Here is a 56,364-nt window from a genome sequence, read left to right as displayed (position 1 = left end):
GCCAGGGCGACCGAGGCATCGACATCACCGGCACTGGCCATGCGCTGGCGCGCGGCCTTGATGCCTTCGCGCAGCGCCTTGGCGGCATCGGGGTTCTCGAAGCCGGCAATCGCCTTGCGCCAGTAATCGATGGCCTCGGGATAGCGGGCATGATCGAAGGCCTCGATCCCGAGCAGGCCGAGTACCGTCGGCTGACGCGGATCGGCCGCCAGCACTTCATCGACCAGAGCCTGGACCTCATCGGTCAGGGTGCGCTGGGCGGCGAAGAACTTGAGCTGCGCCAGCTGCGCGATCAGCGCAGGCACGCGGCCTTCGAGCGCGATCAACGCCTCGAGCGACTGCATGGCCTCATCGAGACGGCCGGCATCGCGGTAGAGCGGGAACAGCGCCATCCACACCTTGGCGTTGTCGGGCTGGGCCTCAGCCTCGGCGCGCAGCCGGGCGATGCGCGCCTCGAAGCTGACAGCATCATGGATCGGCGTGGCGGCAATCGCCTGCGCCAGCGCCAGGTCCCCGCTCGCGCCTTCGCGCTGATACCAGTAGAGCGAGCCTGCCACCATCGCCACCAGCAACACGGGCACCAGCACGCGCCCGCTGCTGGCCGCCTTGAGCGGAGAGCGCTTGAGGGATTCGGCGTCTTCCAGCAGGCTGCGTTCCAGCTCGACCCGCCCTTCCGCCAGCGCCGTGTCATCCAGCTCGCCGCGCGCATGGCCGCGCTCCAGCGAGGCCAGTCGACGCCGATAGACACGCACGTTCTCGGCGCCGAGGCTGTCGTTGTCCTCGAACGCCTGCTGATCGGCATGCACGCGACGCGCCCGCCGCAACGGCAGCAACAACAGCCAGCCGGCAGGAATCAACAGCACGGCAATCGCCAGCCATAACAGGATCATGAGCGCTCCTTGGCAGTGTGTTGCCCAGCGCCGGGCTGCTCATCAACGGCCTGGCGGTGCGTGGCGAGCAATGCCGACAGGCGCGCCTGCTCATCATCATCCAGCGCACGCACTCGCGCACGCCGCCGGGCGCGCACGATCAGGGTCACGACCAGCAAGCCAAGCAGGATCAAAACAGCCGGACCGCCCCACAGCAGCCAGGTGCGCCCATCGAGGCGCGGGTTGTAGAGCACGTACTCGCCAAAGCGCGCGACCATGAAATTCTGGATCTCGCTGTCGCTGCGGCCGTCCTTGAGCAGGTCCGCCACGTTCTGACGCATGTCACCGGCGATGGGGGAGTCCGAGTCACCGATCGCCTGGTTCTGGCACTTGGGGCAGCGCAGCGCGGCGGTCAGGCTGTCGTAGCGCTTCTGCAGCACCGGGTTGTCGAACTGATGCATCTCGATGGCGGCCTGCGCCTTGCCGGCTGACAGCCAGGCAAGAAACATCAGCACCACCAGCGCCTGCACCAGCGGGATGGCGAAACTCCTGAGCACGGATTTCATGAGCTGGCCTCCTCATCGGGCGTGCTGGCTGCGTCAGTCGCTGGCTCTGCAATGCGCTCCAGCGTCGGCAGGATGACGTCGCGGACATCTTCGGGGCGGATGTAGCCGGTGTGGTGATAGCGGATCACGCCCTCGGCATCGACCAGGAAGGTTTCCGGTGCCCCATAGACGCCGAGATCAAAGCCCAGGGTGCCGTCGGGGTCGAACAGATTGACGCTGAACGGGTTGCCGAATTCCTCCAGGAACTGGCGGCCCTTGGCGCGGGTGTCCTTGTAGTCGACGCCGACCATGTGCACGCCCCGCTCGGCGAGATCCAGCAGCTGCGGCATCTCGTGCTTGCAGGTCGGGCACCACTCGCCCCAGACATTGACGAGGCTGACCTGCCCCTTGAGCAGCGAAGCATCGAGGCGCGCCTGCGGATCACTCAAGGTGCTGAGCGAGAATTCGGGAAAGGGCCGCGACAGCAGCGCGGAGTCCCGTGCGTAGGGGTCATCATCGAGGCGCTGGTAGAGGAAGGCACCCAGCCCCACCACGACCACCAGCGGCACGAACAGCACCAGACGACGAACATTCATGGGCGAGCCTCCTGTGTGACGAGGGTGCGGGTGTCAGACGCCGTGCTGGCCTCGACACGGCGGCGATAACGGCGATCCAGCACGGCGATCACGCCGCCCGCCCCCATCAGCAGGGCGCCCAGCCACAGCCAGCGCACGAAGGGTTTGACCTGGATGCGTACCGCCCAGCTGTCGTCATCCAGCTTCTCGCCCATGGCGACGTAGAGGTCACGCGTGAAGCCGGCATCGAGCGCGGTCTCGGTCATCGGCATGCCGCTGGCCAGGAACAGACGCTTCTCGGGATGCAGTGTCGTCACCGCCTTGCCATCACGGCTGACCTCCACCGTGGCGCGGTCCGACAGGTAGTTGGGGCCACGATATTCGCCAAGTTCTGTCATGCGGAACTGATAGCCGCCCACGCTGACTTCCTTGCCCTGCACCATGCGCACGTTATCGGCGACCTCGGTATTGGAGACCAGCGTCACGCCGACGATGGTCACCGCCAGCCCCAGATGCGCCAGCTGCATGCCCCAGTAGCTGGGCGTGAGGCGCTTGAGCCCCGCCCAGCGACCCGCCTTCGAGGCACTCTTGTCCCACAGGTCGCGCAGCAGCGGCAGCACCACCCACAGCGCGATGACCAGCCCGAGCGCCACCGAGAAGCTCCACTCGATATCCAGCGTCAGCGGCAGCAGGCCGCCGATGACGAGTGCCGCGCAGCCGGCCAGCGCCAGGCGACGCGTAAGCTCGCGGCCCGGCATCTGCTTCCAGCGCGAGGCCGGCCCGAGGCCCATGAAGGCACACAGCAGGGTGGTCAGCGGCACGAACAGCGCATTGAAGTACGGCGGGCCCACCGAGATCTTGCCCAGCCCCAGCGAATCCAGCACCAGCGGATAGAGGGTACCCAGCAGCACGGTGACCATCATCACCAGCAGCACGAGATTGTTGACCAGCAGGAAGGCATCCCGCGACAGCCAGTGAAAGCCCAGCGTCGAACGCACGCGCGGCGCGCGCAGCGCGAACAGCAGCAGCGAGCCACCGACGGTGATGCCGAGCAGCACCAGAATGAACAGCCCGCGATCGGGGTCGCTGGCGAAGGCGTGCACCGAGGTCAGTACGCCGGAGCGCACCAGGAAGGTACCCAGCAGTGACAGCGAGAAGGCGAAGATCGACAGCAGTACCGTCCAGCTCTTGAAGGCGCCGCGCTTCTCGGTGACCGCCAGCGAGTGGATCAGGGCGGTACCGGCCAACCACGGCATCAAGGAGGCGTTCTCCACCGGGTCCCAGAACCACCAGCCGCCCCAGCCGAGCTCGTAGTAGGCCCACCAGCTGCCCAGCGCGATGCCGACGGTGAGGAAGGCCCAGGCGATGTTGGTCCAGGGGCGCGCCCAGCGTGCCCAGGCGGCATCGAGACGCCCGCCCATCAGTGCCGCCATCGCGAACGCGAACGCCACCGAGAAGCCCACGTAGCCCATGTAGAGCATGGGCGGATGGATGATCAGCCCGATGTCCTGCAGCAGCGGATTGAGGTCCGCGCCGTCAGCCGGCATGTCCGGCAGCAGGCGCGCGAAAGGATTGGAGGTCAGCAGCACGAAGGCCATGAAGCCGGTGGAGATCAGCCCCATGATGCCCAGCACCCGTGCCAGCATGTCGCGCGGCAGATGGCGCGCGCCCAGCGAGACGGCAAAGCCCCAGCCGGCCAGTATCATGCTCCACAGCAGCACCGAGCCCTCATGGCTGCCCCATACGGCGCTGAACTTGAAGTACCACGGCAGCTGGCTGTTGGAGTTGTTGGCGATGTAGGCGACGCTGAAATCATCCAGCAGGAAGCTCGCGGTCAGGCAGGCATAGGCGATCAGCACGAACAGGAACTGCCCCCAGGCCATCGGCTGGGCGAAGCTCATCCACAGCGGACGGCGCGTACTGGCCCCCGCCAGCGGTACGACCGCCTGCACACAGGCCAGACAGGCGCCCAGAATCAGCGCGAAGTGGCCGATTTCCGGCAACAGTTGCGTCACCATCACGGGGTCTCCTGCGGATCGAGCGCGGCCTTGGCTGCGCTGCTGTCGCTGGTCAGGTTGCCCGTCCTGTTACCAGACACATCACGCCCGGAGGCCTTGAGTGCATCGGTCACCTCCGGCGGCATGTACTTCTCGTCATGCTTGGCCAGCACCTCGCTGGCCTCGAGATGCTCACCATCGAAGGTTCCCATCACCACCACGCCCTGCCCTTCACGGAACAGGTCCGGCAGGATGCCCTGATAATGCACCGTCACGTCATGATCGAAATCCGTGACGGTGAAGATGGCATCCAGCGTCTCGTTGTCGCGCCTGACACTGCCATCACGCACCATGCCGCCCGCACGGATCTGCCGCCCCTGGGGCGCTTCGCCACTGGCGATCTGCGTCGGGGTATAGAAGGCGTTGATGTTGGCGCGCAGGGCATAGAGGGTCAGGCCCACCGCGAGGGCGGCCAGCAGCACGATGGCCGTGACGATATACAGGCGCTGCTTGCGTTTGGGAGTCATGGTCAGGGCTCGATCAGGGCAAGGGACGGTCAAGCCTCTCGCGGTCAGCGGGACAACCGCCGCGGGAGGCAGAAAACAGATTCAATCACGAGAGCTGTGGCGCGAAGCCTGATGTGACGAACGATGCGAAGCGCGGTGTGAAGCAGGGTGCGAAGAATGACGGGAAGCATCACGACGCAGGCGGCGACGGATATCCGACTCCAGCGCGCGACGCGACAGCCGCGTGGCGATCACCAGCCCCACCAGACACGCCGCCGTCAGCCCCCAGGCCGACCACACATACAGCGCATGGCCGCCCATGGCGAAGAACTCGCTGACACTCGAGAAGGCGATGCCCGGCAGGTTCATGATTTATCCCCTTCTGCCGCGACCACCGCAGCATCGGGGCGCGCACGCGAAGACGGACTCAGCAGATCACGCACCCACTGCTTGCGACTCTCGCGCCTCAGCACCTCGACCCGCGTGCGCATCAGCACCAGCGCGCCGAACAGGGCGTAGAAGCCGATCACCATCATCAGCAAGGGGATCCACATGCTGGCCGGCATCGGCGGCGCTTCGCTGAGCGTGAAGGTGGCCGGTTGATGCAGTGTGCTCCACCAGTCCACCGAATACTTGATGATCGGGATGTTGACCATGCCGACCAGCGCCAAGATCGAGGCCGCGCGCGAACCGCTGTCACGGCTGGCGAAGGAGCCACGCAGCACGATCACGCCCAGATACAGGAACAGCTGGATCAGCATCGAGGTCAGCCGGGCATCCCAGATCCACCAGGTGCCCCAGGTGGGAATGCCCCACACCGAGCCGGAAAACAGCGCCAGCGCCGTCATCAGGGCACCGACGGGCGCGGCGGCCGTGGCGACCATGTCCGCCAGCTTGATCTTCCACACCAGGAAGATGAGCGCGCACACCGCCAGCAGCATGAAGCATGACTGGGCGAGAATCGCCGCCGGCACATGCACATAGATGATGCGGAAGCTGTTGCCCTGCTGGTAGTCGGCGGGCGCGAAGGCCAGCCCCCAGACACTGCCGGCCACCAGCGAGATGATGGCCAGGGCCCAGAACCATGGCAGCCAGCGCTGGCTGGCCGCGAAGAAGGTCGCCGGTGCGCCCATGCGATGCAGCCACGGCCATAGCCCGCCCTTGCGGGGGCGAACCTTGCGGGCAGGCGCTTGCGGAGAGTCGGAGTCGGCGGTCACACGGGCCTCTTGTCAGGGGCAATGAAGAGCCTTGCGAATGCCCGAGAATGCTCGGGCAGCGTCATGCAGTTCTTGATCGGGCTAGCCATTGATGCTCAGCCTGAGTCCGGCGGCGATGGCGAGCGGTGCCAGCAGCAGGGCCAGCGCCAGCATCGCGCCCAGAATGGCCAGATGGGCCAGACTGGGCATGCCGTTGACGGCGCTCTGTACGGCGCCGGCACCGAAGATCAGCACCGGAATGTACAACGGCAGGATGATCAGCGAGAGCAGCACCCCGCCGCGCCGCAGCCCCACCGTGAGTGCCGCACCGATCGCGCCGATCAATGACAGACTCATGCTGCCCAGCGCCAGCGAGGCGATCAACACGCCAAAGGCGCCGCTCGGCAGCCCCAGCATCACGCCCAGCAAGGGTGCCATCAGCGCCAGCGGCAGGCCGGTCAGCAGCCAGTGGCCCGCCACCTTGGCCAGCACCAGCAACGGCAATGGCTGCGGCGTCAGCAGCAGTTGCTCGAGGCTGCCGTCCTCCAGATCCTGCCGGAACAGACCGTCCAGTGACAGCAGCGTCGCCAGCAATGCCGCCACCCACAGCAGGCCCGGTGCCAGCGTCGCCAGCAGCGCCTTGTCCGGTGAGATGCCCAGCGGAAACAGCGTGATCACCAGGGCGAAGAACACCAGCGGATTGATCAGCTCACTGCGTCGGCGCAGCGCCTGACGCAGATCGCGCGCGAGGGTCGCCTTGAAGGCACCGGCCAGCGAGCTGGTGGGCGGGGCCTCGGGCAGTGCCGTCAGCAGATCATGGTTCATGCCGAGGCGCCTTGTATCGAGGCTGTGTCTTTCCCGCCCATGCCCTGCTCTGAACCCTGTTCGGCCTTCTCCCCTTCCTTCGCGCCCAGGCATAGGCGGCGCAAGCGCGAGGCCTGCGAGAAGCGATGATGGGTCGTCATCACCACACTGCCCCCACGCTGGGCGTGAGCCAGCAGCAATGCCTCCAGTGCCTGAACACCATCACGATCAATGGCGGTGAAGGGCTCATCGAGCACCCACAGCTGGCGTGGCGTCAGATGCAGCCGCGCCAGCGCGATACGTCGCTGCTGGCCGGCGGACAGCTGCTGGGCAGGCACATCCTCGAAACCGGCCAGCCCCACGGCGTCCAGCGCCGCCCAGGCGAGCTCGCGGCGGGCCTCTGCCTTCGCCTGCGGTTGACCGCCCAGCGCCTGATACCAGGCAAGGTTTTCCAAGGCGGTCAGGGTGCCCTTGATGCCGGGCTGGTGACCCAGATAGAGCAGTGAGCCCAGAAAGTCGTCACGCACCCGCGAGGTGGCCTGGCCGCGCCACAGCACCTCGCCCTCGTAGTCATGGAACTGACCGGACAGAATCTTGAGCAGGGTCGTCTTGCCACTGCCATTGGGGCCCTCGACCTGCAGGATCTCTCCCGCATGCAGCGAAAGATCCAGCCCCTCGAACAGCCAGCGCTCGTCACGCTCACAGCCGAGCGCCACGACCGCCAACAGAGGCGGCGCGCTACAGACTTCATCGCTGGCAGGCAAGCTGGGCATCCCGGATTCTCGCGGCTGAGCCGTCGCGGAGTGCGACATCAAGGGCTGACCTCAAGGGTCACTGCGAGCCATTCTACGAGCTGAGGTCGACACTGACCACCGAGCAGCCGATCGCCTGGCCTCGCAGCCCCGCCATGACGGGCAGTCAAGCACTCGAGAAATATATCAGCGACATGTGGTGCACATTCATACGACACACTTTCGCTGGATTGGCGCCAGTCGATCCGCTCACCTCTTGCCACTTCGCGAGAGCTTGCTATGATGCAGACACTGTATACAAAAACAGTATCCATACAGTACCTTCATCACACGCCTGCCGAGTGCAGGCACAGACTGATCGGGTCGGCTCAACGCGTTGTCAGCATGTTCGCGGAGCCTAGCAGGCGACAGATGAACTCAGCCTGACGACCCTCCACGCTGCACCGCAGGCCGACGCACCATCCGCGCCGACCGCACGGCATCAGGGGATAGCTCATGTCACGTCTTCACGCTCCGCACTACCTTCAGCGTCTTCACAACCTGCCGCTCAATGACCAGGCCTGGCAGGAAATCACCGCCAGCGACATGATGGATATCCCGCTGCTCGGCAACATCACGGCCGGCATGCCCATCGAAGCCATCGCCGACTGCGGTACGGTTGCCGTGCCGACGCGCATGGTGCGCCGCAACACCTACGCCCTGCGCGTGCGCGGCCATTCGATGATCAACTGCAATATCCATGATGGCGACATCATCATCATCGAACGCAGCGAAAGCGCCGAGAACGGCGAGACCGCCGTGGTGATGATCAACCAGCAGGAAGTGACGCTGAAGAAGCTGTATATCGAGAAGACCGGCGTGCGCCTGCAACCGGCCAACGACAGCATGGCCCCCATCTATCTCAAGAATGCCGATATCGAAGTGCTGGGCATGGTGATGGGCGTGGTGCGCGGCAATGCCGTCACTCACTGAGGGCGACGCTTTGGTAAGATGGTGCCATGACCTATCTGATACCGGCACTGGCGCCCGAGGCGCATCATGAACACAGCATCGAGATCGAGAAGAGCCGCTTCATCGCCTGGCTGGCCCATGCCCCGACGCCAGAAGGCATGACGCGGCTGCTGGCTCAGGCGCATCTCGCCCACCCCAACGCACGCCATCACTGCACGGCGTTCATCGCCGGGGCACCCAATGAGCAGAATGCCATCGGCTTCTCCGATGATGGCGAGCCGGGCGGCACTGCTGGCAGGCCGATGTATCAGGTGCTCGAAGGCAGTGGCGTCGGCCAGGTGGCCTGTGTGGTGATCCGCTACTTCGGCGGTATCAAGCTGGGTACCGGTGGCCTGGCGCGGGCATACAGCCGCGCGGTGCTCGAGGCCCTCGAGCACCTGCCCACCACGACCTTCACACCGCGCACACCCAGGCGCCTGAAGGTCGGCTTCGCCCATGAAGCCGATGTTCGCCACTGGTTGAGCGGCTACGATGTGCCGGTGGATGCCAGCGACTATGGTGCCGATGGCGTGGTGTTGACGGCGGGCTGGCCGCAAGGTGGCGCCCAGCCGCCGCTGGAAGAACTGCATGCGCGCCTCAAGGGAGCGCTGGAAGTGCTCGATTCCCGCGACTGATCTGCACCAGCGACTGACTGGCGCCAGCGCCTCCCTTTGGCTCTCCACAAACACGAACGCCATCGCCACCCCTTGTCCGGGCGGCGATGGCGTTCGTGTTTTCACTTCTCTCAGCGGAACTGCAGGGCTTCCACCTGATTGGCGATGGCTGCCTTGGCCTCGGCCAGCGAGGCGGCCCGGGGCTCATCGCCCATGCTGAGGCCTTCGGCATACACGAAGTGCTGATCCGTGATACCCATCAGCCCGAGCATGGATTTCAGGTGCGGTGTCTGGGAATCCATTTCAGTGCCCGCGTACATGCCGCCACGCGCCGCCAGTACCAGCGCCTGCTTGCCTTCCAGCAGGCCCACCGGCCCTTTCTCGGTATAGCGGAAGGTCTCGCCGGCACGCAGCACCCGGTCGAACCACGCCTTCATCTGCGTCGGCAGGCCCAGATTGTAGAGCGGTGCCGCAACGACCAGCAGGTCTGCCGCTCTCAGCTCGGCCAGAAAACCATCGGACAGTGCGGCGAGCTTGCGTTGCTCGGCGCTACGCTCATCCGCCGGCGTCATCCAGGCCTGCATTTCCGCGCCATCGAGATGCGGCAGGTCACGCTCGACCAGATCATGATGCGTCAGCTGAAATGGCTGCCCGGAGGCCTCGAGCGCACTGACGAAGGATGAGGCCAGCGCACGTGAATTGCCCTTGTCGGCGAACAGGGAAGCAGACACCAGCAGGACATTGAGCGAAGCTTTTGACATGTGGAAGGTCTCCATGAAAGTGAGGCGCGATCCTGTCGACGGTGTTCGACCCGATCCGCATGCACAGCATGATAAATGAACCATTCCACACGAAAAGCGACTTAAATCGCCCATATCATTCGAAAAAATCGAATAATTAGTCAGTCATCACCCTTATTCGACTGCCGACTGATAACGGAACGCCTCGCCACAGCCCTTCAATTCCTGCCCTGCAATCGTCAAGGTCGCCGTCAGTGGATAGGGCGCGCCCTGCATGGAATCGAAGCAGGCGCCCGGCGCGACCACCAGCTGCAATGGCTCGCCCTGCTTGCCGCCAGCCGGGAGTTGCGCCTTGAGCACACGGCTATCGTTTGCCTCGCGGGCGACCCGATAAGGCAGCTTCACCACCTGGACACCTGACGAGCGAGCGTCAGCCTCCGCTTCTGCAGTGCGCTCGGATGCCTGCGCCTCGTGCGGCGACTCGAGCAAGCCCTGCATGGCCGTCAGCGTCAGCAGGTTGTGCTCGCTGTCGAGACTGACCTGCCAGCCGGGCTCATTGCCCTGCGCCACCAACAGCGGCTTCTGCGTCGTCGGATGAATCACGCGCCGATCATCCTGCACACATTCCAGATTGCCGCGGGCATTCTGCAGCATCGCCTCGGCCCCCTTGAACCACACCTCCAGTCCCTCTTCACCGGGCAACGCCTGCACATCACCAGACGCCTTCTCGGCCGGCGATGCACCGGCATTGGCCTGATAGCGCTCCCCGGAGGCACTGACGACCCGCTCCAGGGTATAGGCATGCCGCCGCGACCACAGCCGCAACCAGTCATGCGACGCCTCGGCGTCGCCTTCGCTGAAGGCCATCAGCAGATCCTGCGCCGGAGTACAGCGCCACACCTGATACTCACTCGCCCGGGGCGGTGGCAGAAAACTGGAGGGCAAGGTCACCGCAGCGGCCTTGCCCAACGATTCCGCACTGGGCGGCGCAGGTTTCTTCGCCACCTCATGCACCACGGGGCCCGGGTCCTGTGCGGGGGCCGGCACCTTCAGCGGCGGCTGGCCAGCATCCGCCCCTGACGCGGCATCCTGACTCCACGGCAGGGAGGTACATCCCGCCAGCAGCATGGGCACCGCCAGAGGCGACAGGCGCAAGCCCGCTCGACCGGCAGCGATCATCCCTGGCGTGAGACTCGCGGCCCACCTATGGGGCAACGCACGGGAAATGGCAAAAAGACGACAGCAATGACGTGACATGATGAACCCTCCCTGGGCATGTCGGACGACAAGATGCAGCGCAGGACTCTGATGATGAGACACTGCGGCATGGCTGGACTTCAAGGCGGAGACGGCGGCCTTCCTGGCGCACCCTGCCAAAGTCTATCAAGCGCAGTGAGGCTTGTGGGGATGGGAATGCACTGAGGGTACAAGGCGCGTGCCCTGCCGGCCTTGCATGACACCCTCCTGGCGCCTGACTCCGTCACCCTTCGTGTTCCGCCGCCCCGAGTGATACGCGAATCGCCATGAATATGAGACAGTGTCATGAGCGCTCTCGGGCAGCCGCGCGACACGATGGTGGCCTGGCAGGGGGAGATCCCGCTACCACTCCCCCACTGATCCAGTCTCGCGGGAGTGATTGACCCGCTCGCGGCTTGCCCCAGGGCATTCAACTTAACGTTCTCGGCTTGCCTGTCTCAACTGGCCTGTCTCCAACTTGCCGTTCACAACGCACCTTTTTCACTCAACCTCTCAACATGAGCACCATTCATCATGCTTGAATTGCGCCATCTGCGTACCCTGCTGGCCCTGCGTGATGCTGGCTCGCTGGTCGAAGCCGCGGAGCGTGTCCACCTCACCCAGTCCGCCCTGTCCCATCAGCTGAAGGACCTCGAGGAGCGCCTGGGCGCGCCGCTGTTCATCCGCAAGACGCGCCCCGTGGAGTTCACCCGCGCCGGGCAGCGCCTGTTGTCGCTGGCAGAGCAGGTACTGCCTCAGTTCCGCATGGCTGAGCGCGACATTGCTCGCATGGCGGGTAGCGAACAAGGCCGGCTGCACATGGCCATCGAGTGCCATAGTTGTTTTCAGTGGCTGATGCCGACGGTGGATCGCTTCCGCGATCACTGGCCGGAGATCGAAGTCGATATCCCCTCGGGCCACAGCTTCGCTCCCCTGCAGGCATTGGGCCGCGAGCAGCTGGACCTGGTCATCACCGCCAACCCGGTGGAGATGACCGGCATCCAGTACATTCCGCTGTTCCGCTATGAGGTCATGCTGGCCGTGGCACGCCAGCATGCACTGGCCATCAAGGGCCATGTAGAGCCGCAGGACCTGTGTGACGAGACCTTGATCATCTATCCGGTCGAGCATGATCGCCTGGACGTCTTCACCCAGTTCCTCGAACCCGCCAACGTGAGCCCTCGTGAGATCCGCAGCGCCGAGATGACGGTGATGATGATGCAGCTGGTCGCCAGCGGCCGCGGCGTCACAGCGCTCCCCAACTGGGCGCTGGCCGAGTATCTGACACGCGATTACGTGCGTGGCCTGTCGCTGGGCGACGGTGTCTGGGCGACGCTTTACGCCGCCGTCAGAGAAGATCTGCTCGGCACGCCGTGGATGGACGACTTCCTGCGTACCGCCCGTGAGACATCATTCGAGGTGCTGAGTGGCGTGAAGCCTGCCTGATACCCGGGCCTCAGCGCTTACGAGGGATAGATACACGAAAGCCCCACCACTCGACAGGCCGCAAGGCATCGATTGGTGGGGCTTTCGTGTATCTGCTGATCACTGCTTGTTCGCGCCATATCACTACGGCTTGCGCGCAAGACTTTTTCTTCAGCACAAACAGAACCGCCCCAGCATGAGCTGGGGCGGTTCTTGACATCTATCATCTCAAGCGGAAAGCATTCCGCAATGAGTGATGATCAGTCGATAGCCTTGACGTTGGCTGCCTGCAGGCCTTTCTGGCCCTGGGTCACGTCGAAGGAGACCTGCTGGCCGTCCTGCAGGGTCTTGAAGCCATCAGCCTGGACTTCGGAGAAGTGAACGAACAGATCGTCACCACCGTCAGCCGGAGCGATGAAACCAAAACCTTTAGCGTCGTTGAACCACTTAACTGTACCTGTAGCCATGAGAAATTCCTCTCTGATTAGCATGTTTGAAATAACGGGCATTACCCGAAGAGCGTGGGCAAAGCAAAACCATGCATCAAATCAGCGAGGCTTCTCGGGGCGCTCAAGGCGATTTACCGAGCAGCACAGGCGACTGAGTGGTGCGTCTTGCTATCCAACAGGGGCTACATTGCACGCTAACCCATGATCACGTCAAGCCTTTTCGACAATCACTTCACACAGTCGCCAAGCGATGCCACTCCAGCCAGGTCAGAAATCCCCCTTCCGGCAGCTGCAGATTCGGCGCATCGGTGCCCAGTAGCAGGTGGTCTCCCTCGAGCGTGACGCGCCGCACAAGCGTCACCTCATCCCAATCGGCGATCGTGGCCAGCGACAGATGATGGCAGACCTCCTCCCGCTCACTGTCCCACTGCCAGCGCCCACAGTAGGCAAAGCCCTCACGAAAGGCGGCGACCAGCTGATCATCCGTCGGCGCCATTCCCAGAGGCTGACGCTCACAGGACACCAGCTGCACGCTCATATAGCCATTGGCCATGTAATGCAGCTGGCCCTTGCACTCGCCCAGCGGCTCCAGCTCGCGTCCATCCGGCCAGGCATACCAGAAACGCTCGAGCCGCCACGCGCCGATCAAGTCAGGATGCAGTGACAAGGGAGATTGCCGCATGGCCGATTCCTCAAACGGTCGTGATCAGGTGGCGTGCTCGTCCTGGAGTGACGGCGGCTTGACCGGCGGCAAGGGCACAGGCGCCTTGCGTTCCAGCTGGCTGGAGGTCAGTGGCAGCAACAGGCTGAAGCGCGCGCCCTTGAGCGACCTGCCCTTGTCCACCACCACGCTGCCGCCGTGGGAATGCAGGATCTTCTGCACGATGGAGAGCCCCAGCCCGTAGCCGCCGGAGGCACGCGTACGCGAATCGTCCAGGCGCGCGAAGGGCTTGAAGACCTTCTTGCGATCTTCCTCGTTGATGCCGGGGCCATCGTCCTCGACATCGAGCCTGACCACCTGCGGGTCACTGGTGATGCGCACCAGCACACGGGAATCCGCGTGCCGGCAGGCATTGGAGACCAGATTCTGCAGCGCCCGCTGCAGATAGCGTGCCTCGGCCTCGACCTCCAGCGCCTCGCCTTCGATGCTCAGCAGCAACTCAGGATGCAGCGGCGCCAGCGTCTCGCAGACCTGCTCCGCGATCTCGCGGCAATCCACCATGCCGAGGTCCAGCTGGATACCGGCGGCATTGTTGAGGCGTGCGTAGGTCAGGATCTCGTCGATCAGCTTGTCGAGTTCCTCGATGTCGCCGTCTGCGCCCTTTATCTGACGCTGGACGAAATCATCATCGACCATGTCCTCGATCATCTGCAGCGCGAAGCGGATACGCGCCACCGGCGTGCGCAATTCATGTGAGACCGCCCGAATCATGTCCTGCTGCGCGCCCAGCAACCCCTGCACCCGCTCGGCCATGCCATTAAAGGCCATGCCGAGACGCCCGAGAAAGTCATTGGACTCGATGCGCACCCGCGTATCGAGATAGCCGCCCGCGATGCGGGTCGCGGCCTTTTCCAGACGCGTCAGGCGCGCCTCCAGTGAACGCACCACCAGATAGATGACGCCGCCCAGCAGACTGATGACCGCCAGTATCATGGCGATGATCAAGGCCGGCGGTGTCGTCTCGAAGCCACGGATGGGCCCGACCTTGAGCATGGCGCGGTCCCCCAGACGAGTATAGAGCGCCATCGCCTGACCGTGACTGGCCACGTTGAGCACCACTCGACCGGCCTCCAGGCGACTGGCCTGCTGCGCATCGAGATTCTGCGGAATGTCCGGCAGCAGCGCGAAGGACAGACCCGAGGCCTGCTGCAGCTGGGCCAGCAAGTCGCTGCGCTGCTCGGCATTCATGGGCTGCAGGGTGTCATGCAGCGACACCATCAACCCGCGCAACTGCCGCTCCGCGAGATGCAGCAGCCGGAATTCCAGCACTCTCTCTTCGCCCGGCACCGCCATCAGCAGCTGCCAGCCGGCGTCATCATGTGGCCGCACCAGCGGCCGCCCGGCCTCAAGGCGGCGCTGCTCCCACCAGCTGAGGTCAAAGACCGCCGCCGGTGCCAGCAACAACCGCCCATCCAGCAGCCGGGCGGTCCGTTTGAGGAAGGCCCCGCGCTCAGCCTCCGGCGTGGCCGCGATCTGGCTCACCAGCAGGCGCATCGGCGCTGCGCCCAGACGCGTCTGGTAGGCCTCCAGCCGGACCATGTTGGTCAGCTGAAAGCCACCCAGCGCGATGCCCAGCGTGAGCACCAATGCCACCAGCAAGGCGACATAGACACGCAGGAAGATGCTGTCGGAGAGAGCCCGGCGCATCGTCTAGAGGTCCTTGACGAACAGGTATCCCTTGCTGCGCACCGTCTTGATCCGCTCAGGATGATTGGGGTCATCGCCAATCTTGGGGCGGATGCGCGAGACACGCACGTCGATGGAGCGGTCCTGGCCGTCGTACTTGATGCCGCGCAGCGCAGAGAAGATTTCCTCGCGCGTCAGCACGCGACCCGCGTTCGAGGACAGCAGCCACAGCAGGTCGAACTCGGCACTGGTCAGCTCGATGCGCTCGCGCGCCAACCATGCCTCACGGGTGGCGTTGTCGATCTCGAGATCATTGAACACCAGGCGCGTCTCACCGGCGGCCACTTCGGGGCCATCGGCGCGACGCAGCAAGGCCCGCATGCGTGCCAGCAATACACGCGGCTGCACCGGCTTGGGCACGTAATCGTCGGCGCCCATCTCCAGACCCAGCACCTGGTCCATGTCATCGGTACGCGCCGTCAGCATCAGGATCGGCCCGGCGAACTGAGGCCGCACGCGACGACAGATGGACAGGCCATCCTCGCCCGGCAGCATCAGGTCCAGAATCACGATGTCGGGGCGCAGACTGATGATCAGGTCCACCGCCCGCGCGCCGTCATTCTCGACGCTCACGCGGAAGTTGTTGGCTTCGAGGTATTCGCGCGTCAGTGTCGCCAGACGCTCGTCATCCTCAACAATCAATACATGTTCTTGCGCATTGGTATCCAAGGGCATTCCATCCGCATCGTTGGGTCAACGTGGCCAGCAGCTCACAAGCAGTTACTTTCCTGTGCCACGTCGTAACCTTTTCAGGGTGATTTGTCACGAATGATACGCCAATTTGGGCGTTTACGCGCCAGCAGCGCAGGCACCATCTGCATTGACGGAGCGCAGAAAATTTAACACCTGAACTCTTGACATCCCCCAGCGGCAAGGCCGGATTTTCAACCACACCTTACCCACAAGTTATCCACTTGCACGCCCCACCAAACAACACTATCTTGTGTCCAAAACCAGCTCACACCCCATATGTAGGGTTTTGGCGACGTCGACACCCATAGATCATGGCGACGATTGTCAAGCCCCGAAAGCATGAATCAGCGTATGGGACGGCAGTCACGCAAGGCTGCTGGAACCGTGTCTCATGAACGCTATCAGGCTCAGCCCGGGCGCCGATTGCCCCGCCTGAGCCTGATCGAGTTTCTCGACGACAAGGCTGACGACGACAGAATATCCCCGGGCGCCGGCAGGAATTTCCAGCCTGCGCCCCGATACGAATTGCCCTCGAGCCCTAACGGGCAACGATTCACCTTCAGACGATTCAGGAAGGCGTCATGGATTCCACTTTCAGCACCGATCAGGCGACAGTCGACGTGACTGCCCCCCAGCGCCTGCGCGTCATCAAGCGCAATGGCGATGTTGCGGCCTTCGACGCCAGCAAGATCTCCGTCGCTCTCTCCAAGGCGTTCATCGCCGTGGAAGGCGATCAGGTCGAGTCCAGCTCGCGCATCCGCGACCTGGTTCAGCAGCTGACCAGCCAGATCACCGACGCCTTCCAGCGTCGCATGCCTGACGGTGGCACCCTGCACATCGAAGACATCCAGGATCAGGTCGAGCTGGCGCTGATGCGTTCCGGCGAGCACAAGGTCGCCCGTGCCTATGTGCTGTACCGCGATGAGCACGCTCGTGCCCGCAGCGCCCAGAGCGACGGCATCGCCAAGCCGCACCCGACCATCAACGTCACGCACCTCGACGGCAGCGTGCGCCCGCTGGATCTGGGCCGTATCGAGACCCTCGTCTTCGATGCCTGCGCAGAGCTTTCCAACGTCGATGCCCAGAAGATCGTCGATGACTCCCTGAAGAATCTGTACGACGGCGTGCCGGTCGATGGCGTGTCCACCGCGCTGATGATGACCGCGCGTACGCTGGTCGAGAAGGACCCGAACTACACCTACGTCACCGCCCGCCTGCTGCAGGACAACCTGCGCCGCGAAGCCCTGAGCTTCCTCAAGGTCGCTGACGAGGCCACCTTCGGCGAGATGAAGGACCACTACCCGGTCGCCTTCAAGGCCTACATCGAGAGCGGCATCGCCTTCGAGCAGCTGGACGAGCAACTGGCCACCTTCGATCTGGAGCGTCTCGGCGCGGCCATCGATCACACGCGTGACAACCAGTTCACCTATCTCGGCCTGCAGACCCTGTACGACCGCTACTTCCTGCACCAGAACGACGTGCGCTATGAGCTGCCGCAGGTCATGTTCATGCGTGTCGCCATGGGCCTGTCCCTGAACGAGGAAGACCGCGAAGGTCGTGCCATCGAGTTCTACGAGCTGCTGTCCAGCTTCGACTACATGGCTTCCACGCCGACACTGTTCAACGCCGGTACCCGTCGCAGCCAGCTGTCCAGCTGCTACCTGACTACCGTGCCGGATGCCCTCGACGGCATCTACGGCGCCATCCGCGACAACGCCATGCTCTCCAAGTGGGCGGGTGGTCTCGGCAATGACTGGACGCCGGTGCGCGCGCTGGGCTCCTACATCAAGGGCACCAACGGCAAGTCCCAGGGCGTCGTGCCCTTCCTGAAGGTCGTCAACGACACCGCCGTTGCCGTCAATCAGGGTGGCAAGCGCAAGGGCGCCGTCTGTGCCTATCTGGAAACCTGGCACATGGACGTCGAGGAATTCCTCGACCTGCGCAAGAACACCGGTGATGACCGTCGTCGTACCCACGACATGAACACCGCCAACTGGGTGCCGGATCTCTTCATGAAGCGTGTCTTCGATGACACCGAATGGACCCTGTTCTCGCCGTCCGACTGCCCGGACCTCCACGACCTGTACGGCGCGGCCTTCCAGGCGCGTTACGAGCAGTACGAGGAGATGACCCGTCAGGGCCAGCTGAAGCTGTTCAAGCGCGTCAAGGCGCGTGATCTGTGGCGCAAGATGCTGTCCATGCTGTTCGAGACCGGCCACCCGTGGATCACCTTCAAGGACCCGTGCAACCTGCGCAGCCCGCAGCAGCACGCCGGTGTCGTGCACTCGTCCAACCTGTGCACCGAGATCACCCTCAACACCTCCGAGGACGAGATCGCGGTCTGCAACCTGGGCTCGATCAACCTGGCGCAGCACGTCATCGACGGCAAGCTGGATGGCGACAAGCTCAAGAAGTCGGTGCGTACCGCCGTGCGCATGCTCGATAACGTCATCGACATCAACTACTACGCCGTACCGCAGGCGCGTCGCTCCAACATGCGTCACCGCCCGGTCGGCCTCGGTATCATGGGCTTCCAGGATGCGCTCTACGCGCAGTCCATCGCCTATGCCTCCGAAGAAGCCGTGACCTTCGCCGACGAATCCATGGAACTCGTCAGCTATCACGCCATCGAAGCTTCCAGTGATCTGGCCGCCGAGCGTGGTCGTTACGAAAGCTTTGACGGTTCGCTGTGGAGTCAGGGCATCCTGCCGATCGATTCCATCGAGAAGCTCAAGACCGAGCGTGGCGCCGACTACATCGAAATGGACGAAAGCCAGACTCAGGACTGGGACTACATCCGCGAGAAGGTCCGCACCCAGGGCATGCGCAACTCCAACGTGATGGCGATCGCGCCGACCGCGACGATCTCCAACATCTGTGGCGTCTCGCAGTCCATCGAACCGACCTACCAGAACCTGTTCGTCAAATCGAACCTGTCTGGCGAGTTCACCGTGGTCAACGCCTACATGGTCAACGACCTCAAGGCGCGCGGCCTGTGGGACGAGGTCATGATCAACGATCTCAAGTACTACGACGGCAGCGTGCAGCCGATCGAGCGCATCCCGGAAGACCTCAAGGCGCTGTACGCCAACGCCTTTGAAGTCGAGCCGAAGTGGATCGTCGAAGCCGCCTCGCGTCGTCAGAAGTGGATCGATCAGGCCCAGTCCCTGAACCTGTACATCCAGGGCGTGTCCGGCAAGAAGCTGGACGTGACCTACCGCATGGCATGGTTCCGTGGCCTCAAGACCACCTATTACCTCCGTGCTCTGGGTGCGACCGCCGTGGAGAAATCCACCGTCGATCGCAGCAAGCACAACGCCGTCGGCAATGCACCGACTCCGGCACCTGCTCCCGCGCCGACCCCGGCACCGGAAGCCAAGCCGGAACCGCGCGGCATCGAAGACTTCCTGCAGGGCAAGAGCGGCCAGCGCGCCCCCTCCGCCAGCAACATCGATGAGTTGGGCTGTGAGGCCTGTCAGTAAGCGATTGCGCCAGACCCGAGTCCGCTGACGCTGACTCACCGCCTGCCAGGACACACCTTGCAGGCGGACTGCGGCAAATCCACAAGACCGAGCCCCGCTCGGTCTTGTGCCGCCACCAACAATCACTGCCTCCTGACATTCCCTCGAAACAAGCCCGGGCCTGACTCCCTGTGGGAGCCACGCCACTCGATGGCGCTCGCGTCGTAGAACGCACCGCCCCTGCCTTTTTGTCACGCTGACTGCCCGCGTGACCATCACCGAACACGAGGAACGCAACATGTTGAACTGGGACGATTTCCACGAAGACGAAGCCCCCGCTGCCGAGAAGCCGGCGACGGCCAAACCGGCGACGCAGGCCGAAGCTCCCGCCGCTGCCCCGGCGGCTGACGCTGTCGTCGCGAGCGAGAACAGCGAAGGCTACGCGATCAGCGATGCCGAGCGCATCGCCCGCGCCCAGCAGGCGCTGGACGATCTCGACGTGGCCAAGGGTCTGGAAGAACTGGAAATGGGTGCCCAGCGCATTCAGGTCGACGAGAAGCGCATGATCAATGCGCGCGCCGACGTCAACCAGCTGGTGCCCTTCAAGTACGACTGGGCATGGCAGAAGTACCTCGACGGCTCCGCGAACCACTGGATGCCGCAGGAAGTGAACATGAACGCGGACATCGCGTTGTGGAAGAGCCAGGACGGCCTGACCGAGGACGAGCGCCTGATCGTGATGCGCTCGCTGGGTTACTTCTCCACTGCCGACTCGCTGGTCGCCAACAACCTGGTGCTGGCCGTCTACAAGAACATCACCAACCCGGAGTGCCGCCAGTACCTGCTGCGTCAGGCCTTCGAAGAGGCGATCCACACCCACGCCTACCAGTACTGCATCGAGTCACTGGGCATGGACGAAGGCGAAGTCTTCAACATGTACCGTGAAGTGGACTCCGTGGCGCGCAAGTCCGCCTGGAGCCTCAAGCACACCCAGGCGCTGGCGCGTGCCGACTTCCACACCGGTACACCGGAAGCGGACCAGGAATTCCTGCGCAACCTGATCGGCTTCTACGCCGTCACCGAAGGCATCTTCTTCTACTGCGGCTTCTCCCAGATCCTGTCCATGGGTCGTCGCAACAAGATGACCGGCGTCGCCGAGCAGTTCCAGTACATCCTGCGTGACGAGTCCATGCACCTGAACTTCGGCATCGACGTGATCAACCAGATCAAGGTCGAGAATCCGCACCTGTGGACCGCCGAATTCCAGGACGAAGTCACCCAGATGATTCTGGAAGGCACCCAGCTCGAGATCGAATACGCGCGTGACACCATGCCGCGCGGCGTGCTGGGCATGAACGCGGCCATCATGGAGGAATACCTCCACTTCATCTGCAACCGTCGCCTCGCGCAGCTGGGCCTCAAGGAGCAGTTCCCGGGCGCCAAGAACCCGTTCCCGTGGATGTCCGAGATCATCGACCTGCGCAAGGAGAAGAACTTCTTCGAGACGCGCGTCACCGAATATCAGGTCGGCGGTGCCCTGAGCTGGGATTGATCGCTGATCACTCCCCCTCCCAGAGACAGGCACGCGACTGACGCCTGCCTCTGCTGAGCACCCCAACGGGCCATGTCATTGATATGGCCCGTTTTTGCGTCCAGCGCCCGCACAGGGTAGGCTTCGCGCCGTCCCGACTCTCCCCGGCTTCACGTGAAAGGAACGAACATGCAACTCGGTATCATCGGACTCGGCCGCATGGGCGGCAATATCGCTCGTCGCTTGATGCGCAATGGCCACGAAGTGGTCGCCCATGATCGTGACGCGGCAATCGCCCAGTCACTGGTCGCCGACGGTGCGACGCACGTCGATAGCCTCGTGGAACTGGTTCAACAGCTCGAGGCGCCGCGCGCCGTCTGGGTCATGCTGCCGGCGGGCGAGATCACCGAGCAGACCATCGCCACGCTGGCCGAGCTGATGGAAGCCGGCGACACCATCATCGATGGCGGCAACACCTTCTACAAGGACGACATCCGCCGTGCCACGGCCCTCAAGCTGAAGGGCCTGAACTACGTCGATGTGGGCACTTCCGGCGGCGTGTGGGGCCTGGAGCGCGGCTACTGCATGATGATCGGTGCCGAGAAGGCCGTGTTCGAGCATCTCGAGCCGCTGTTCGATACCCTCGCCCCGGGCTATGGCGATCTCGAGCGCACCAAGGGCCGCAACGCCCCGGATGAGCGCGCCGAGCGCGGCTACATCCACGCCGGTCCGGTCGGTGCCGGTCACTACGTGAAGATGGTCCACAACGGCATCGAGTACGGCCTGATGCAGGCCTACGCCGAGGGCTTCGAGCTGATGCAGAGCAAGGGCTCCGACGCCCTGCCGGAAGATCAGCGCTTCGACCTCAATCTGGCCGATATCGCCGAGGTGTGGCGTCGTGGCAGCGTGGTGTCTTCCTGGCTGCTCGACCTGACCGCCCAGGCACTGGCCGGTGACGAGCGTCTGGACCACTACAGCGGTGCCGTCTCCGACAGTGGCGAAGGCCGCTGGACCGTCGATGCCGCCGTCGAGCAGGGTGTCGCCGTGCCGGTGCTGGCCAATGCGCTGTTCTCGCGCTTCAGCTCGCGCAAGGAAAACACCTACGCCAACCGCCTGCTGTCGGCGATGCGCTTCGGCTTCGGTGGCCATGTCGAGCCGCCCAGGAAAGACTGAGCGCCTGCTCTGACACGCCAGACGTGAAACGCCCCGCTCATGGAGACCATGAGCGGGGCGTTGTCGTTTGCGGACCTGCTGGCAGAGCGGTGGAGTGTCAGCCGCCCTTCTTGCCAGCCCTGTCAGCCCTTAGTGCCAGCCACTGGCGTTATCGGCCACCGCCAGCGCCATCCACCGGCGTCAGCGTCATCTGCTGACCGCGCATGTTGATATCGAACTCTCCCAGGAAACTCATTCCCAGCAGCACCACCTCATCGTGCATGCCCGGCACGATGGCCCCGCGCACCTCGCGCTGGCTGAGTCCCGCCAGACTGACGGTATCCAGTGTGGTCAGGGCACCGTGACTGACGCCATTGGCGGTAGTGAAGCGCGCATCCCGCCCGCGTGGCAGCTGCAGACGCTCGGCCAGCGCTTCCGACACCGAGACATAGGTGGCGCCGGTATCGAGCAGGAAGGTGACCGGTTGATCATTGATGGTGCCAGGGGCCACGAAGTGCCCTGAGCGATTGCGCGACAGGGTCAGTGGCTCGCCAGATGACAGCGACTGGCCAGCCAGCGAGGCATTGGGCCGGGTGCGCTCATCAAGCTGGCCCTGAAACCACCACACCAGCATGGCGAGAATCAGCGCCCAGCACAGCACCAGCATGCCGACACCATAACGGCGGGTCGCGCCGCCCCCTGAATCACTCATCCACCACCACCCCGCAACAGCAGACGCAGGCCGACGGCGCACAGTGCGAAGCCGAGAATCAACGGCACCCCGATCAGCCAGCCGCGCGTCCCCGGCAGACTGGCCTCATGCGGGGCGTCGAGGCGATAGACCAGCGCCACGCTCTCCCCCACGGCGGGTGTCGGCGAGGGCACCGCCAGCGGCGAGATGATCTCGTGCCAGCCATCACGCTGATCCTGATAGCGCACCACGGGCGCATACTGGATCGACTCGATATTGAAGCGCCCACCCGGCGGCAGACCCGCCATCGCCAGGGCCTCATCCTCGCTGAGCCTGCCGCCCTTGGGCAGATGGATAGGGCCACGCCCTTCGACGTGCAGCGTGCGGTCGTGGTTGATGACCTCGCCCATCACCTGTGCGCTGTTACGGGCGAAGGACTGCGCCTGCTGCCAGCGATAACCGCCGAGCAGCAGCAAGGCGATGCCGATGATGATCAGTCCCCAGGTCAACGCCATGCGATGCCTCCTTGTGGTCGGTGCCATCATGCACGACGCGGTGTCGAGGTATGGGCCTGGACGTCATCGCTCACGTCATGGGCCACGCCCTGCTCGTGTCCGCCGGCCGCTTCCAGCCTCTCGCTCAGCGCATCGAACTGGCGCCAGCGCGCATGCGCCAGCGGCGTGACACCTTCGGCGTCCGCCAGATTGACGTCGGCACCGTGGGCCAGCAGCTGCTCGACGACCCGTTGATAGTCAACGCCGCCATCCCCCAGCAACACGGCCTCGATCAGCGCCGTCCAGCCGAGCGTATTCTGGTGATTGACGTCGACATCGGTCTCCTCGAGCAGCTGACGGCAGATATCGGCATGGCCACGTTCACTGGCCGACATCAGCGCAGTGGAAGAGAAGCGATTGAGCACCGTCGCCGAGGCGCCATGCGCCAGCAGCCGGCTCAGGCAGTGGCCATAGCCGAGTGCGGCCGCAGCCAGCAGGGGCGTGTCGTGCAGGGCATCGGTCTGCTCGCAGTCGGCGCCGGCGGCCAGCAGGGCCTCCACCGCCTCCGGCTGATTGGCCTGCACCGCGACCAGCAATGGCGAGCGCCCACGATAATCCACGTCATTGACTCGCTCGTGCGCATCGGGAGCGGCCAAGGCCTGTGCCAGGCCCTCCAGATCGCCATGCTGAGCACACATTGTCATGTCCTTCATCACCACCTCCTGACGCCCGGCAACGGATGCTTACTCTCTGACAGCCTATGCGATCCTGAGCGTGACCGTTAGCCCCGCCAGCGTTCAATCGGCGCCTTGAGCATCGTCGATCAGGCATGGCGCGACGAATAACAGGCAAAAAAAAGCGCTCCCGAAGGAGCGCCAGTTCGTCATCACCGCAGGGCGCGGCAGACGAGACTCAGAAACGAAGCCCGTCCGGCTGCCAGCCGGACACCGTCAGAATACGGTGTCGCCCTGGCCGCGCCCAATCATCTCTCGGGATGGCTGTGATAGCGCTGAGCTATCAAGACAAGAGCGCCGATAAACGAGGCGGCGCCCTGTCACTCCGTCGGCTGCGCCCCGACCAGCGGGGAGCTCGGCAGCCAGACGCGTGCCGCCAGGCCGCCCAGGCTGGAGCGCTCAAGTGCCAGCTCGCCCCCGTAGAGCGCCATCAGATCATCGACGATCGCCAGTCCCAGACCGGAACCGGAGCGCCCCTCATCAAGACGCGCCCCACGCCCCAGCGCGGCGGCGCCCTCTTCTTCATTCATGCCGGGGCCATCGTCCTCGATGATCAACAGCACGCCGCCATCGCGGGTCTCGCTGCTGACGCGCACCTGCTGGCGAGCCCACTGCAAGGCGTTCTCGAGCAGGTTGCCGACCATTTCCTGCAGGTCCTGCGGGTCGACCCGCACGCTGGCATCGTCCTCCAGCGCCAGACTGAGCGTGATGCCACGCCGACTCGCCAAGCGCCCGAGCCCCTCGAAGACCGGCCCCGCCGCCTCACGCAGGCTGATGCGCCCGCTGAGATGCGCGCCACCCGCGGCACTGGCACGCGCCAAGTGGTGGCGCACGGCTTCATCGATGCGTTTGAGCTCGGCGTCGATCCGCGCACGGTCCTCGCCGTTGAAGCGCTCGGACTGCGCCTTGAGCACGCTGACCGGCGTCTTGAGGGCATGCGCCAGATTGCCGGCCGCCGCACGACCGCGCTCGATCAAGCGCTGATCACGCTCGAGCACGGCATTGATGGCGCGGGTCAGCTCGGTCAGCTCCGGCGGCAGACGGGTCTCTTCCAGCCGCTCCGCCTCGCCGTCGGCAACCTTCTTGAGGCGAGCCCGCAGGCGCCGCAGAGGCGCCAGCCCCCAGCTGATCTGCGCGGCAGAGCCGCACACCAACAGCGATGCCAAGGCCACCAGCGCGCCCGCCAGCAGCCACTCGAAGCGCGCGACCTCGGCGTCGACCTCGCTACGGCTGGCCGCCACCATCACGTGCAGTGGCTGGTTGCGGCCGGGCAGGCGGATATCGCGCTCGAGGGAGCGCAACACCTGATGGCGCGGGCCCTTGAGGTCACGGCTGATTATGACGCCCTTGTCCATGTCTTCCAGCGGCGGCAGACGTTGGTCCCACAGCGAGCGCGACGTCAGCACATTGCCGTTGCGATCGGAAATCTGCCAGTACCAGCCCGAATAGGCCTGATCGAAGCGTGGGTCGCCCAGCGAGCGTGTCAGGCCGGGGCGGCCCTTCTCGCGGTCGAACTGGATGGCGGCGATCAGCACCTTCGACAGCGACAGCAGGCGCTGGTCGAAGGCGGTAGTCACGGCGTCACGGAAGCTCCAGGCCAGACCGAGTCCGGTCAACGGCATGACGATCAAGGCAATGACCAGCGAGCCGCCCAGCAAGCGGCGGCCGACGGACAGTGGCTTCATGCGTCGCTGCCATCCGCCGGCGTCGGTGTCTCGGCGTCCGGATCACGCAGGCGATAGCCACGCCCGCGCAGCGTCTCGATGCGCTCGGCACCCAGCTTGCGGCGCAGACGGCTGATCTGCACGTCGATGACATTGGAATCGGGTTCGTGGTCGCGGTCATAGACATGCTCGACCAGTTCAGAACGGCTGACCACGCCGGGCACGGCGTGCATCAAGTGCATCAGCAGGCGCGTTTCCTGGGCGGTCAGCGACACGGGGCGTCCCGCCAGACTGACGGTACCGCCGTGGGTGTCACAGGCCAGATCACCCAGCTTGAGCACGGGGTGGGCATGGCCGCGTGAGCGACGTACCAGCGCCCGCAGACGGAAGATGACCTCGGCGGTCTCGAAGGGTTTGGTGACGTAATCATCGGCGCCGGCGGAGAAGCCGGCGGCCTTGTCAGACCAGCGCTCGCGCGCGGTCAGCACCAGCACCGGCACCTCGATGCCGGCTTCCCGCCACTGGGCCAGCCAGCGCGTGCCATCACCGTCCGGCAGGCCGAGATCCAGCACTACGGCATCGTAGCTCTCGGTCTGGATCAAAAAGTCGGCGTCTCCCCCGGTGGTGGCATGCTCGACCAGTACATCGGCTTCCCCCAGGCGCGCCATCAGCGCTTCGGCCAACGGCATGTCATCTTCAACCAGCAATATCTTCATCGATTCTCGGGCTCCTGACGCAAGCGGCGTTCTACCGGTGGCGCAATGGACAATGGCACTAGCATACCGTTCCTCAGGGCCGCCAGGCACCCTCGGCGCCCTTGTCACAGCCTGCGCTGACACTGCCTGGCCTGGCCACTGCCTGCCTCGTCCTACTGACTCTCGACCTCGGCATTGGCGCCGTCAGTCACGAGCGGCGCGTCGGTCGTCTCGGGCAGGGGGTTGGTCAGGGGCTTGGTCAGGGGCTCGGACAAGGAACCGCTGCCAGCGCGACGCATGGCATCCAGATTGACGCCGCGCACCTCACGCAGACTGCCATCCGAGGCACGCACGGTGAATCTGGCCATCTGGCCCTGTGGCCCGAGCATCTCGACCTCATAGATCAGCTCGCCATGCGTCTCTTCGAGCTCCACCTCGACCACCTGACCCAGCCAGTCGCGCTCGAGGCTATCGAGCAGCTCGGACAACGAGATGACGCGTCCGGCGGCGACTTCGTCGTGCAGGCTGCGCCAGCGCTCGCTGTCACACAGCGCATGCGGCGGCAGTGCCAGTGCTCCGACCAGCAGGCTCCCGAGCCCGAGGCACAGCCAGACATAGCGTTGCCGCCATTGACTGCCACGCGCTGCACGGGCGTCTGGCTGAGCCTTGTGGGGAGTCTGCATGAAGAGGAACCTCGTGAATGACGGCGGGGCTGGTGTGCGCCCAAGGCGGGCGCTTGCGCGTGGCGCTCAATCTAGCAACGGAATGTGCAATCAAACCTGCGTTGGAACAACGCGGACCAACGCGAGAGCAACCACTGACCCTGTGATGCAGAGACTGACAGGAGGCAATGAACCTCAGATGAATTCACGTCTCAGCGTCGCGCAAGGTCGCCTGGCCCACAGTGAGCGCCATGCCCAGCCATCCTTGAGGAGGGTGTCATGTCCCCATCAGCCGCGTCCCGTATTGCTCCCGCTCGTGAATCGGACTCCGCATCCCGGCAGCCGCCATCCTCGGCCGCAGGCACCGCCCCGTCGCGCTTCTGGCTCGCCAGCCGCGCAGTCCAGCACTGGCGACACGGCCTGGGCGTCAGCGCACTCGGCCTGATGCTGGGTTCGGCTCCCGCCTATGCCAATGGCATCGAGGACCTGCCGGTGCGCCATCAGCTGTCGGCGGTAGAACTCTCGACCGCAGGGCTCTCTGCAAAAGGGCCCTCGACCAGCGAGCACTCAGATGACGGCAAGGCGACCGCCACGCTCGGCGATGATGCCGGGGATAGCACGCTGGACACGGCCGCCACCCGCACAGCCGGAAAGCCTGCGACGGATATCTCTGACGCCGCGACTACTCAAGGGCTCGCGCCAGAGCTGCTCACGCAGATGATGATCCACGCCAGTCGCAAGGGCATGATGGAATTCAGCACGATGGATATCCGCGACGATCATGTTCAGTTCACGGGCTGGGGGCATAATGGGTGGCAGATGGAACTGGCCATCAATCTCGCCGATGGAGAATTCATCAGCGAAGCGCTGCGCCAGAGTGATTCCGAGCCCGGCGACAAGGCCATCGATGGCGACAGCATGCGCCAGACCTTGAATTTTGCCGCTGTCGACGGCATCAAGAGTGTACAAAGCGTCGAAGTCGCTGCGCACGCCATCCAGATTCACGGGCGCGATGCGCAAGGCAAGCCGCAACGGATGACATTGAACATGCCGCTGCCGGGCAACGCTTTCAACCTCGCCGCCAGCGTGTCCATGAATCCGGATTATCGGCCGTGAACTGATCGACCCGCTTGTCCAGCCGCCGTGCCTTGAAGTGGTTCAGGAACTAAACCCGACATCCAGCGCTGGATCAACGCCGAAGCCGCTTGACGGCAACGATGCCAACTTCGATGCTGAACGAGTCAACCGGCCGCCCGATGCCATCAAGCGCCTCATGCAAAAGTGCGTCGCATCGAGCCCCACTTACCCATCCCCCGGCCCAGAGCACGAATGCCAGTTGAGCCGGGAGGGCAATACCCCTGTTTCCTGACCCGATATCCCCGACCACCCACTTTCACCTATCGGGTCATCCTCGCCCGGCCTGACGGCCCGGCTCTATCGTGGAGAAGACACATGCAAGGCCAACAGCACAACACTCTGTGGAACCAGGCTCGCCAATGGCAGGCCAATGCAGGCAACCAACGCCCCTCCAATGGCCTGTCCGGCCTCAAGCTGGTCGCCGCCTGGCTGATCGGTGGCGTGGTCATGATCTTCAGCCTGTTCGCGGCGCTGGTGATGATGGTACTCGGCATCATCATGCTGCCCTTCATTCGCCGTCGCATGAAAAAGCGCATGAGCGAGATGCAGCAGCGCATGCAGGAGGCCCAGGACAAGGCCAGTGGCCGCCAGAACTACTCGCGTGATGCCACGCGTGAAGACGGCAGCAGCACCGAGACGCTGGACGGTGAATACCAGGTCAAGGAATAAGTCCTGACGCCAGAGACCGCTGAGCGTCTCACACTGGCCGACTCGCACTGGCCGTCTCGCTATGATCGTCTCGTATTGATCATCACGACGTTCGCCAAAAACACAAAGGCCGCCCCATGGGGCGGCCTTTTGCGTTGCAGCGTCCTGATGCTGCCAAGGCAGGCTCAGGCGTCTGACCATCACACCCGGTAGACGCTGGCCGTCATCACCTTGGACATCAGGCGCATGGCGCTCTTCAGCGGCCCCGGGAAGCGATGACCACCGGCTTCCAGCGCCCACTGCTCATGATGGGCTTCGTCGATTTCCATCTGGCGCAAGACGGCACGTGAGCGCTGATCGCCCTCGGGCAGCGTCTGCTGGTGCTTCGACAGGTGCTCGCCGACCAGCTCTTCGGTCGCGGCCACGAACCCGAGGCTGACCTTGTCATTGATGGCACCGGCCGCTGCCCCGAGGGCGAAGCTCGTCATGTAGAACAGCGGATTGAGCAGGCTGGTATTGGCATCCAGCTCGACGAGTCGTGCATCGCACCAGGCCAGGTGATCGATCTCTTCCTGGGCGGCCAGCTCCATCTGCGTGCGTGTTTCGGGCAGACGCGCTGTGAACCCCTGCCCCTGATAGAGCGCCTGCGCACACACCTCGCCGGTGTGATTGATGCGCATCAGGCCAGCGGCGTGCTGACGCTCTTCGTCGCTGATCGCTTCGTCATGGATGTCGCCCGCCGGAGAGGGACGCGACGGCTGGGCGGCATGTGGCACCAGGGTACGCAGTACGGTGTCGAACTGATGGATCAACTGATCGGCGCGGCTGTGATGACGTTGCGCCGAAATGGCATCGGAATGCGGCATGGGAAGACTCCTGCACGGCGTGAGCAATGAGGCCATCTTACGCAAGCCAGCCCGCGACGGTAAGGGGCAGAGTGTCGCCGGGCGAGGCCTGACCGGCTCCCTTGCGCCGTGGATTCCCCAATGAAAAACCGGCAATGCCGTTTTCACGACATTGCCGGTATGCGCCTGTGTGCCGCGCGCTTGTTATCGCTAGCCGCTACCTGCCCGCGAACCGCCGGTACAGGCGCCTGCTCTATGCCGGCTCAGCCAGCCGGCCATGTGAAGCGGCGACCACCCATCAGGTGCATATGAATATGATAGACCGTCTGGCCGCCATCTTCATTGCAGTTCATCACCACGCGATAACCGCCCTCGGCAAAACCGTAGTCCTTCGCCAGTCTGGCTGCGGTGTACTGCAGGCGCCCTACCGTGGCCAGCTGATGCTCCTCGATATCGTTGAGCGTGGCGATGTGCTGCTTGGGGATGATCAACACATGGGTCGGCGCCTGCGGATTGATGTCATTGAAGGCCAGCACCTCATCATCCTCATAGACGATATCGGCGGGAATCTCGCGGTTGATGATCTTGCAGAACAGACAGTCCATGACACCTTCTCCCTTGAAGTGGGGCTGCCCACGGCAGCGTGGCCTGCCAGCGTAGCGCCAGCCGGGCAACAGGCCAAGGGCAGACGCAGGAAAACGCGGGCCAGCTTGTGAACAGAGCAATGTCGCCTTTAGGGAAACAGACTGATTCACCGCTGCCAGTGGGCGAATGAGGAAAACAGTAGGATAATCATTGTTATCCCGCTAACGAGAAGCCGACCGTCATGCCCGTGTTCACTCGCCAAGATTCCTCCCTGCGCAAGGCCAACCACGAACTGGAGGCCGGCCTTGGTGCTCACGGCGAGACACGACCGGCCACTGTCGGCGCCCCCGCCGTCGATCGCGCTGAGCCCACGCGCGCCGAGAAGGCGCGGGCGGCACTGCGTGCCGCGCCCAGGGTCGCGCGTGTTGACGGTGAGCAGGCCCCGGGCGAGTTCCTGCAGCGTGCCAAGGGCTTTCTCAAGGCCGAGGTCTACATCACGCACCTCAATGGCCAGCCGGTGGTCTGCAAGGATTACCGCCGCTATGCCGGCACGCCGGCGGCATTGGTGGCACGCTGGCTGGTACGCCATGAGCTGAAGATGCTCGAGCGCCTGGGCGACTGGACACACGCCCCCCGCGCCGTGGCGCGCCTGTCACCGCTGTCGCTGGCGATGGAGTACATTCCCGGACCGTTGCTGAGTGACGCCGCCATGGATGACGTGACGGATGCCCGCCTCAGTCAGCAGCTGATTCTCGTCGTGCAGCAACTCCATCAGCGCCAGATGGCCCACAACGACATCCGTGGCTCCAACGTCGTGCTGCGCGATGGCGTGCCGGTCCTGATCGACTTCACCTCTGCCGTCCGCCTGCCGCGCCTGCCAGGCACAGCCTCCCTCGCGCGCATGATGCGCCGCTTCGATCTGCGTCACTCGCTGAAGCTCAAGCAACGCACTCTCGGCCTGCCGCTGAGCACCCGCGAGGCACGCCTGCTGATCCGCAGCGGCCGCCTGAATCGCACCCTGCGCGTCTGGAAGAAGGGCATCCTGCCACGCCTCAAGGGCCGCAAGTACTGAGCCAGCCCGAGCCCAGCCCCCTTCATGTCTCCCGCTCAGCGAAACCGCCGCTGTGCCAGCAGGCTCTTGACCAGCGGCGTGATGATCAGCTCGATGGCCAGTGCCATCAGCGCGCCGGGCACCACCAGCGTATGCGGGCGCGACATGAACGAGCCCTGGATCATCGCGAGCAGAAACGGGAAGTCGACACTGCCGGGATCGCGGAAGTGGATCACGACCATCGACTCGGCATCCGTCGGGATATCCTGCGGCTCGAAGGGGTTGGAGGTATCCACCGTCGGCACGCGCTGGAAGTTGATGTGCGTGCGTGAGAACTGCGGCTGGATATAGCGCACGTAGTCATCCATGCGGCTCAGGATGGTGTCCACCACCGCTTCCTGGGAGTGCCCGCGCAGCTTGGTGTCGCGATCGATCTTCTGGATCCACTCCAGATTCATGGTCGGTGCCACCCCGATCAGCAGATCGACATGACGCGCGATGTCATGCTCCGGCGTCACCAGCCCGCCATGCAGCCCCTCGTAGAACAGCAGGTCCGTACAGTCCGGCAGAGACTGCCATTCGGTGAAGGTGCCGACCTTGTAGCCGGCCTCGATCATGCGCTTGTCTTCGGCATGGATGTAATGGCGATGCGTGCCGGAGCCCTGCTCGCCATATTCGACGAACAGCGCTTCCAGACGATCCAGTTGGTTGGCCTCGACCGCGAAGTGAGACAGCTCGCGCTTGCGCTCCGGCGCCTCCTGAAACATGCGCACCAGCTCGTCACGGGTATAACGGTGAAAGGCATCCCCATCCACGTAGGCGGCATGAATCGCCTCACGCGAGAACATGCGCTCGAAGGTGCGCATGACGGTGGTGGTGCCCGCGCCGGAAGACCCCGTCACGGCGATGATCGGATATTCCCGCGACATCAGTTGGCTACCCGGGACGACATGGCTGAGACGGCCTGCTCGATGGCGGCACTGGCGCGCGCGCTCGGCTCCGCCAGCCCCTGCTCGCCAGCGAACACCAGCCCGACGCGCAGCGTCGCCAGTACCGCGTCATCGCTGACACGCAGCAGGCGGTGATGGACGCCAAGTCCCTTGCCGGACACGCTGTCGATGGCCGTTTCCACCACGAGGGCGTCACCCAGCCGGCCCTCGCCCTGATACTGCACGGCGAGATCCGCGACGATGCTCATCAGCCCATCGATGTTCCATTCGGGGAAGCCCAGCGCCTGCCAGGCCTGGCCCCGCGCCTCGTGCGCCAGGCTGACTACGCTGTCGTGGCCCAGGTGCTGGCCATAGTTGATGTCGCTGACCCGAATCGTCATCGGGTGGCGATGTACCAGGCGGGAAACCGGAAATTCAAGCCGGATACGGTCCATGCAGACTCCTTGTCGGCGAGACAGGAAAAGGGTTCAGGGCGGACGGCGACGCCATCTTTCGACGCCGGTCAGCCTCAAGAAGGAATATAGGATGACTAGCGTTATCGCATGCCCGACACCGACATGACCAGACCCCGACACGATGGTCGTAGGCGCTCAGGGCATCGAGAGACGCCCCAACGACAAGACCCGGCCTGAGGCCGGGTCTTGTCGTGAAGCAGGCATGTCGCGGGGCGATGGCCCGTGCGACTCAGCGCTTTCAGCTATCGCCGCGCTCGCGAGCGATGGCACGCCAGGCGATGTCGCGACGCACCAGCATGTCCTGCCAGCTGATGGCATCGACGCCTTCATAGGCACGCTCGGTGGCCGCCGCGACGCTGTCGCCCAGTGCGGTGACGCACAGCACGCGACCCCCGCTGGTGACGACCTGGCCGTCCTGCTCGGCGGTGCCGGCATGGAAGACCTTGCAGCCGGTCGCTTCGGCAGCGTCGAAGCCGCTGATGACATCGCCCTTGCGGTAGCTGGCCGGGTAGCCGCCAGCTGCCAGCACCACGCCGACCGCCGCGCGGGAATCCCACTCGCAGGCCTGGGTGTCGAGACGCCCGTCTTCGGCGGCCAGACACAGCGCGACCAGATCGGACTTCAGACGCACCATGATCGGCTGGGTTTCCGGGTCACCGAAGCGGCAGTTGTATTCGATGATCTTCGGCGCGCCCTGGGCATCGATCATCAGGCCGGCATACAGGAAGCCGGTATAGGGATGGCCTTCAGCCGCCATGCCACGCACGGTGGGCAGGATGATCTCGTCCATCACGCGCTGGTGAACGTCAGCCGTCACCACCGGCGCCGGAGAGTAGGCCCCCATGCCGCCGGTGTTGGGGCCGGTATCGCCTTCGCCGACGCGCTTGTGATCCTGACTGGTGGCCATCGGCAGTACGTTCTCGCCGTCGACCATCACGATGAAGCTGGCTTCCTCGCCGTCGAGGAATTCCTCGATCACCACACGTGCGCCGGCATCGCCGAAGGCGTTGTCCTCGAGCATGTCACGCACCGCGGCGCGGGCTTCCTCGTCGCTCATCGCGACCACGACACCCTTGCCCGCCGCCAGGCCATCGGCCTTGATGACGATGGGCGCCGGATGGGCCGCCAGATACTCAAGCGCCGCATCGACCTCCGCGAAGGTCGCGTAGTCGCCGGTCGGGATGGCGTGACGCGCCAGGAAGTCCTTGGTGAAGGCCTTGGAGCCTTCCAGCTGGGCGGCACCGGCCGTCGGGCCGAAGCACTTGAGCCCCGCCTCGCGGAAGCGATCGACCACGCCGATCACCAGCGGCGCTTCCGGGCCGACGATGGTCAGCTCGATGGCGTTGTCACGCGCGAAGGCGACCAGCGCATCGAGATCGTCAGCGGCAATCGCCAGATTGGTCAGCTTGGACTCGCGCGCCGTACCCGCATTGCCGGGCGCCACGAAGACCTCCTCGACACGGGATGACTGGGCGGCCTTCCAGGCCAGCGCATGTTCGCGGCCACCGCCGCCGATGATCAGGACCTTCATCTTTTCAACCTTCATGAGCCAGTGAGGATCAGGGCTACCCGCATGGCGCGAGCTACCGAGGAAATATCAGGCTGCGCATTATGGCAGAAAGGCGCCCTGCTCGGGGCGCCCCTTTTCACATCACGATGAATTTATGTGAAAGCTGGATCTGACACGGCGTCACACTCAGCGTCGCTCATCGTCCGGCGGCGTGTCCGACTCATCAGGCGCCGCATCCGCATCACTCGGCTGTGAGCGTGAGGCATTCTTGCCAGCGCCCATGCCAGCGCCCATGGCCTGTTGCCAGAAGCGCAGGTTCTCTTCGGCGACCTCGCGCATCATCTCCATCGGCGAGTGACGCATGGCCTGGGACCACTGCTCCTGCATGCGCTGCTGCTGCTCCATCATCAGACGCGTGCCCTGCTCCAGATAACCGGCCAGCGGCAGCGGCTTGGCCATCGCGTAGATGCGGATGAACTGCTCCAGCAGCTCGTTGGAGAAGACCTCGGCCTCGCCCTCGCCCTGCTCCTGCTCGATGATGATGGTCAGCAGGATGGTGCGCGTGAGGTCCTCACCGCTCTTGGCGTCCTCGACCTTGAAGACCTCTTCCGCCAGCACCAGGCTGCGCAGATCTTCCAGGGTCACGTAGCGGCTCTGCTCGGTGTCGTATAGGCGCCGATTGGCATATTTGCGGATCACTCGCACGTGTCAGGCTCCTGTCGATTTTTCTTCATTGTGCACTCAAGGGGGGGGACTGCAAGAAAAGGCGTCTCCACGCGTCAGCCATTGACACCATGCCAACGCTGTCCCCGTCGGGTCAGCATGCACGACATGCTAGAATAACGCCCGCTTGCCGCTGTCTGTAAGCGATGCATCCCGCCCTCCACTGCCCCGGTATTGCCATGAATCTGATTTTGCTCGGCGCTGACGACCTGACCGCTCAGGACCATGCACGTGTCACGGACCCACGCCGCCTGCGCCATCTGCGTGAGGTGCATCGTGCCAGCGTCGGCGACGAGATGACGCTGGGGGTGGAGGGTGGCCTGATCGGCCGTGGCCGCCTGGAGCGACTGGACGCGGACAGCGCCGAATTCAGCCTGACGCTGGACCGTCAGCCGCCGGCGCCACTCGACGTGCATCTGCTGCTGGCGCTGCCGCGCCCGCGCATGCTGGCACGCTCGCTGGAACACGTCACGGCATTGGGCGTAAAGCACATCACCCTGCTGCATACGCGCCGGGTCGAGAAGAGTTATTGGCAGTCGCCGGAACTGAAGGAAGACAAGATTCGCCAGCATCTGGTGCTGGGACTGGAGCAGGCGCGTGACACCATCATGCCGACGGTGACCCACGAGAAACTGTTCAAGCCCTTCGTGGAAGACCGCCTGCCGGCACTGATGACGCCAGCATCAGGCACGCCTCCGCGTGGCATCATCGCCCATCCGGGCATGCCGGATGAATGCCCACGCGCCGTCCGCGAGCCGGTGATCCTGGCCATCGGCCCGGAAGGCGGCTTCGTGGACTATGAGGTCGAGAAATTCATGGCGACAGGCTTTGAAGGGGTGCATCTGGGCGAGCGTATCCTGCGCGTCGAGACGGCCGTCACAGCGCTACTGGCGCGCCTGGGCTGAAGAGCGTCTGGTCATACAAGAGCAGGTTATAAAAGCAGCAGGTTGAAGTGGAGGTGCCACCAGGGCCTGGATCTTCTCGGACGACTCGCGTGATATCGACACCGCCTGATCACACATCGAAGCCCGCCAGATGCCGCCATTCGCCCCAGTGGATGGCGGCGTCGTAATCGAGCAGACAACGCTCGAACCAGCGCGCGCCCAACCGCCAGTCGCCGCCGCCCTCCAGCCAGGCACCGGCCAGATACTTGCGCTCGGACCACGGCAACCAGCCTTCACGTACCAGCACCTGCATGGCCTTGTCGGCCCGGGCATCGCCGGTTCGCCCTTCGCTCCAGCGCGCAAAGGCGGCGTCATTTGCGGCGTCTTCCCGCAACGCGGCGCCATACCAGGCCGCGCGAGCCTCCTCATCCTTGTCACGCAGCATGCGCTGCCAGCACTCGCGCTGCAGCACGATGGCCAGCAGCTGCTGATTGATCGCCTCATCACCCGCCTCGCGGCGGCGGGCATCCAGTACCTGCAGAATGCGGCGCGGACTGATGCAACCCAGCGCCAGCCATGCTGCCAGTGGCCATGCATCCGCCGGGCGCGCCATCGATTGCATATCGTCAAGCGTCTTCCCCGCCTCCCGCTGGGGCGCCAGCCCCGCCGGCACACCAGCGCCTTCGTCATCGGCGGAGTGCGATCGCTGATAGGACGCCCCTTCTATCGAGTCGTCATCGCCCTTGCCGGCATCTCCCTTCGCCCAGGCCTTGCCCCACAGCAAGGTCGACAGGTATGCGCGGGCGGGTTCCTCGCCGCCCTGCAGCTCCGCAAGCCTGGCAGTCGCGGGTTGCCAGGCTTGCGCCGAGCCACAGATGGCATCCAGCGGTGGGAAGCCACGCGAGGCAGAATCGGGCCACGGCGGCAGGGAATAGGGCAGCCCCTGCAAGGGTGACTGCGCCTCGCACAGCGCGCGCCACTGCTCATCGTTCAGCCCTATCGGCAAAGCCTCGTGTTGAGACAGAGCCTCGCGCTGAGGGCGTGCCTGCATGGCGCCGAGCGTTGGCGTCAGAACAGCACAAGGCGGCAGCATCAAATCCGCCACGCCAGAGTCATCGCCACCACTGGCGCGCAGCACCTGCGAGGCAAGCGCGGCGCAGGTCGCCAGGGCGTCATGATCGCCTGATGCGCCTGTGTCAGCAGAGGCTGTGCCAGCAAAACCTGTGTCAGCAGAGGCCGTATCACGCAGAGTGAGATCATTGGAGGGAGTCGCACGCTCGTCTGCGACGCGGGATGCTGCATGCGCCACGCGCAGGCGCGCCGTCTCTTCGCGGGGGAATCTGCCCGGCAGCAGGCGATCAAGCAGCGGGCCATCCAGCAGCTGGCTGTCGAAGGCGATCTGGTCAGCGGGGTGACAGTGGAGCCGGGTCGAGGCCGGCAGGCGCCGTGAGAGCTGCCGCAGGGCGCGGCTATCTTCCGGCGCGGCGGCGAGACTGACCTCCAGACACTGGACATCATGCTGGGCGACCTGTGTCAGCACTTCCTCGACGGGGTCCCCGACGCGCACCAGCAGGTCACTGCCGCGGCGCAGCAGCATGCCACGCAGATTCATCAGGCTCTGCCACAACAGGCGCAGACGCGCTGGCCCCAGGCGTGGCAAGCCATCGCTCGGCGTCAGCCAGCGACGGTCGAAGACATACATCACCAGCATCTGATGCGGGCGACGTGACAGGGGCAGCGCGAACAGCGGGTTGTCTTCCAGCCGCAGGTCGTGACGCAACCACACCAGAGAGGTTTCCGGTGCGTTGCCCGAATTCATGCTGGCGACCTCGTGCATGATGACTCCGTGGAACGTATGGCGTGCAATATTTGTACAAGAAAATCGACATCTTGTACAACACTTCACACGGTACATGTCGCGTTCCGGCGGGTCGGGCATGCGCTGGCGAGGGGTGCAAGTGCGTGATACATTCGAGAGGTTAGGTCACGTTCCATCAATGTTTTCAACAAGATCGCGCAAGTGTCTCCACTCGAACACACACTTGTCATCCAGGGGCTTCAGGAGGAATACGGCCATGCTCGCAAGACATGACATGACCGCACCAACCCGGCATATTCGCCGTCTGCCCGTTGCGGGCAGCCGGGGACGCGCTGCGGACCTCATCCCATCCTGGATGCTGGCACCCCGTGCCGTGCGACTCCCCTTCCTGACGGATCCGCCCCTTGCGACGGTAACGTCATGCCCGGAGCGATTGACGCGCTGAACCCGCGCCAGATCCTCCGTGCAGCCTGAGCCAGCCACTGCCAACCCTTGCTGCCGCGTGACGCATGTCGTGTCTCGCATGGCCCCATGAGAACGTCTTCCTGACAGAGTCTCGTGTGTCCGGCACTTCATCGCGGCAACCTGCAGTGCGCTCGCCTATTCTGTCGGCACCCAGTGTCCGAAACTCCGCCTCCCGATCTCGAAGCTGGCAGTCCGGCCCTGAGCCTGTGTCTGCGCTGCCCACGAATGACGGACTACGTACTACAACAACGACTGGAGCGAGTCTTCCATGACCCTGCTGTTGATCGTGCTATTGCCGTTACTCGGTGCCCTGGTGCCCTTGATGGCCAGAAATCTGCCCCGTGCACGCCTTGCCTGGCTGACCGCGGTGGCACCTGCCATAGCACTCGGTATCGCCGTCTTCCACCTCGGAGACGTCTTCTCGGGCATGGTGCCCCAGTTCCATCTGCCCTGGATCGCGGAGCTGGGACTCAACCTGTCGCTGCGCTTCGATGGTCTGTCGGGGCTGTTCGTGCTGCTGATTCTCGGCATTGGCCTGCTGATCATTCTCTATTCCCGCTATTACCTGTCGGGCGAGGATTCGCTGGCACGCCTCTACAGCTTCCTGATGCTGTTCATGACCGCGATGCTCGGCATCGTGATGGCAGACAACCTGCTGCTGATGTGGGTGTTCTGGGAGCTGACCAGTCTGAGCTCCTTCCTGCTGATCGGTTACTGGTACCAGCTGAGCGAGGCGCGCAAGGGTGCCCGCATGGCGCTGACCGTCACCGGTGCCGGGGGCCTGGCACTGCTGGCCGGTATCCTGGTCATCGGACATATCGTCGGCAGCTATCAGTTCGATGACGTACTGGCCGCGGCGGACCAGATCCGCTCCCACGAGCTCTATCCGGTCGCGCTGGTGCTGGTGCTGCTGGGCGCCTTCACCAAGTCGGCCCAGTTCCCGTTCCAGTTCTGGCTGCCCCATGCGATGTCGGCACCGACGCCGGTGTCCGCCTTCCTGCACTCCGCCACCATGGTCAAGGCCGGTGTCTTCCTGCTGGCGCGCATGCACCCGGTGCTCGCGGGGACAGACCTGTGGTTCTACATCGTCAGCCTGACCGGCCTGGCCACCCTGCTGTATGGCGCCTGGTTCGCGCTGATGAAGCAGGACCTCAAGGGCGTGCTGGCCTTCTCGACCATCAGTCACCTGGGCCTGATCACGCTGCTGTTCGGCTTCAACAGCCAGATGGCCGCCGTCGCGGGCCTGCTGCACATCATCAACCACGCCACCTTCAAGGCCTCGCTGTTCATGGCCGCCGGCATCGTCGATCACGAGTGCGGCACGCGTGACATCCGCAAGCTCAACGGCCTGTATCGCTACATGCCGCATACCACGGTGCTGGCGATGGTCGCCTCGGCCTCGATGGCCGGTGTGCCGCTGCTCAACGGCTTCCTGTCCAAGGAGATGTTCTTCGCCGAGAGCCTCGATGCCCAGCTGCTGGGCGGCCTGTCGTGGCTGATTCCGGCACTGGCGACCCTCGGTGGCATCCTGTCGGTGGCCTACTCGCTGCGCTTCATCCACGACGTCTTCTTCAATGGCGAGCCGAAGGATCTGCCCAAGACTCCGCATGAGCCGCCGCGCTACATGAAGCTGCCCATCGAGGTGCTGGTGCTGATCTGTCTGCTGGTCGGCATCCTGCCGTCGCTGGTGATCAAGGACCTGCTGGTCAGTGCCTCCGCCAGCGTGCTGGCCGGACCGGCACCGGACTTCAGCCTCGCCATCTGGCACGGCTTCAATCTGCCGCTGCTGATGAGCGGTATCGCGCTGGCGGGCGGCGTCGCCGTCTATGCCCTGCGCCACCACCTCTATTCCTTCCAGCGCCAGTTCCGCGCCCGCAACGCCCTGCTGGTGTTCGAGGCCAACGTGCAGCGCCTCGTCAAGCTTTCCGAGCGCAGCATGGACAGCTTCGAGAACGGCTCGCTGCAGCGCTACATGCTGTGGCTGCTGCTGACCGCGCTGCTGTTCGTCGGCATCGGGCTGCTGGCCGTGCCGCAACTGGGCGGGGAGCTTGAGCAACAGCCCTTCGATGGCATGCTGCTGACCGGCGCCGTGATCACCGGCCTGGCCGGCCTCGGCACCGCGATCACCCACCGCAAGCGTCTGATCTCGCTACTGATGCTGTCCGTGGTCGGCCTGATGACCTCGCTGGCCTTCGCGCGCTTCGCCGCACCGGACCTGGCACTGACCCAGCTGGCGGTCGAGGTGGTGACGATGATCCTGCTGATGCTGGCGCTGTTCTTCCTGCCCCAGCGCACGCCCAAGGAATCCAGCGCACGCCGCATCATGCGCGACGTGCTGCTGGCCAGTGCCTTCGGCGTGGTGGTGGCGAGCCTCAACTTCGCCATCCTGACCCGCCCGGTGGAGTCGATCTCCGACTTCTTCATGGCCAATGCGGTCTCCGGTGGCGGTGGCCATAACGTGGTCAACGTGATTCTGGTCGACTTCCGTGGCTTTGATACGCTGGGTGAGATCACCGTACTGGGCATCGCGGGTCTGGCGATCTTCAAGCTGCTCAACCGTCTGCGCCTGTTCATGCCGTCCAGTGATCTGGATGGACGTGGCTGGTCGCCGGATCGCCATCCGATGATCCTGGCCACCGTCTCCCAGACGCTGCTGCCGCTGGCTCTGCTGGTCTCGGTCTACATCTTCCTGCGTGGCCACAATGCGCCGGGCGGCGGCTTCATCGCCGGTCTGGTGACGGCGGTCGCCATCATCCTGCTCTACATCGCGCGTGGCGTGGACTGGACGCAGCGCTGGCTGCGCTTCCCCTATCAGCCCGTCGCGGCGGCCGGGGTGTTGATCGCCGGCCTGACCGGCGCCGGCAGCTGGGTGTTCGGCTATCCGTTCCTGACATCCTCCTTCGGCCACTTCACCCTGCCCGTCATCGGGGAAATCGAGCTGGCCACCGCGCTGCTGTTCGACCTCGGCGTCTACCTGACCGTGGTCGGCGCGACCCTGATGATTCTCGCCAATCTGGGCAAGCTGACGACTCCGCATCGCCCGACCAAGGAGAAGATGTGATGGAAGCCCTCTACGCCACTACCACCGGCCTGCTGGCCGCCTGCGGTGTCTACCTCACCCTGCGCGGCCGCACCTTCCCCGTCGTGGTCGGCCTGACGCTGCTGTCCTACGCCGTCAACCTGTTCCTGTTCTCCATGGGTGGCCTTGCGATGCACGGCAATCCAGCCGTGGTCGGTGCCGGCTCACCAGCAGCTGACCCGCTGCCCCAGGCGCTGGTGCTGACCGCCATCGTGATCGGCTTCGCCATGACGGCCTTCGTGGTCATTCTGGCGATGCGCGCGCGCGGCGACCTGGGCAGCGACCACGTCAACGGCAATCGCCTGGATGATTCGAAAGAGAAAGAGGACACCAAGTGATGCTGCAACACCTGATTGTCCTTCCGATTGTCCTGCCGCTGCTGGTAGGGGCGGGCCTGCTGCTGAGTCGTGCCACCTCACCGACCCTGCGCCGCACGGTCAGCCTGGTGGCCCAGGCATTGATGGTGGCCATCGCCATCGCGCTGGTGGTGCAGGCCGGTGATGGCACCATCCGCTACTACGCGCTGGGCGACTGGCAGCCGCCGTTCGGGATCGTGCTGGTGCTGGACCGCCTGTCGGCGACCATGGTGCTGCTCAGCTCGCTACTGGGCCTGCTGGCCTGTCTGTATGCCACGGCGGGCATCGATGAGACCGGCTCCAACTTCCATGGTCTGTTCCTGCTGCAGCTGATGGGCATCAACGGCGCCTTCCTGACCGGCGACCTGTTCAACCTGTTCGTGTTCTTCGAGGTGCTGTTGATCGCCTCCTACGCCCTGCTGCTGCATGGCGGCAGCAAGGCACGCACGCTGTCGGCGCTGCACTATGTGGTGCTGAACCTGATGGGCTCGGCGTTCTTCCTGATCGCGCTGGGTATCCTGTATGGCGTGACCGGCACGCTGAACATGGCCGACATGGCGGTCATCGTCACTACGCTGGACCCGGGCCGTGCCGGCCTGATGGAAGCCGGCGGCCTGCTGTTGCTGGTGGTGTTCGGCCTCAAGGCGGCGATGCTGCCGCTGTACTTCTGGCTGCCACGCGCCTATGCCGCGGCCTCGGCGCCGGTGGCGGCGCTGTTCGCGATCATGACCAAGGTCGGCATCTATTCCATCCTGCGCGTCTACTCGCTGATCTTCACCGACAACGCTGGCGCACTGGCGGACCTCGGTCGTGACTGGCTGTGGTGGGCGGGACTCGCCACCCTGGTGGTGGCGATGCTGGGCGTGCTCTCGGCGCGTGATCTGCGCACCCTGGTGGCCTATCTGGTGATGGTGTCGGTGGGCACGCTGCTGACGGCGCTGGGCATGAACACGATCGAGGCAGACAGCGCGCTGCTGTTCTACCTGATCCACTCGACGCTGGTCACCGGCGGGCTCTTCCTGCTGGTCGACGTGGTCGCCGGTCAGCGCGGCAAGGCCGGGGCACGCATCGTGCGCTCGCGCCCGCTGCTGCAGGCAGGCCTGCTGGGCGGCCTCTTCCTGATCGGCACCGCAGCCGCCGCCGGGCTGCCGCCGTTCTCGGGCGCCATCGGCAAGGCGCTGATTCTCGCCTCGGCGACACCGGAGCAGCAGATCTGGCTGTGGCCGCTGCTGCTGCTGGCCGGTCTGTGCTCGCTGGTCGCCTGCTCACGCGCCGGTTCCAGCGTGTTCTGGCGCACCAGCAAGGCCGAGCCCAGCGGCGAGCGCATCGGCGTAGCCCGTGGCATCGCCACTGGCGGGCTGATCTCGGCCGCGCTGATGCTGGTCATCTTCGCGGGGCCGCTGGCGAACTGGACCAAGGCCACCGCCGAGCAGCTGTCCAACCCGGCCCCCTATCTTGAATCCTTGCTCGGCAAGGACGCGGCACCCGAAACCGCACCGCCGCTGAAGGGAGATGTCTCATGATCAAGCCTCGTTCCCGTCTCTTGCCCACGCCGATGCTGTCGGTGCTGCTGCTGATCGTCTGGCTGATGCTGCAGAACAGCGTCGCGCCCGGTCAGATCCTGCTCGGGGCAGTGCTGGCCATCGCGATTCCCATCCTGACCTACCGCTTCTGGGAGCCGCAGCCCGACCTCCAGAAGCCCTGGCGGCTGATCAGCTATTTCCTGCGCGTGATCATGGACATCATCATCGCCAACCTGCAGGTGTCCTACCTGATCCTCAATCCGCGCGCCAAGTTCCGTCCGGCCTTCGTGCGCTATCCGCTGGAGCTTGAGGAGAAGTTCCCGATCACCCTGCTGTCGAGCACCATCACGCTGACGCCGGGCACGGTCTCGGCCTATCTGACGCTGGATGGCCGCCATCTGATCATCCACGCGCTGGATGTCGAGGATGAGCAGGAATTGATCGACGAGATCCGCCAGCGCTACGAGCGTCCGCTCAAGGAGATCTTCGAATGCTAGACATCGCCCTGTGGATCAGCATCGCGCTGTTCGCCGCCTCGCTGGTGCTCAACGTCTTCCGGCTCGCCATCGGGCCGGACCTGCCGGACCGCATTCTGGCGGTGGACACCATGTACGTGAACTCCATCGCCCTGATCGTGCTGTTCGGCATCCAGCTCAACAGCAAGTCCTACTTCGAGGCGGCGCTGTTGATCGCCATGCTCGGTTTCGTCAGCACCGTGGCAGTCTGCAAGTACCTGCTGCGCGGCGACATCATCGAATGACCTGAGCGGAGACTCCCCATGCCCACCTGGTTCTATCCTGTCCTCGAAGGCGTGATCGCCTTCTTCCTGGTTGCCGGCGGCCTGTTTGCCTTCATCGGCTCTCTGGGACTGACGCACCTCAAGGACTTCTACATGCGCCTGCATGGCCCCAGCAAGACCACCACGCTGGGGGTCGGCTGCGTGCTGATGGCGTCGATGATCTACTTCCGCGCCACCACCGGCCACTTCAGCTTTCAGGAAATGCTGGTGTCCATCTTCCTGTTCATCACCGCCCCCGTGACCGCTCACCTGCTGTCCAAGGCGGCGCTGCACCAGAAGCTGGTGGCGGACAGCCGCACACGCAACGTGCCGGAGCGACTCGAAGTCGCCGAGGAGCCGGACGAGGTCAACGCCGAGGCCAGCGAATCCCGCCTGCCGTGATCGTCACTCGGCTCTCGGCTCTCGGCTCTCGGCTCTCGCCAGGCAGGCTCTCACCATCCTGGCTCTGAGCCACGAGCGCTGATTCGCAGGAGCGGATTCACGAACAGCAGGCCAGCAACATGAAAACGCCCCACCAGTGATGACTGGTGGGGCGTTTTCATTTCTCGGGCAATGGCAGTATGACGGGCTTGCTCGTTACCAGCCCTGAGTATGCTGGCGACACAGCGCCTCGAGCAGGTCGATATGGTCACTGCGGTCATTGAGCGCCGGAATGTAGCGGAAGTCGCCACCACCGGATTCGGTGAAGTAGCCGCGGTTCTCTTCCTCCAGCTCTTCCAGCGTCTCGAGACAGTCAGCCGCGAAGGCCGGCGAGATGACATCGACGCTTTCCAGCCCTTCACCGCCCCACGCCTTCAGCGTTTCATCGGTGTACGGCTTGAGCCACTCGGCCTTGCCGAAGCGTGACTGATAGGTCATCGCCCACTCATCGTCACCAAGCCCCAGCGCCTCGGCCAGCAACTGGCTGGTGCGCTCGCATTGCGTCGGGTAGGGGTCACCTGCGGTGGCATAGCGCTTGGGAATGCCGTGATAGCTCATCAGCAGGCGCTTGCCACGCCGGCCTTCCTTCTCCCAGTGCTCACGCACGCCGGTGGCCAGCGCCGCGATGTAATCCGGGTGGTCGTGATAGTCGCGCACGAAACGCAGCTCCGGCAGATGCGGGCACGGCTTGAGCGCACGCGCCAGGCGATCGAAGACCGCGGCAGTGGTCGTGCGCGAAAACTGCGGATAGAGCGGCAGGATCAGCATGCGGTCGGCACCGCGGCTGGCGAGCTTGCGCCCCACCTCTTCCATGGTCGGCTTGCCGTAGGTCATCGCCAGCTCGACGGGAATGTCCTCGCCCAGCGACTCGGCCAGGCGTGCTTCCAGCGCGGCGCGCTGACGCTTGCCGATCGCCATCAGCGGCGAGCCGTCTTCCGTCCACACCGAGGCGTAGGCCTCGGCCACCTTCTTGGGACGCGTCGTCAACACCAGGCCATGCAGAATCGGCAGCCAGAGCAGACGCGGCAGGTCGATCACGCGCACATCACCAAGAAACTCCGCGAGGTAACGGCGCACCGCCTTGGGGGTCGGGGCATCGGGGGTGCCGAGATTGACCAGCATGACGCCAAAACGCGGGGTACTCATGGATGATGGACTCCTGACTAGGGGCAAGAAGAGAGGTGAAGCGGCAGCGCAGCCACTTTCACCGCAGCGCAGCCACCTTCACCGACAGCGCAGCCATATTACCAGCTCGCCCTGTGCGTGAGGGATGAAGTTATACTATCATCACGATTTGTATAGCTTTAAGACAATTATTGTCACAACCCTTCCGGAGTCATCGTGCCCGAACCCTCCACTCTGCAACTTGCCACTCGTCACGACTTCGCGCGGCCACTGGTGCTGATCCTCGGCGACCAGCTCAGCCATGAGCTGGCAAGCCTCAAGCAGGCACCCGCCGACAGCGTGATCGCCTTCTGCGAGGTCGAGGAGGAAGGCCGCTACGTGCCGCACCACCCGCACAAGATCGCGATGATGCTGGCCGCGATGCGCCATCACGCCCAGGAACTCAGGGAGTGTGGCTGGCAGGTACATGAAAGCCGACTGGAGGACCCGGACAACCTCCAGCGTCTGGCCAGCGAGGCAGAGCGTCTCGCCCTGTATCAGTGTGATGGCGTGCTGGTGACCCGCCCCGGCGAGTGGCGTCTGCTGGACGACTTTCTGGCGCGGCGCGAGGCCGGCAGCGTGCGTTGGGAAGTCCTCGAGGACACACGCTTCTTCACCACGCCGGCAGCCTTCTCCGGCTGGGCCGAGGGCCGCAAGCAACTGCGCATGGAGTACTTCTATCGCGAGCAACGCCGTGACACCGACCTGTTGATGGAAGGCAGCGAACCCGCCGGCGGCAAGTTCAACCACGACCACGACAACCGCGAACCGATTCCAGACGACTTCCACGCCCCACCGCCGCCGGTGCATGCCCATCACGCGGATGCGACCACCCGCGAGGTGCTGACGCTGGTCGCGGCGCGCTTCGGGGAGCAGGCCAGTGACGAGGAGCGCCACTTCGGCAGCCTCGAGAACTTCAACTGGGCCGTCACCCGCGCCCAGGCCCGCTCTGACCTCGCGCATTTTCTCGATCACTGCCTGGCAGACTTCGGTCGCTATCAGGATGCCATCGAGGACAGCGACCCGTTCCTGTTCCATTCACGCCTGTCTGCCGCGCTCAATATCGGGCTCTTGAGCCCGCAGGAGGTCTGCAACGCCGTGGACGCCGCCTGGCGGCGTGGCGATGTACCGATCAACTCGGCGGAGGGGTTCATTCGTCAGATACTCGGCTGGCGCGAATATGTGCGCGGCATCTACTGGACGCGCATGCCCGGCTACAAGCGCGAGAACCGGCTGGAAGCCAGCCGCAACCTGCCGGAATTCTTCTGGACGGGGGACAGCGGCATGCGCTGTCTGGATCAGGCCATCGCCAGCACCCGCGAGCATGCCTACGCCCACCATATTCGTCGCCTGATGGTCACGGGCAACTTCGCGCTGCTGTGCGGCGTGAAGCCCGAGGCGCTATGCGACTGGTATCTGGCGGTGTATGTGGACGCCTGTGAGTGGGTCGAGCTGCCCAATACGCTGGGCATGGTGCTACATGCCGATGGCGGTCTGATGGGCTCCAAGCCTTACTGCGCTTCGGGAAAATACATCGACCGCATGTCCAATCACTGTGCCAGCTGCCAGTACTCGCCGAAGAAGGTCACCGGCCCGCGTGCCTGCCCGTTCAACAGCCTCTACTGGCACTTCATCGAGCGCCATCGCGAGGCATTGTCACGCAATCCGCGCATGTCACTGGTCTACGGCAGCTGGCGACGCATGAAGGACGACAAGCGCGAAGCCCTGCTGCAACAGGCCGACGCCTTTCTGGCTCGCCTCGACAGCGCCGCGGACTATGGCAGTGATGCCCATCGCGCCGGTTACTACGCCGCACCCTCCAGTCTCACGACCGACAAGGAATCCTCATGAGTCGCATCTGGCAAGCCAGCGCACCGGTCACGCTCTACCACGATGGCAAGTGCCCCCTGTGCCAGCGCGAGGTCGCCTGGCTGGCCAGGCATCCCGGGCGGGAGCGGGTCAGAACGGTGGATATCCGTGCATCAGATTTCTCGCCTCAGGCGCTGGGCTTGAGCTTTGAGACCATGATGGGGCGCCTGCATGTGCAGGACGCACGCGGGGAGTGGTATGTCGGCATGGATGCCAGCCGAGCACTCTATGCGGTACTCGGCTATCGGCGCCTGGTGCGCCTGTCGCTGCTGCCGGGCCTGCGCCCGCTGCTGGACATGAGTTACCGCTTCTTCGCCCGCCATCGCGAGCGCATTGGCCGCTGGGTGCCTCAAAAGCACACCTGAGCAAGAAGGCGCGGACTCAGAAGCTCAACGGGATACGCGAGCTCAAGGGTTGATGGTACTGCGGCGGGCGGCCGATCATCTCATCATTGGCGACCTGCGAGACCAGCCACGCCCGTGACATCCCGCCCCGCTTGAGTTCGCTGTAGACATCCTCCAGCGAGCGGAACAGCATCGGCTTGCCGCGCTTCATCAGCAGCTCACTGCGCTCCTCCTCTTCCTCGCCGGCGGCTTCCAGCACCAGCTGGACCTGATAGAAACGACTGGCGGCATGACTGATCACGCGCGCCTCCAGTGCAGGGTATTCGGCCATCAAGGATTGCAGATTGCTGGTAAAGATGGCGGACGGCGTGAAGATGCTGGCGGTTCTGGACATGTAAAGACTCCTGCGCATCCAGGGGACTGCGCATGGTAAGGCCGTAAGACGACGACGTGGTACAAGGATAGCCTGTGAAAACAGGGGCTGGGCGACTCAGGCTCCCAGCAGCCCGACACTTCAGGATGAACTTCAAGGCTTCACGCCAGACTGATGGCCAGCGATGACAGTCATGGGGCAGGCGGATGACGATTGAGTGACTCGCAGGCGGAGATCACTGCACTGGTGAGGCACACGCCTCGATGACACGCCCGGAGTCCCGCGCCTTGGCCTCGCTCTTGAGCTCGCTCCAGCGCGCGGCGATCCGGGCAGTCTCGCACCCGGCAAGGCCATGCAGCGCTACCAGTGACAGTCGCGTCAGCGGGAAGAAGCGCGTGGTGCCGAAGCGGTCGTGGCCCTGAAAGCCACCCGCTGCCAGCACATCGGCCGGATACAGGCTGGCGACCGCATGCTGGAATGCCGACTGCAGGCCAGCCAGACGTTGCTCGAGCGCTGTCAGGCGCAGTGCCCGGTGAGATTCGGTCATGCACAGCGTCATCACGAAATCATCGCCGCCGACATGGCCGAGAAAGTCACCCTCCTGCAGCGCATCGCGCAATACCGTCGCCAGCGCCAGCAGCATGCGGTCGCCCTGCGCGTGGCCGAAGCGGTCATTGAAGGGCTTGAAGTTGTCGAGATCCAGATAGATCGCGGTCCACTCGGCACTGCGCGCGTTGCTGTTCTCGCCCAAGTCCTCGCCCAAGCCCGCGCCCTCGCCAGCCACGCACTCGAGCAACTGACGCTCGATTGGCCCATTGCCCGGCAGGCGCGTCAGTGGGTTGGCCTCCTCGGCGCTCGCCACCTGTAGCTCCGTGATGATGCGCAGCAGATCCAGGGTGCGCCCCAGCCCCTGATAACGCCCGCCCCGCGTGATGATGAAGTCCTCATCGCGATCGCTGCCTTCGCGGCCTGTCACCTTGGCCGAGACGCGCTCCAGCGTCTCATCCGCCTCGACGCGCAGCGGACTGGACTGCATGACCTCATGGATCAAGCGTCGCGCATGCAGTTCCGGCCCGAAACGCTGGCTCAGCAGCCCCAGCAGGCGATGGCGGATGATCAGACCCACCGGTCGTTGTTGCTCGTCCACCACGGCCAGCGACATCACCTCCTGCTCGGCATGCAGACGCTGGGCGACCTCATTGACGGTGACATCCTGCTGCACTGGCGTCACGGCGCGCGCCAGACTGCCGATGCTGCGGCCAGGCGGCGGGCGCTGTTGCAGCCTGCGACTCAGCTGGCGCAGATGCCGGTCGAGTGCAGCGCGCTGGCCAAGCGGGTCGGCCTCGGCTGGCGCGAACAACCAGCCCTGCAGGTAGTCGGCCCCCAGCTGGCGCACGCACTCCATTTCCGCCTCATGCTCGATGCCCTCGGCGATCACCTGACTGCCACTGCCGTGGGCGATATCGATGATCGAGCGCACGAAGCGCCGCTTGAGCGGGTCGGCATGGATGCCACTGATGAAGTGACGGTCGATCTTGACGAAGTCCGGCTGCACCGACGACCACAGCTTGAGGCTGGCATAACCCTCCCCGAGGTCATCCAGCGCGATGGCGAAGCCCATCGATTGATAATGGCTGACGGCTTCCCGCATCAGCGCCGAATCCAGCCCCGGCGTCTGCTCGGTCAGCTCGATCACCACCTGATGCGGACGCAGGCCGAAGCGCCGCAGCAGGCGACGAGTCAGGCCGGGCGAGTGGGCGCCATCCAGCAGCACATCGGGAGACACGTTGATGAACAGCCGCTCCGTCAGGCCCAGCGTCGACCACTGCTCGAGCGCACGCTCGCGACACAGGCTGTCGAGCTCCACCAGTCGGCCGTGCTCCCGCGCCGCCGAGAACATCGTCAGCGGTGAGGCCAGCGGCCCCGCGGCACTCCCGCGCGCCAGCGCCTCATAGGCGAAGACCTCACGGCCATTGGACGACACGATGGGCTGGAAATGCATGCTCACCTGGCGCAGACGCAACAACGCCTCCAGTGCATGACGGGATTCGACGACAGGCTGGCCATGAGCGGCTTGCAGGGACGGGGATGGGAGCATGTCAGAATCTGAACATGCTGATATGACAGAGGGATGACAAAGGTGACGCGCGGCGCATGAGGCGCCTCATCCGACAGAGGGGATGCCAGACGTCAGATCGACTATCTCGATGTACCGACTATCTCGATCAAAGCAGGATCACGCCATGCCGACCTGGCAGCCGGCATGGCGTGATCCTCATGCGCCAGAGTGGCGCTTACAGCGAGTTGGGGTCGATGGCCTTGCCGAGGGAGTTGCGGTCGATCCACTTGCCCGCCTTGGTCTCCTTGTAACGGAAGACGACCATATCACCGGCTACCACCGGCACTTCGCTGTCTTCGGTCTGGTAGCTGTAGCTCTCACCTTCCACGACCAGCGTGAAGCGGTAGAGGTCCGGCATGCCCAGCCATTCCTTGAAGGGCCCTTCACGCTCCAGGCTCTCCAGCGTGCCGCGGCCCTGCAGCTTGGGGGTACGTGCGCGTCCGCGCCCAAATCCACCTGCCATGCTATCTCCTCCCCGTCAGTGCGGGTCTTGCGAGGCAACGGCGATGCCGCCGCCCGGGTACATGATTGACGCGCGTACGCATCACGTTATTCAGCGAAGGCCTGGCCATAACTGTCGGGCGCCAGGTCCTCGAAACGGGTGTACTTGCCGATGAAGGCCATGTGAACGGTACCGATGGGGCCGTTACGCTGCTTGCCGATGATCAGCTCGGCCAGCCCCTTGTTGTCGGGATTGTCCTTGTTGTAGACCTCATCACGGTAGACGAAGGCGATGACATCGGCATCCTGCTCGATGGCGCCGGATTCACGCAGATCCGACATCACCGGACGCTTGTTGGGGCGCTGCTCAAGCGAGCGGTTCAGCTGCGAGAGCGCCACGACCGGGCAGGCGAATTCCTTGGCCAGGCCCTTCAGCGAGCGCGAGATCTCGGAGATCTCGGCGGTACGGTTCTCGGAAAGCCCCGGCACCTGCATCAGCTGAAGGTAATCGATCATGATCAGGCCGATGCCGCCATGCTCACGCGCCATGCGTCGACAGCGCGAGCGCATCTCGTTGGGCGACAGCGCCGCGGTGTCATCGACGAACAGCTGCTTGTCCTTGAGCAGGTTGACCGCCGAGGTCAGACGCGGCCAGTCCTCGTCTTCCAGCTGGCCGGTACGCACCTTGGTCTGATCGATGCGGCCCAGCGAGGAGATCATGCGCAACATCAGCGATTCGGCGGGCATCTCCATCGAGAATACGGCGACCGGCTTGTCGCCGGAGACCACGGCATGCTCGACCAGGTTCATGGCGAAGGTGGTCTTGCCCATCGAGGGACGGCCGGCAATGATCACCAGGTCCGACGGCTGCAGGCCGGAGGTCATGTCATCGAGATCACGGAAGCCGGTCGACAGGCCCGTCATCTGGCCCTTGAGATTGAACAGCTCATCGATGCGGTCCACCGCGCCGGTCAGCAGCTGACTCATGCCCTTGGGGCCGCCGCTCTTGGGCCGCGACTCGCTGATCTGGAACACCAGGCGCTCGGCCTCGTTGACCAGCTCATCGGCATCACGGCCCTGCGGGCTGAAGGAGCTCTCGGCGATCTGGTTGGCCGCCTGGATGAGCTTGCGCAGCGTGGCGCGCTCGCGAACGATGTCGGCATAGGCCTTGATGTTGCTGGCCGAGGGCGTGTTGCGCGCAAGCTCGGCGAGGGTCGCCAGCCCGCCGACCGACTCGAGCTGGTCACGACTTTCCAGCAGCTCGGACAGCGTCACCACATCCAGCGGGCGGCTGCCGCCGACCAGCTGAGACATGGCGTTGTAGATGAGACGATGCTCATAGCGATAGAAGTCGTCGGCCACCAGCCGCTCGGAGACGGTATCCCAGGCGCTGTTGTCCAGCATCAAGCCGCCAAGCACCGACTGCTCGGCCTCCAGCGAATTGGGCGGCACCTTGAGCGCTGCCGTCTCGCGATCCTGATCCTGAATCTCGCTCATGCCTGGCTGACTCCTGCTGATGACTGACATGCCCGCGGGGGCTTCTAGTTTCACGCATTGACGCAAGCCTGCCAACCGCCGCGCCCACGCCGAAGACTCTTCCTGACGGGGGCAGGCATTCTACCGGATTTTGTGCGTCATCGCCTCGCCGGCGACCAGGCAAATGCCACAGCGATGACAAATCGCGCCCATGAAAAAACCGCCTTCGCATCGAGGATGCAAAGGCGGCTTGGGTACCGCAGCAGTCGCTACACCGGATCACCGGCCAGCCACTGCAAATCAGCGATTACTCGCCGACCACGACCACACGGACAGTGGCAGTCACTTCAGCGTGCAGCTGCAGCACGATGTCGTATTCGCCAGTGTTGCGCAGCGGGCCTTCCGGCATGCGGACTTCGCTCTTGGCGATGTCGATGCCAGACTGGGCGATAGCTTCGGCCAGATCACGCGGACCGATGGAACCGAACAGCTTGCCTTCTTCGCCAGCTTTGGCGACCAGGGACAGTTCGATTTCGTTCAGCTGAGCGGCACGCGCTTCAGCTTCGGTCTTGCGCTCTGCAACCTGTGCTTCCAGCTCAGCGCGCTGAGCTTCGAAAGCTGCCTGGTTTTCAGCAGTGGCCGGAACTGCCAGGCCGTACGGCAGCAGGTAGTTGCGACCGAAGCCAGCCTTGACGGAAACCTGGTCACCCAGGTTGCCCAGCTTGCCAATCTTGTCGAGCAGAATGACTTGCATCTCGTAAACCTCTTATCGATGACTGCCGGCGAGACGTGCGCGAAAATCCGCAAAGACGTCCACAAGCGCCAACAGCAGCAAAATCAGAATCGTGGGCCAGGTGGTCAGCATCATGAAATAGACGCCGACGAGCCATAACCCGCTCATCCCCTTTAACCCGATGTAACCATGTACCAGGGCAATGCCCGCCACCAGCAGCGGTATCCAGATCAGCAGGAGCACTGCAGGTACATTGAGCAGTACGCCAATGATCCCGCAGGCTGCCAGTATCAGAATTTCGGGCAAACTCAGCCGAAAGGCATGGAATTCGCTGCGAAACCCACCCGGATTGTAGAGCCCGGACTGCCAACTGCGCGCCAGGGCCAGACAGCCCGTGGCGGCCAGCAGGACCACCAACCCGGTAATACCACCGATGACCAGCCCTGCGAGCTGTTCAGTCGGCACACCTTGAGCGGCAAAGTCGTTCAAGCGTGCGTCAAGCTCAGGGGCATTCTTGCGAATGCTCTCAAGCAGTGGACCGGCTCCGCCTGGTGGCAGGAATATCCCGGACTGCACCATCAGTGCCGCCGTCAGGCTGGCGCCTATCAGCGCCTCACCCCATCGCACGCGAGCGCGCAACAGGGTTGCCATAAGGGTGACCAGCAATACGGTTGCCAGAGGCACCGGATCGCCTTGTACCCACCACCAACCGGCCGGAACGGCGGCGGCGATGACTACGGGTGCGGCAGGCGCAAGGCCACGCCGAAGCGTGACCAGCGCACTGATGGCGGCACTGAACCAGAAGAACCAGGGCACGATTCCCGTCAGCAATGCAATCGCGATGCATTGCAGGGGGCCGCGCATGGCCCAGCGTGCCAGTGCCAGCATCATGGTGTCGCCTTACTGGTGGCTGTCGCTGTACGGCAGCAGAGCCAGGTAGCGAGCACGCTTGATGGCAGTCGCCAGCTGACGCTGGTAGCGTGCCTTGGTGCCAGTGATACGGCTCGGGACGATCTTGCCGGTCTCGGTGATGTAAGACTTCAGGACTTCGATGTCCTTGTAGTCGATCTGCTTCACGCCTTCAGCGGTGAAGCGGCAGAACTTGCGACGACGGAAAAAACGTGCCATTGCAATGACCTCCTGGGGGTGCGGTATCAGTTAGCGTCTTGAGCTTCGGATTCGTCACGCTTGTCTTCGCGACGCGGACGCTTCTCTTCAGCCGGCTTCATCATCGGAGACGGCTCGATGGCCGCTTCCTTTGAACGCACAACCAGGTTACGGATGACGGCGTCGTTGAAACGGAAGATGGTTTCGAGTTCTTCGACCACCTCACCGGTAGTTTCGACGTTCATCAGCACGTAGTGGGCCTTGTGGATCTTGTTGATCGGGTAGGCCAGGTGACGGCGACCCCAATCTTCCAGACGGTGCACAGTACCGCCGGCTTCGGTCACGATGGAGGTGTAACGCTCGATCATGGCCGGAACCTGTTCGCTCTGGTCCGGGTGGACCATGAACACGATCTCGTAGTGACGCATGGCTTGGCTCCTTTCGGTTTGACAGCCCCCACGGCGCGTCTCGGGCCGGGAAGCAAGGAGTGGAGTGATTACTACGGTTGTGCCATTCAGACCCGAAGGCCACGAAAGACGCGCGCGGGCGAGGACAGGTGCCCCCATGCCGCGCATTCACTGCAGACTGCACTTCACAGAACCGCAGTATTGTAGAGAGGAGTCAAGGGCTTGGCAAGCGGCCCGTGAAAGACAGCCAGCCCCGTTCCGCCGGCCGCTTCTCTCTTGCCTCTCTCTTGCCTCTCTCTTGCCTCTCTCTTGCCTCTCTCTTGCCCCTCCCCTGACTATCCCCTGCCGACAATTGCCTCAGCCGCGGCGCTGACGCACGGCCTCGAACAGGCAGATGCCCGCGGCAACCGAGACATTGAGGCTGGAGACGCTGCCCGCCATCGGCAGCTTGATCAGGCTGTCGCAATGCTCGCGGGTCAGGCGACGCATGCCCTTGCCCTCGGCACCCATCACGATGGCGACCGGGCCGGTGAAATCGGCTTCGAAGGCCATGGATTCGGCTTCGCCCGCCGTGCCCAGCACCCAGACACCGGCTTCCTTCATGGCGTCCAGCGTGCGGACCAGGTTGGTGACCTGATAGACCGGCACCACTTCCGCTGCCCCACAGGCCACCTTGCGCACGGTCGCATTCAGTGAGGCCGACTTGTCCTTGGGCACGATGACGCCATGGGCGCCCGCAGCATCGGCACTGCGCAGGCAGGCACCGAGATTGTGCGGATCCGTGACGGAGTCCAGCACCAGAAACAGCGGAGCTTCTTCGTGGGACCAGCCATCGAGACGCAGCTTGAGGCCGGTCTCGTTCTCGGTGGCCAGCGGCGCGCACAGCGCGACCAGCCCCTGATGGGCACCACCGCCGACGGCCAGTGCATCCAGCTCCTCGCGCCCCTTGAGGGTGACGCGCGAGCCGGCGGCACGCGCCTGCTCGATGATCTCGCTCAGGCGCAGCTCGGCCTCGCCCGCCTGCACCCACAGCTCGCTGGGTGCGCGATCACGAGCCAGCAAGGCTTCCACGGCGTGCACGCCATAGACGGCCTCCAGGCCACCGGGAATCTTCGGCGCGGCGGCGCGAGCGCCACCCTTGCGCGCCCCGCCACGCTCATGACGCTGAGCGCCGCTGCGCTCGCCTCGGGAATGCTCACTTCTGGCGTGGCTAGCACGCTCGCCGGCGGGCTTGCCGCGGCCGGGCTTGCGCCCCTTGTCCTGACTCATTGTGCCTTCCTGACTGATGACCCGACGGGCCCTGTCACATTGACGGAAACTGAGCTGCCGCCGACGCGACAGCCTTGAAATCGTGCAGCCTGACGGCTGCCCAACGCATCAGCCCCGACCGGAGCCGGGGCTGATGCAGTGACGCGCGAGGAGCCGAGCCGAAATCAGCTGCGGCCGTTACCGCGACGCCCGCGCGAGCGCGAACCCCGCTTGCGCGACGGGTCGTCCTTGCCTGCGGCACCCATCGGCGCGACCGGCGCGAACGGGCTGTCGGCGGCTTCCGGGCCACTCGGCACGGCCGGACGCGCCGCAGCGGGCGCCTCGGCGGCGGGCTGCTGCTCATTGCCAGCGGCGGCCTTGCGCTCTCCACGGCCCGAGCGATCATTGCGCTCACCGCGCGGTTTGCGCGGCGGACGCTCACCTGCCGGCTTTTCGGCCGCAGCCGCGCTGCCATTGCCTTCCTGACTGACTTCCTCGGTCAGGGACTTGAGGCGTTCGCGCTCACGCTTGCCGGGACGTCCCTTGGCGGCGGATTCCTTGCTGGCAGCGGAACCACTCTTGCCGGCTGCCGGCTTGTCGCCCTCGCTGCTGCGAGCCTTGCGCGGCTTGCGCTTGGGACGCGGCGTCGGGTCGCTGAGCATGAAGTCGATCTTGCGCTCATCCATGTCGACACGGGCCACCTGGACGGTGACGCCATCGCCGAGACCATAGCTGACGCCGGCACGCTCACCCTTGAGGCGATGCTTCTCGGCCTCGTAGTGATAGTAGTCGGACGGCAGCGAGGAGATGTGCAGCAGGCCTTCGACGTAGTAGGCATCCAGACGCACGAACAGGCCGAACTGGGTGACTGCCGCTACGGTGCCTTCCAGCACTTCCCCGACCTTGTCCTTCATGAACTCGCACTTGAGCCAGTCGTTGACGTCACGCGTCG

The 56,364-nt window shown here is 64.3% G+C and carries 57 protein-coding genes (2 of these 57 running past the window's edge); 18 read left to right on the top strand and 39 right to left on the bottom strand.

Annotated features, from left to right (window positions below; all coding sequences use genetic code 11):
- The 9 genes from ccmI to ccmA all read right to left on the bottom strand — a co-directional run.
- A protein-coding gene (gene ccmI / locus H2O77_RS01845) for a c-type cytochrome biogenesis protein CcmI (RefSeq protein WP_215823774.1) crosses the window boundary here: on the bottom strand, positions 1–890 show its 5' portion. Its footprint begins 478 nt before the window's first position; the window shows 890 of its 1,368 coding nt (coding positions 1–890); the start codon lies at positions 888–890; its stop codon lies off the left edge, out of view.
- On the bottom strand, positions 887–1,378 hold the full coding sequence (locus H2O77_RS01840; RefSeq protein WP_192838727.1) for a cytochrome c-type biogenesis protein: 492 nt from the start codon (positions 1,376–1,378) through the stop codon (positions 887–889). The genes ccmI and H2O77_RS01840 overlap by 4 nt, the downstream gene beginning before the upstream one ends.
- A 53-nt stretch (positions 1,379–1,431) precedes the next feature.
- The gene (locus tag H2O77_RS01835; protein ID WP_215823773.1) at positions 1,432–2,010 is read right to left on the bottom strand and encodes a DsbE family thiol:disulfide interchange protein; all 579 of its coding nucleotides are present in this window, start codon (positions 2,008–2,010) and stop codon (positions 1,432–1,434) included.
- The gene (locus tag H2O77_RS01830; RefSeq protein ID WP_276315237.1) at positions 2,007–4,007 is read right to left on the bottom strand and encodes a heme lyase CcmF/NrfE family subunit; all 2,001 of its coding nucleotides are present in this window, start codon (positions 4,005–4,007) and stop codon (positions 2,007–2,009) included. The genes H2O77_RS01835 and H2O77_RS01830 overlap by 4 nt, the downstream gene beginning before the upstream one ends.
- On the bottom strand, positions 4,007–4,513 hold the full coding sequence (ccmE, locus tag H2O77_RS01825) for a cytochrome c maturation protein CcmE (protein WP_213113724.1): 507 nt from the start codon (positions 4,511–4,513) through the stop codon (positions 4,007–4,009). Before ccmE ends, H2O77_RS01830 begins: the two co-directional genes overlap by 1 nt.
- Before the next feature lie 81 nt (positions 4,514–4,594).
- The gene (ccmD, locus tag H2O77_RS01820; RefSeq protein ID WP_240548674.1) at positions 4,595–4,861 is read right to left on the bottom strand and encodes a heme exporter protein CcmD; all 267 of its coding nucleotides are present in this window, start codon (positions 4,859–4,861) and stop codon (positions 4,595–4,597) included.
- Positions 4,858–5,625, bottom strand: coding sequence for a heme ABC transporter permease (locus H2O77_RS01815; protein WP_215824450.1), 768 nt, complete (start codon positions 5,623–5,625; stop codon positions 4,858–4,860). Before H2O77_RS01815 ends, ccmD begins: the two co-directional genes overlap by 4 nt.
- Before the next feature lie 165 nt (positions 5,626–5,790).
- Positions 5,791–6,513: a heme exporter protein CcmB gene (ccmB, locus tag H2O77_RS01810; RefSeq protein ID WP_215823772.1), complete on the bottom strand. Its 723-nt coding sequence runs from the start codon at positions 6,511–6,513 to the stop codon at positions 5,791–5,793.
- A complete protein-coding gene (ccmA, locus tag H2O77_RS01805; protein WP_215823771.1) occupies positions 6,510–7,265 on the bottom strand; it encodes a cytochrome c biogenesis heme-transporting ATPase CcmA in 756 nt (251 codons plus the stop codon). Before ccmA ends, ccmB begins: the two co-directional genes overlap by 4 nt.
- Positions 7,266–7,739: 474 nt before the next feature.
- Here ccmA and H2O77_RS01800 point away from each other — a divergent pair, with 474 nt between their 5' ends.
- The gene (locus H2O77_RS01800) at positions 7,740–8,216 is read left to right on the top strand and encodes a LexA family transcriptional regulator (RefSeq protein WP_043333703.1); all 477 of its coding nucleotides are present in this window, start codon (positions 7,740–7,742) and stop codon (positions 8,214–8,216) included.
- Positions 8,217–8,242: 26 nt separating this feature from the next.
- Positions 8,243–8,869 (top strand): YigZ family protein, encoded by a 627-nt coding sequence (locus H2O77_RS01795; protein ID WP_043333702.1) that lies wholly within the window; start codon positions 8,243–8,245, stop codon positions 8,867–8,869.
- A gap of 110 nt (positions 8,870–8,979) precedes the next feature.
- Here H2O77_RS01795 and H2O77_RS01790 read toward each other — a convergent pair whose 3' ends face one another.
- Positions 8,980–9,609: an NAD(P)H-dependent oxidoreductase gene (locus H2O77_RS01790; RefSeq protein ID WP_043333701.1), complete on the bottom strand. Its 630-nt coding sequence runs from the start codon at positions 9,607–9,609 to the stop codon at positions 8,980–8,982.
- Positions 9,610–9,762: 153 nt separating this feature from the next.
- Positions 9,763–10,743, bottom strand: coding sequence for an MliC family protein (locus H2O77_RS01785; protein ID WP_215823770.1), 981 nt, complete (start codon positions 10,741–10,743; stop codon positions 9,763–9,765).
- A gap of 615 nt (positions 10,744–11,358) precedes the next feature.
- Here H2O77_RS01785 and H2O77_RS01780 point away from each other — a divergent pair.
- The gene (locus tag H2O77_RS01780) at positions 11,359–12,270 is read left to right on the top strand and encodes a LysR family transcriptional regulator (protein WP_054555293.1); all 912 of its coding nucleotides are present in this window, start codon (positions 11,359–11,361) and stop codon (positions 12,268–12,270) included.
- 239 nt (positions 12,271–12,509) lie between these two features.
- Here H2O77_RS01780 and H2O77_RS01775 read toward each other — a convergent pair whose 3' ends face one another.
- The 4 genes from H2O77_RS01775 to H2O77_RS01760 form a co-directional block, all read right to left on the bottom strand.
- Positions 12,510–12,716 carry a cold-shock protein gene (locus tag H2O77_RS01775; protein ID WP_043333698.1) on the bottom strand — a complete coding sequence of 69 codons (207 nt, stop codon included), beginning with the start codon at positions 12,714–12,716 and terminating at the stop codon, positions 12,510–12,512.
- Between the two features lie 214 nt (positions 12,717–12,930).
- On the bottom strand, positions 12,931–13,380 hold the full coding sequence (locus H2O77_RS01770) for a lipocalin-like domain-containing protein (RefSeq protein ID WP_215823769.1): 450 nt from the start codon (positions 13,378–13,380) through the stop codon (positions 12,931–12,933).
- Positions 13,381–13,404: 24 nt separating this feature from the next.
- Complete coding sequence (locus H2O77_RS01765; RefSeq protein WP_215823768.1) at positions 13,405–15,066, bottom strand: ATP-binding protein; 1,662 nt, start codon at positions 15,064–15,066, stop codon at positions 13,405–13,407.
- Between the two features lie 3 nt (positions 15,067–15,069).
- Positions 15,070–15,780 (bottom strand): response regulator, encoded by a 711-nt coding sequence (locus tag H2O77_RS01760; RefSeq protein WP_043334706.1) that lies wholly within the window; start codon positions 15,778–15,780, stop codon positions 15,070–15,072.
- Between the two features lie 599 nt (positions 15,781–16,379).
- On the opposite strand from H2O77_RS01760, the gene H2O77_RS01755 reads away from it, so the two are divergent.
- The 3 genes from H2O77_RS01755 (at position 16,380) to gnd (ending at position 21,963) form a co-directional block, all read left to right on the top strand.
- Positions 16,380–19,280 carry a ribonucleoside-diphosphate reductase subunit alpha gene (locus tag H2O77_RS01755; RefSeq protein ID WP_043334707.1) on the top strand — a complete coding sequence of 967 codons (2,901 nt, stop codon included), beginning with the start codon at positions 16,380–16,382 and terminating at the stop codon, positions 19,278–19,280.
- A gap of 277 nt (positions 19,281–19,557) precedes the next feature.
- Positions 19,558–20,811, top strand: a complete 1,254-nt coding sequence (locus H2O77_RS01750) for a ribonucleotide-diphosphate reductase subunit beta (RefSeq protein ID WP_215823767.1) — start codon at positions 19,558–19,560, stop codon at positions 20,809–20,811.
- Between the two features lie 168 nt (positions 20,812–20,979).
- Positions 20,980–21,963, top strand: a complete 984-nt coding sequence (gene gnd / locus H2O77_RS01745) for a phosphogluconate dehydrogenase (NAD(+)-dependent, decarboxylating) (RefSeq protein WP_043334711.1) — start codon at positions 20,980–20,982, stop codon at positions 21,961–21,963.
- A 148-nt stretch (positions 21,964–22,111) separates the two neighbouring features.
- Here gnd and H2O77_RS01740 read toward each other — a convergent pair whose 3' ends face one another.
- The 6 genes from H2O77_RS01740 to H2O77_RS01715 all read right to left on the bottom strand — a co-directional run bounded on the left by H2O77_RS01740 (position 22,112) and on the right by H2O77_RS01715 (position 26,903).
- Positions 22,112–22,654, bottom strand: a complete 543-nt coding sequence (locus H2O77_RS01740; RefSeq protein WP_213113718.1) for a retropepsin-like aspartic protease — start codon at positions 22,652–22,654, stop codon at positions 22,112–22,114.
- Positions 22,651–23,148: a hypothetical protein gene (locus tag H2O77_RS01735; RefSeq protein WP_175089961.1), complete on the bottom strand. Its 498-nt coding sequence runs from the start codon at positions 23,146–23,148 to the stop codon at positions 22,651–22,653. Before H2O77_RS01735 ends, H2O77_RS01740 begins: the two co-directional genes overlap by 4 nt.
- Before the next feature lie 26 nt (positions 23,149–23,174).
- Positions 23,175–23,840: an ankyrin repeat domain-containing protein gene (locus tag H2O77_RS01730; RefSeq protein WP_215823766.1), complete on the bottom strand. Its 666-nt coding sequence runs from the start codon at positions 23,838–23,840 to the stop codon at positions 23,175–23,177.
- A gap of 341 nt (positions 23,841–24,181) precedes the next feature.
- Complete coding sequence (locus tag H2O77_RS01725; RefSeq protein WP_215823765.1) at positions 24,182–25,546, bottom strand: HAMP domain-containing sensor histidine kinase; 1,365 nt, start codon at positions 25,544–25,546, stop codon at positions 24,182–24,184.
- Complete coding sequence (locus H2O77_RS01720; RefSeq protein WP_175089965.1) at positions 25,543–26,241, bottom strand: response regulator transcription factor; 699 nt, start codon at positions 26,239–26,241, stop codon at positions 25,543–25,545. Before H2O77_RS01720 ends, H2O77_RS01725 begins: the two co-directional genes overlap by 4 nt.
- Positions 26,242–26,393: 152 nt before the next feature.
- On the bottom strand, positions 26,394–26,903 hold the full coding sequence (locus H2O77_RS01715; protein WP_215823764.1) for a hypothetical protein: 510 nt from the start codon (positions 26,901–26,903) through the stop codon (positions 26,394–26,396).
- A gap of 471 nt (positions 26,904–27,374) precedes the next feature.
- Between H2O77_RS01715 and H2O77_RS01710 the strand changes: the two genes are divergently transcribed.
- Entirely contained in the window at positions 27,375–27,998 is a 624-nt protein-coding gene (locus H2O77_RS01710) for a hypothetical protein (RefSeq protein ID WP_215823763.1), read from the top strand.
- Positions 27,999–28,334: 336 nt separating this feature from the next.
- On the top strand, positions 28,335–28,688 hold the full coding sequence (locus H2O77_RS01705) for a hypothetical protein (RefSeq protein ID WP_052384715.1): 354 nt from the start codon (positions 28,335–28,337) through the stop codon (positions 28,686–28,688).
- 179 nt (positions 28,689–28,867) lie between these two features.
- Here H2O77_RS01705 and coq7 read toward each other — a convergent pair whose 3' ends face one another.
- Complete coding sequence (gene coq7 / locus H2O77_RS01700; RefSeq protein ID WP_043334772.1) at positions 28,868–29,515, bottom strand: 2-polyprenyl-3-methyl-6-methoxy-1,4-benzoquinone monooxygenase; 648 nt, start codon at positions 29,513–29,515, stop codon at positions 28,868–28,870.
- Positions 29,516–29,775: 260 nt separating this feature from the next.
- On the bottom strand, positions 29,776–30,117 hold the full coding sequence (locus tag H2O77_RS01695) for a histidine triad nucleotide-binding protein (RefSeq protein WP_043334727.1): 342 nt from the start codon (positions 30,115–30,117) through the stop codon (positions 29,776–29,778).
- A 221-nt stretch (positions 30,118–30,338) separates the two neighbouring features.
- Here H2O77_RS01695 and H2O77_RS01690 point away from each other — a divergent pair, with 221 nt between their 5' ends.
- Complete coding sequence (locus tag H2O77_RS01690; protein WP_215823762.1) at positions 30,339–31,169, top strand: RIO1 family regulatory kinase/ATPase; 831 nt, start codon at positions 30,339–30,341, stop codon at positions 31,167–31,169.
- A 35-nt stretch (positions 31,170–31,204) separates the two neighbouring features.
- Here H2O77_RS01690 and H2O77_RS01685 read toward each other — a convergent pair whose 3' ends face one another.
- The 4 genes from H2O77_RS01685 to phaR all read right to left on the bottom strand — a co-directional run bounded on the left by H2O77_RS01685 (position 31,205) and on the right by phaR (position 34,768).
- Entirely contained in the window at positions 31,205–32,077 is an 873-nt protein-coding gene (locus tag H2O77_RS01685; protein ID WP_043334728.1) for a phosphoribulokinase, read from the bottom strand.
- Positions 32,077–32,532 (bottom strand): acyl-CoA thioesterase, encoded by a 456-nt coding sequence (locus H2O77_RS01680; protein WP_052384717.1) that lies wholly within the window; start codon positions 32,530–32,532, stop codon positions 32,077–32,079. Before H2O77_RS01680 ends, H2O77_RS01685 begins: the two co-directional genes overlap by 1 nt.
- 259 nt (positions 32,533–32,791) lie before the next feature.
- A complete protein-coding gene (purD, locus tag H2O77_RS01675) occupies positions 32,792–34,084 on the bottom strand; it encodes a phosphoribosylamine--glycine ligase (protein WP_213113713.1) in 1,293 nt (430 codons plus the stop codon).
- A gap of 165 nt (positions 34,085–34,249) precedes the next feature.
- Entirely contained in the window at positions 34,250–34,768 is a 519-nt protein-coding gene (gene phaR, locus H2O77_RS01670) for a polyhydroxyalkanoate synthesis repressor PhaR (RefSeq protein WP_043334733.1), read from the bottom strand.
- Positions 34,769–34,965: 197 nt separating this feature from the next.
- Between phaR and H2O77_RS01665 the strand changes: the two genes are divergently transcribed.
- Positions 34,966–35,691, top strand: coding sequence for a 16S rRNA (uracil(1498)-N(3))-methyltransferase (locus H2O77_RS01665; protein ID WP_215823761.1), 726 nt, complete (start codon positions 34,966–34,968; stop codon positions 35,689–35,691).
- Between the two features lie 109 nt (positions 35,692–35,800).
- On the opposite strand, the gene H2O77_RS01660 is transcribed toward H2O77_RS01665, so the two are convergent.
- Positions 35,801–37,507, bottom strand: coding sequence for a deoxyribodipyrimidine photo-lyase (locus H2O77_RS01660; protein ID WP_215823760.1), 1,707 nt, complete (start codon positions 37,505–37,507; stop codon positions 35,801–35,803).
- 715 nt (positions 37,508–38,222) lie between these two features.
- Here H2O77_RS01660 and H2O77_RS01655 point away from each other — a divergent pair.
- Genes H2O77_RS01655 through H2O77_RS01630 form a run of 6 tightly spaced genes read left to right on the top strand, consistent with a single transcriptional unit; the run spans position 38,223 to position 44,092 of the window.
- A complete protein-coding gene (locus H2O77_RS01655) occupies positions 38,223–41,015 on the top strand; it encodes a monovalent cation/H+ antiporter subunit A (RefSeq protein WP_215823759.1) in 2,793 nt (930 codons plus the stop codon).
- The gene (locus tag H2O77_RS01650) at positions 41,015–41,371 is read left to right on the top strand and encodes a Na+/H+ antiporter subunit C (protein ID WP_043334740.1); all 357 of its coding nucleotides are present in this window, start codon (positions 41,015–41,017) and stop codon (positions 41,369–41,371) included. Before H2O77_RS01655 ends, H2O77_RS01650 begins: the two co-directional genes overlap by 1 nt.
- A complete protein-coding gene (locus H2O77_RS01645; RefSeq protein WP_052384719.1) occupies positions 41,371–42,912 on the top strand; it encodes a monovalent cation/H+ antiporter subunit D in 1,542 nt (513 codons plus the stop codon). The genes H2O77_RS01650 and H2O77_RS01645 overlap by 1 nt, the downstream gene beginning before the upstream one ends.
- A complete protein-coding gene (locus H2O77_RS01640) occupies positions 42,909–43,409 on the top strand; it encodes a Na+/H+ antiporter subunit E (RefSeq protein ID WP_043334742.1) in 501 nt (166 codons plus the stop codon). Before H2O77_RS01645 ends, H2O77_RS01640 begins: the two co-directional genes overlap by 4 nt.
- Positions 43,403–43,672, top strand: a complete 270-nt coding sequence (locus H2O77_RS01635) for a K+/H+ antiporter subunit F (protein ID WP_043334744.1) — start codon at positions 43,403–43,405, stop codon at positions 43,670–43,672. The genes H2O77_RS01640 and H2O77_RS01635 overlap by 7 nt, the downstream gene beginning before the upstream one ends.
- Before the next feature lie 18 nt (positions 43,673–43,690).
- On the top strand, positions 43,691–44,092 hold the full coding sequence (locus H2O77_RS01630; RefSeq protein WP_054555276.1) for a Na+/H+ antiporter subunit G: 402 nt from the start codon (positions 43,691–43,693) through the stop codon (positions 44,090–44,092).
- 195 nt (positions 44,093–44,287) lie between these two features.
- On the opposite strand, the gene hemH is transcribed toward H2O77_RS01630, so the two are convergent.
- Positions 44,288–45,277, bottom strand: a complete 990-nt coding sequence (gene hemH, locus H2O77_RS01625; RefSeq protein ID WP_215823758.1) for a ferrochelatase — start codon at positions 45,275–45,277, stop codon at positions 44,288–44,290.
- A 195-nt stretch (positions 45,278–45,472) separates the two neighbouring features.
- Here hemH and H2O77_RS01620 point away from each other — a divergent pair, with 195 nt between their 5' ends.
- Both H2O77_RS01620 and H2O77_RS01615 read left to right on the top strand, forming a co-directional pair.
- Positions 45,473–47,146 carry a cryptochrome/photolyase family protein gene (locus H2O77_RS01620; RefSeq protein ID WP_240548673.1) on the top strand — a complete coding sequence of 558 codons (1,674 nt, stop codon included), beginning with the start codon at positions 45,473–45,475 and terminating at the stop codon, positions 47,144–47,146.
- Entirely contained in the window at positions 47,143–47,529 is a 387-nt protein-coding gene (locus tag H2O77_RS01615) for a DUF393 domain-containing protein (RefSeq protein ID WP_215823757.1), read from the top strand. The genes H2O77_RS01620 and H2O77_RS01615 overlap by 4 nt, the downstream gene beginning before the upstream one ends.
- 16 nt (positions 47,530–47,545) lie before the next feature.
- Here the strand turns inward: H2O77_RS01615 and H2O77_RS01610 are convergent, their stop codons facing one another.
- The 10 genes from H2O77_RS01610 to rnr all read right to left on the bottom strand — a co-directional run.
- Positions 47,546–47,902 (bottom strand): DUF6482 family protein, encoded by a 357-nt coding sequence (locus H2O77_RS01610; protein WP_225347494.1) that lies wholly within the window; start codon positions 47,900–47,902, stop codon positions 47,546–47,548.
- A 214-nt stretch (positions 47,903–48,116) separates the two neighbouring features.
- Complete coding sequence (locus H2O77_RS01605; protein WP_215823756.1) at positions 48,117–49,979, bottom strand: bifunctional diguanylate cyclase/phosphodiesterase; 1,863 nt, start codon at positions 49,977–49,979, stop codon at positions 48,117–48,119.
- 196 nt (positions 49,980–50,175) lie between these two features.
- Positions 50,176–50,463, bottom strand: a complete 288-nt coding sequence (locus H2O77_RS01600) for a hypothetical protein (protein ID WP_043334752.1) — start codon at positions 50,461–50,463, stop codon at positions 50,176–50,178.
- An 86-nt stretch (positions 50,464–50,549) separates the two neighbouring features.
- Complete coding sequence (gene dnaB / locus H2O77_RS01595) at positions 50,550–51,938, bottom strand: replicative DNA helicase (RefSeq protein ID WP_165873876.1); 1,389 nt, start codon at positions 51,936–51,938, stop codon at positions 50,550–50,552.
- Between the two features lie 286 nt (positions 51,939–52,224).
- Positions 52,225–52,671: a 50S ribosomal protein L9 gene (gene rplI, locus H2O77_RS01590; protein WP_043334754.1), complete on the bottom strand. Its 447-nt coding sequence runs from the start codon at positions 52,669–52,671 to the stop codon at positions 52,225–52,227.
- A gap of 12 nt (positions 52,672–52,683) precedes the next feature.
- The gene (locus H2O77_RS01585; protein ID WP_043334783.1) at positions 52,684–53,538 is read right to left on the bottom strand and encodes a hypothetical protein; all 855 of its coding nucleotides are present in this window, start codon (positions 53,536–53,538) and stop codon (positions 52,684–52,686) included.
- A 12-nt stretch (positions 53,539–53,550) separates the two neighbouring features.
- On the bottom strand, positions 53,551–53,778 hold the full coding sequence (gene rpsR / locus H2O77_RS01580) for a 30S ribosomal protein S18 (protein WP_024952281.1): 228 nt from the start codon (positions 53,776–53,778) through the stop codon (positions 53,551–53,553).
- Between the two features lie 26 nt (positions 53,779–53,804).
- Positions 53,805–54,185 (bottom strand): 30S ribosomal protein S6, encoded by a 381-nt coding sequence (gene rpsF, locus H2O77_RS01575; protein ID WP_043334756.1) that lies wholly within the window; start codon positions 54,183–54,185, stop codon positions 53,805–53,807.
- Between the two features lie 336 nt (positions 54,186–54,521).
- Positions 54,522–55,433, bottom strand: a complete 912-nt coding sequence (gene rlmB, locus H2O77_RS01570) for a 23S rRNA (guanosine(2251)-2'-O)-methyltransferase RlmB (protein ID WP_107335616.1) — start codon at positions 55,431–55,433, stop codon at positions 54,522–54,524.
- Between the two features lie 164 nt (positions 55,434–55,597).
- Positions 55,598–56,364 carry the 3' portion of a ribonuclease R gene (gene rnr / locus H2O77_RS01565; RefSeq protein WP_215823755.1) on the bottom strand. Its footprint extends 1,939 nt past the window's final position, so 767 of the gene's 2,706 nt are visible here — the last part of the coding sequence; its start codon lies off the right edge, out of view; its stop codon occupies positions 55,598–55,600.

The organism is Cobetia sp. 4B, assembly GCF_018831605.1.
GTDB lineage: Bacteria > Pseudomonadota > Gammaproteobacteria > Pseudomonadales > Halomonadaceae > Cobetia > Cobetia amphilecti.
The sequence above is the reverse complement of the archived record's forward strand: the minus strand, read 5'-3'. Positions and strand labels throughout refer to the sequence as shown.

Coding starts and splice junctions, on each gene's coding strand:
- H2O77_RS01840 (WP_192838727.1), bottom strand. CDS start 1,378: ATGTTTCTTGCCTGGCTGTCAGCCGGCAAGGCGCAGGCCGCCATCGAG.
- H2O77_RS01835 (WP_215823773.1), bottom strand. CDS start 2,010: ATGAATGTTCGTCGTCTGGTGCTGTTCGTGCCGCTGGTGGTCGTGGTG.
- H2O77_RS01830 (WP_276315237.1), bottom strand. CDS start 4,007: ATGGTGACGCAACTGTTGCCGGAAATCGGCCACTTCGCGCTGATTCTG.
- ccmE (WP_213113724.1), bottom strand. CDS start 4,513: ATGACTCCCAAACGCAAGCAGCGCCTGTATATCGTCACGGCCATCGTG.
- ccmD (WP_240548674.1), bottom strand. CDS start 4,861: ATGAACCTGCCGGGCATCGCCTTCTCGAGTGTCAGCGAGTTCTTCGCC.
- H2O77_RS01815 (WP_215824450.1), bottom strand. CDS start 5,625: ATGGGCGCACCGGCGACCTTCTTCGCGGCCAGCCAGCGCTGGCTGCCA.
- ccmB (WP_215823772.1), bottom strand. CDS start 6,513: ATGAACCATGATCTGCTGACGGCACTGCCCGAGGCCCCGCCCACCAGC.
- ccmA (WP_215823771.1), bottom strand. CDS start 7,265: ATGCCCAGCTTGCCTGCCAGCGATGAAGTCTGTAGCGCGCCGCCTCTG.
- H2O77_RS01800 (WP_043333703.1), top strand. CDS start 7,740: ATGTCACGTCTTCACGCTCCGCACTACCTTCAGCGTCTTCACAACCTG.
- H2O77_RS01795 (WP_043333702.1), top strand. CDS start 8,243: ATGACCTATCTGATACCGGCACTGGCGCCCGAGGCGCATCATGAACAC.
- H2O77_RS01790 (WP_043333701.1), bottom strand. CDS start 9,609: ATGTCAAAAGCTTCGCTCAATGTCCTGCTGGTGTCTGCTTCCCTGTTC.
- H2O77_RS01780 (WP_054555293.1), top strand. CDS start 11,359: ATGCTTGAATTGCGCCATCTGCGTACCCTGCTGGCCCTGCGTGATGCT.
- H2O77_RS01775 (WP_043333698.1), bottom strand. CDS start 12,716: ATGGCTACAGGTACAGTTAAGTGGTTCAACGACGCTAAAGGTTTTGGT.
- H2O77_RS01770 (WP_215823769.1), bottom strand. CDS start 13,380: ATGCGGCAATCTCCCTTGTCACTGCATCCTGACTTGATCGGCGCGTGG.
- H2O77_RS01765 (WP_215823768.1), bottom strand. CDS start 15,066: ATGCGCCGGGCTCTCTCCGACAGCATCTTCCTGCGTGTCTATGTCGCC.
- H2O77_RS01760 (WP_043334706.1), bottom strand. CDS start 15,780: ATGCCCTTGGATACCAATGCGCAAGAACATGTATTGATTGTTGAGGAT.
- H2O77_RS01755 (WP_043334707.1), top strand. CDS start 16,380: ATGGATTCCACTTTCAGCACCGATCAGGCGACAGTCGACGTGACTGCC.
- H2O77_RS01750 (WP_215823767.1), top strand. CDS start 19,558: ATGTTGAACTGGGACGATTTCCACGAAGACGAAGCCCCCGCTGCCGAG.
- gnd (WP_043334711.1), top strand. CDS start 20,980: ATGCAACTCGGTATCATCGGACTCGGCCGCATGGGCGGCAATATCGCT.
- H2O77_RS01740 (WP_213113718.1), bottom strand. CDS start 22,654: ATGAGTGATTCAGGGGGCGGCGCGACCCGCCGTTATGGTGTCGGCATG.
- H2O77_RS01735 (WP_175089961.1), bottom strand. CDS start 23,148: ATGGCGTTGACCTGGGGACTGATCATCATCGGCATCGCCTTGCTGCTG.
- H2O77_RS01730 (WP_215823766.1), bottom strand. CDS start 23,840: ATGAAGGACATGACAATGTGTGCTCAGCATGGCGATCTGGAGGGCCTG.
- H2O77_RS01725 (WP_215823765.1), bottom strand. CDS start 25,546: ATGAAGCCACTGTCCGTCGGCCGCCGCTTGCTGGGCGGCTCGCTGGTC.
- H2O77_RS01720 (WP_175089965.1), bottom strand. CDS start 26,241: ATGAAGATATTGCTGGTTGAAGATGACATGCCGTTGGCCGAAGCGCTG.
- H2O77_RS01715 (WP_215823764.1), bottom strand. CDS start 26,903: ATGCAGACTCCCCACAAGGCTCAGCCAGACGCCCGTGCAGCGCGTGGC.
- H2O77_RS01705 (WP_052384715.1), top strand. CDS start 28,335: ATGCAAGGCCAACAGCACAACACTCTGTGGAACCAGGCTCGCCAATGG.
- H2O77_RS01695 (WP_043334727.1), bottom strand. CDS start 30,117: ATGGACTGTCTGTTCTGCAAGATCATCAACCGCGAGATTCCCGCCGAT.
- H2O77_RS01690 (WP_215823762.1), top strand. CDS start 30,339: ATGCCCGTGTTCACTCGCCAAGATTCCTCCCTGCGCAAGGCCAACCAC.
- H2O77_RS01685 (WP_043334728.1), bottom strand. CDS start 32,077: ATGTCGCGGGAATATCCGATCATCGCCGTGACGGGGTCTTCCGGCGCG.
- H2O77_RS01680 (WP_052384717.1), bottom strand. CDS start 32,532: ATGGACCGTATCCGGCTTGAATTTCCGGTTTCCCGCCTGGTACATCGC.
- purD (WP_213113713.1), bottom strand. CDS start 34,084: ATGAAGGTCCTGATCATCGGCGGCGGTGGCCGCGAACATGCGCTGGCC.
- H2O77_RS01665 (WP_215823761.1), top strand. CDS start 34,966: ATGAATCTGATTTTGCTCGGCGCTGACGACCTGACCGCTCAGGACCAT.
- H2O77_RS01660 (WP_215823760.1), bottom strand. CDS start 37,507: ATGCACGAGGTCGCCAGCATGAATTCGGGCAACGCACCGGAAACCTCT.
- H2O77_RS01655 (WP_215823759.1), top strand. CDS start 38,223: ATGACCCTGCTGTTGATCGTGCTATTGCCGTTACTCGGTGCCCTGGTG.
- H2O77_RS01650 (WP_043334740.1), top strand. CDS start 41,015: ATGGAAGCCCTCTACGCCACTACCACCGGCCTGCTGGCCGCCTGCGGT.
- H2O77_RS01645 (WP_052384719.1), top strand. CDS start 41,371: ATGCTGCAACACCTGATTGTCCTTCCGATTGTCCTGCCGCTGCTGGTA.
- H2O77_RS01640 (WP_043334742.1), top strand. CDS start 42,909: ATGATCAAGCCTCGTTCCCGTCTCTTGCCCACGCCGATGCTGTCGGTG.
- H2O77_RS01635 (WP_043334744.1), top strand. CDS start 43,403: ATGCTAGACATCGCCCTGTGGATCAGCATCGCGCTGTTCGCCGCCTCG.
- H2O77_RS01630 (WP_054555276.1), top strand. CDS start 43,691: ATGCCCACCTGGTTCTATCCTGTCCTCGAAGGCGTGATCGCCTTCTTC.
- hemH (WP_215823758.1), bottom strand. CDS start 45,277: ATGAGTACCCCGCGTTTTGGCGTCATGCTGGTCAATCTCGGCACCCCC.
- H2O77_RS01615 (WP_215823757.1), top strand. CDS start 47,143: ATGAGTCGCATCTGGCAAGCCAGCGCACCGGTCACGCTCTACCACGAT.
- H2O77_RS01610 (WP_225347494.1), bottom strand. CDS start 47,902: ATGTCCAGAACCGCCAGCATCTTCACGCCGTCCGCCATCTTTACCAGC.
- H2O77_RS01605 (WP_215823756.1), bottom strand. CDS start 49,979: ATGCTCCCATCCCCGTCCCTGCAAGCCGCTCATGGCCAGCCTGTCGTC.
- H2O77_RS01600 (WP_043334752.1), bottom strand. CDS start 50,463: ATGGCAGGTGGATTTGGGCGCGGACGCGCACGTACCCCCAAGCTGCAG.
- dnaB (WP_165873876.1), bottom strand. CDS start 51,938: ATGAGCGAGATTCAGGATCAGGATCGCGAGACGGCAGCGCTCAAGGTG.
- rplI (WP_043334754.1), bottom strand. CDS start 52,671: ATGCAAGTCATTCTGCTCGACAAGATTGGCAAGCTGGGCAACCTGGGT.
- H2O77_RS01585 (WP_043334783.1), bottom strand. CDS start 53,538: ATGCTGGCACTGGCACGCTGGGCCATGCGCGGCCCCCTGCAATGCATC.
- rpsR (WP_024952281.1), bottom strand. CDS start 53,778: ATGGCACGTTTTTTCCGTCGTCGCAAGTTCTGCCGCTTCACCGCTGAA.
- rpsF (WP_043334756.1), bottom strand. CDS start 54,185: ATGCGTCACTACGAGATCGTGTTCATGGTCCACCCGGACCAGAGCGAA.
- rlmB (WP_107335616.1), bottom strand. CDS start 55,433: ATGAGTCAGGACAAGGGGCGCAAGCCCGGCCGCGGCAAGCCCGCCGGC.